The sequence below is a fragment of the Vreelandella arcis genome (assembly GCF_900103865.1).
Taxonomy (GTDB): Bacteria; Pseudomonadota; Gammaproteobacteria; order Pseudomonadales; family Halomonadaceae; genus Vreelandella; species Vreelandella arcis.
Map to the genome: position 1 here is coordinate 1 of NZ_FNII01000007.1, position 56,723 is coordinate 56,723.

At 57.5% G+C, this 56,723-nt stretch carries 51 protein-coding genes and 3 tRNA genes (1 of these 54 running past the window's edge); 41 read left to right on the forward strand and 13 right to left on the reverse strand.

Annotation, left to right across the window (positions count from 1 at the left end):
• From BLR97_RS09440 to eno, 4 genes are all read left to right on the forward strand, one after another.
• Positions 1-279: transposase (locus BLR97_RS09440; protein WP_139172927.1), on the forward strand; the 279-nt coding region annotated here is incomplete at its 5' end.
• A 278-nt stretch (positions 280-557) separates the two neighbouring features.
• On the forward strand, positions 558-2,213 hold the full coding sequence (locus BLR97_RS09450) for a CTP synthase (RefSeq protein WP_089705472.1): 1,656 nt from the start codon (positions 558-560) through the stop codon (positions 2,211-2,213).
• 17 nt (positions 2,214-2,230) lie between these two features.
• The gene (kdsA, locus tag BLR97_RS09455) at positions 2,231-3,094 is read left to right on the forward strand and encodes a 3-deoxy-8-phosphooctulonate synthase (protein WP_089705476.1); all 864 of its coding nucleotides are present in this window, start codon (positions 2,231-2,233) and stop codon (positions 3,092-3,094) included.
• 59 nt (positions 3,095-3,153) lie between these two features.
• The gene (gene eno, locus BLR97_RS09460) at positions 3,154-4,443 is read left to right on the forward strand and encodes a phosphopyruvate hydratase (protein WP_089705479.1); all 1,290 of its coding nucleotides are present in this window, start codon (positions 3,154-3,156) and stop codon (positions 4,441-4,443) included.
• A 518-nt stretch (positions 4,444-4,961) separates the two neighbouring features.
• Here eno and fdxA read toward each other — a convergent pair.
• Both fdxA and mutS read right to left on the reverse strand, forming a co-directional pair.
• Positions 4,962-5,285, reverse strand: coding sequence for a ferredoxin FdxA (gene fdxA / locus BLR97_RS09465; protein WP_089705481.1), 324 nt, complete (start codon positions 5,283-5,285; stop codon positions 4,962-4,964).
• Between the two features lie 159 nt (positions 5,286-5,444).
• Entirely contained in the window at positions 5,445-8,015 is a 2,571-nt protein-coding gene (mutS, locus tag BLR97_RS09470; protein ID WP_089705483.1) for a DNA mismatch repair protein MutS, read from the reverse strand.
• Between the two features lie 132 nt (positions 8,016-8,147).
• Here mutS and BLR97_RS09475 point away from each other — a divergent pair, with 132 nt between their 5' ends.
• From BLR97_RS09475 to BLR97_RS09515, 9 genes are all read left to right on the forward strand, one after another.
• A complete protein-coding gene (locus tag BLR97_RS09475; RefSeq protein ID WP_089705486.1) occupies positions 8,148-8,681 on the forward strand; it encodes a CinA family protein in 534 nt (177 codons plus the stop codon).
• A 90-nt stretch (positions 8,682-8,771) separates the two neighbouring features.
• Positions 8,772-9,845: a recombinase RecA gene (gene recA, locus BLR97_RS09480; protein ID WP_089705488.1), complete on the forward strand. Its 1,074-nt coding sequence runs from the start codon at positions 8,772-8,774 to the stop codon at positions 9,843-9,845.
• Between the two features lie 15 nt (positions 9,846-9,860).
• Positions 9,861-10,322, forward strand: a complete 462-nt coding sequence (locus tag BLR97_RS09485) for a regulatory protein RecX (RefSeq protein ID WP_089705491.1) — start codon at positions 9,861-9,863, stop codon at positions 10,320-10,322.
• A gap of 159 nt (positions 10,323-10,481) precedes the next feature.
• The gene (gene alaS, locus BLR97_RS09490; RefSeq protein WP_089705494.1) at positions 10,482-13,091 is read left to right on the forward strand and encodes an alanine--tRNA ligase; all 2,610 of its coding nucleotides are present in this window, start codon (positions 10,482-10,484) and stop codon (positions 13,089-13,091) included.
• 106 nt (positions 13,092-13,197) lie between these two features.
• Entirely contained in the window at positions 13,198-14,448 is a 1,251-nt protein-coding gene (locus BLR97_RS09495) for an aspartate kinase (RefSeq protein ID WP_089705497.1), read from the forward strand.
• A gap of 194 nt (positions 14,449-14,642) precedes the next feature.
• On the forward strand, positions 14,643-14,831 hold the full coding sequence (gene csrA, locus BLR97_RS09500) for a carbon storage regulator CsrA (RefSeq protein WP_089705500.1): 189 nt from the start codon (positions 14,643-14,645) through the stop codon (positions 14,829-14,831).
• A 122-nt stretch (positions 14,832-14,953) separates the two neighbouring features.
• A tRNA-Ser gene (locus tag BLR97_RS09505) sits at positions 14,954-15,046 on the forward strand.
• Positions 15,047-15,063: 17 nt separating this feature from the next.
• A tRNA-Arg gene (locus BLR97_RS09510) sits at positions 15,064-15,140 on the forward strand.
• A 43-nt stretch (positions 15,141-15,183) separates the two neighbouring features.
• Positions 15,184-15,260, forward strand: a tRNA-Arg gene (locus tag BLR97_RS09515).
• Positions 15,261-15,376: 116 nt separating this feature from the next.
• On the opposite strand, the gene BLR97_RS09520 is transcribed toward BLR97_RS09515, so the two are convergent.
• Complete coding sequence (locus tag BLR97_RS09520) at positions 15,377-16,327, reverse strand: tRNA dihydrouridine synthase (protein WP_089706148.1); 951 nt, start codon at positions 16,325-16,327, stop codon at positions 15,377-15,379.
• A gap of 173 nt (positions 16,328-16,500) precedes the next feature.
• On the opposite strand from BLR97_RS09520, the gene BLR97_RS09525 reads away from it, so the two are divergent.
• The 3 genes from BLR97_RS09525 (at position 16,501) to BLR97_RS09535 (ending at position 19,991) form a co-directional block, all read left to right on the forward strand.
• Positions 16,501-16,758 (forward strand): OadG family protein, encoded by a 258-nt coding sequence (locus BLR97_RS09525; protein ID WP_089705502.1) that lies wholly within the window; start codon positions 16,501-16,503, stop codon positions 16,756-16,758.
• Positions 16,759-16,849: 91 nt separating this feature from the next.
• Entirely contained in the window at positions 16,850-18,658 is a 1,809-nt protein-coding gene (gene oadA, locus BLR97_RS09530; protein ID WP_089705505.1) for a sodium-extruding oxaloacetate decarboxylase subunit alpha, read from the forward strand.
• A gap of 10 nt (positions 18,659-18,668) precedes the next feature.
• On the forward strand, positions 18,669-19,991 hold the full coding sequence (locus BLR97_RS09535; protein ID WP_089705508.1) for a sodium ion-translocating decarboxylase subunit beta: 1,323 nt from the start codon (positions 18,669-18,671) through the stop codon (positions 19,989-19,991).
• Between the two features lie 49 nt (positions 19,992-20,040).
• On the opposite strand, the gene BLR97_RS09540 is transcribed toward BLR97_RS09535, so the two are convergent.
• Both BLR97_RS09540 and BLR97_RS09545 read right to left on the reverse strand, forming a co-directional pair.
• Positions 20,041-20,664, reverse strand: a complete 624-nt coding sequence (locus BLR97_RS09540) for an IMPACT family protein (protein WP_089705511.1) — start codon at positions 20,662-20,664, stop codon at positions 20,041-20,043.
• Positions 20,665-20,679: 15 nt separating this feature from the next.
• Positions 20,680-21,054 (reverse strand): S24 family peptidase, encoded by a 375-nt coding sequence (locus BLR97_RS09545; protein WP_244511272.1) that lies wholly within the window; start codon positions 21,052-21,054, stop codon positions 20,680-20,682.
• A 250-nt stretch (positions 21,055-21,304) separates the two neighbouring features.
• Between BLR97_RS09545 and ccmA the strand changes: the two genes are divergently transcribed.
• The 13 genes from ccmA to BLR97_RS09610 all read left to right on the forward strand — a co-directional run bounded on the left by ccmA (position 21,305) and on the right by BLR97_RS09610 (position 36,408).
• Complete coding sequence (gene ccmA / locus BLR97_RS09550; protein ID WP_089705514.1) at positions 21,305-21,925, forward strand: cytochrome c biogenesis heme-transporting ATPase CcmA; 621 nt, start codon at positions 21,305-21,307, stop codon at positions 21,923-21,925.
• A gap of 11 nt (positions 21,926-21,936) precedes the next feature.
• A complete protein-coding gene (gene ccmB, locus BLR97_RS09555) occupies positions 21,937-22,671 on the forward strand; it encodes a heme exporter protein CcmB (protein ID WP_422821916.1) in 735 nt (244 codons plus the stop codon).
• A gap of 13 nt (positions 22,672-22,684) precedes the next feature.
• The gene (locus BLR97_RS09560) at positions 22,685-23,425 is read left to right on the forward strand and encodes a heme ABC transporter permease (protein WP_089705521.1); all 741 of its coding nucleotides are present in this window, start codon (positions 22,685-22,687) and stop codon (positions 23,423-23,425) included.
• A complete protein-coding gene (ccmD, locus tag BLR97_RS09565) occupies positions 23,425-23,637 on the forward strand; it encodes a heme exporter protein CcmD (protein WP_089705524.1) in 213 nt (70 codons plus the stop codon). The genes BLR97_RS09560 and ccmD overlap by 1 nt, the downstream gene beginning before the upstream one ends.
• A complete protein-coding gene (ccmE, locus tag BLR97_RS09570) occupies positions 23,621-24,115 on the forward strand; it encodes a cytochrome c maturation protein CcmE (protein WP_089705527.1) in 495 nt (164 codons plus the stop codon). The genes ccmD and ccmE overlap by 17 nt, the downstream gene beginning before the upstream one ends.
• A gap of 45 nt (positions 24,116-24,160) precedes the next feature.
• Entirely contained in the window at positions 24,161-26,140 is a 1,980-nt protein-coding gene (locus BLR97_RS09575; RefSeq protein WP_089705530.1) for a heme lyase CcmF/NrfE family subunit, read from the forward strand.
• The gene (locus BLR97_RS09580) at positions 26,137-26,664 is read left to right on the forward strand and encodes a DsbE family thiol:disulfide interchange protein (protein ID WP_089705533.1); all 528 of its coding nucleotides are present in this window, start codon (positions 26,137-26,139) and stop codon (positions 26,662-26,664) included. Before BLR97_RS09575 ends, BLR97_RS09580 begins: the two co-directional genes overlap by 4 nt.
• The gene (locus tag BLR97_RS09585) at positions 26,655-27,125 is read left to right on the forward strand and encodes a cytochrome c-type biogenesis protein (RefSeq protein WP_089705536.1); all 471 of its coding nucleotides are present in this window, start codon (positions 26,655-26,657) and stop codon (positions 27,123-27,125) included. The genes BLR97_RS09580 and BLR97_RS09585 overlap by 10 nt, the downstream gene beginning before the upstream one ends.
• A complete protein-coding gene (gene ccmI / locus BLR97_RS09590; protein ID WP_089705539.1) occupies positions 27,122-28,366 on the forward strand; it encodes a c-type cytochrome biogenesis protein CcmI in 1,245 nt (414 codons plus the stop codon). The genes BLR97_RS09585 and ccmI overlap by 4 nt, the downstream gene beginning before the upstream one ends.
• A gap of 18 nt (positions 28,367-28,384) precedes the next feature.
• Positions 28,385-31,876: a chromosome segregation protein SMC gene (gene smc, locus BLR97_RS09595; protein WP_089705542.1), complete on the forward strand. Its 3,492-nt coding sequence runs from the start codon at positions 28,385-28,387 to the stop codon at positions 31,874-31,876.
• Between the two features lie 470 nt (positions 31,877-32,346).
• Positions 32,347-33,987: a cell division protein ZipA gene (gene zipA, locus BLR97_RS09600; RefSeq protein WP_089705545.1), complete on the forward strand. Its 1,641-nt coding sequence runs from the start codon at positions 32,347-32,349 to the stop codon at positions 33,985-33,987.
• A 112-nt stretch (positions 33,988-34,099) separates the two neighbouring features.
• Entirely contained in the window at positions 34,100-36,136 is a 2,037-nt protein-coding gene (gene ligA / locus BLR97_RS09605) for an NAD-dependent DNA ligase LigA (RefSeq protein WP_089705547.1), read from the forward strand.
• Positions 36,133-36,408, forward strand: coding sequence for a YheU family protein (locus tag BLR97_RS09610; protein ID WP_089705549.1), 276 nt, complete (start codon positions 36,133-36,135; stop codon positions 36,406-36,408). The genes ligA and BLR97_RS09610 overlap by 4 nt, the downstream gene beginning before the upstream one ends.
• A 7-nt stretch (positions 36,409-36,415) precedes the next feature.
• Here the strand turns inward: BLR97_RS09610 and mnmC are convergent, their stop codons facing one another.
• Positions 36,416-38,422, reverse strand: a complete 2,007-nt coding sequence (gene mnmC / locus BLR97_RS09615; RefSeq protein ID WP_089705552.1) for a bifunctional tRNA (5-methylaminomethyl-2-thiouridine)(34)-methyltransferase MnmC2/FAD-dependent 5-carboxymethylaminomethyl-2-thiouridine(34) oxidoreductase MnmC1 — start codon at positions 38,420-38,422, stop codon at positions 36,416-36,418.
• Between the two features lie 157 nt (positions 38,423-38,579).
• The gene (locus BLR97_RS09620) at positions 38,580-38,879 is read right to left on the reverse strand and encodes a YciI family protein (protein WP_089705556.1); all 300 of its coding nucleotides are present in this window, start codon (positions 38,877-38,879) and stop codon (positions 38,580-38,582) included.
• A 137-nt stretch (positions 38,880-39,016) separates the two neighbouring features.
• On the opposite strand from BLR97_RS09620, the gene BLR97_RS09625 reads away from it, so the two are divergent.
• From BLR97_RS09625 to BLR97_RS09635, 3 genes are all read left to right on the forward strand, one after another.
• A complete protein-coding gene (locus tag BLR97_RS09625) occupies positions 39,017-39,931 on the forward strand; it encodes a PHP domain-containing protein (RefSeq protein ID WP_089705559.1) in 915 nt (304 codons plus the stop codon).
• Positions 39,932-39,982: 51 nt separating this feature from the next.
• Positions 39,983-40,606: an L-threonylcarbamoyladenylate synthase gene (locus BLR97_RS09630; protein WP_089705562.1), complete on the forward strand. Its 624-nt coding sequence runs from the start codon at positions 39,983-39,985 to the stop codon at positions 40,604-40,606.
• Positions 40,607-40,854: 248 nt separating this feature from the next.
• Positions 40,855-41,631 carry a 5'-nucleotidase, lipoprotein e(P4) family gene (locus tag BLR97_RS09635; RefSeq protein WP_089705565.1) on the forward strand — a complete coding sequence of 259 codons (777 nt, stop codon included), beginning with the start codon at positions 40,855-40,857 and terminating at the stop codon, positions 41,629-41,631.
• A 47-nt stretch (positions 41,632-41,678) separates the two neighbouring features.
• On the opposite strand, the gene BLR97_RS09640 is transcribed toward BLR97_RS09635, so the two are convergent.
• Both BLR97_RS09640 and BLR97_RS09645 read right to left on the reverse strand, forming a co-directional pair.
• Positions 41,679-42,602 carry an ion transporter gene (locus BLR97_RS09640; protein ID WP_089705568.1) on the reverse strand — a complete coding sequence of 308 codons (924 nt, stop codon included), beginning with the start codon at positions 42,600-42,602 and terminating at the stop codon, positions 41,679-41,681.
• Between the two features lie 37 nt (positions 42,603-42,639).
• Positions 42,640-43,521 carry a CYTH domain-containing protein gene (locus BLR97_RS09645; protein ID WP_089705572.1) on the reverse strand — a complete coding sequence of 294 codons (882 nt, stop codon included), beginning with the start codon at positions 43,519-43,521 and terminating at the stop codon, positions 42,640-42,642.
• Positions 43,522-43,638: 117 nt separating this feature from the next.
• Here BLR97_RS09645 and BLR97_RS09650 point away from each other — a divergent pair, with 117 nt between their 5' ends.
• The 3 genes from BLR97_RS09650 (at position 43,639) to argA (ending at position 47,108) form a co-directional block, all read left to right on the forward strand.
• The gene (locus BLR97_RS09650; RefSeq protein WP_089705575.1) at positions 43,639-44,319 is read left to right on the forward strand and encodes a TIGR00153 family protein; all 681 of its coding nucleotides are present in this window, start codon (positions 43,639-43,641) and stop codon (positions 44,317-44,319) included.
• A 28-nt stretch (positions 44,320-44,347) separates the two neighbouring features.
• Positions 44,348-45,616, forward strand: coding sequence for an inorganic phosphate transporter (locus BLR97_RS09655; protein ID WP_089705578.1), 1,269 nt, complete (start codon positions 44,348-44,350; stop codon positions 45,614-45,616).
• A gap of 175 nt (positions 45,617-45,791) precedes the next feature.
• Positions 45,792-47,108 carry an amino-acid N-acetyltransferase gene (gene argA / locus BLR97_RS09660; protein ID WP_089705581.1) on the forward strand — a complete coding sequence of 439 codons (1,317 nt, stop codon included), beginning with the start codon at positions 45,792-45,794 and terminating at the stop codon, positions 47,106-47,108.
• On the opposite strand, the gene BLR97_RS09665 is transcribed toward argA, so the two are convergent.
• A complete protein-coding gene (locus BLR97_RS09665; protein ID WP_089705583.1) occupies positions 47,105-47,959 on the reverse strand; it encodes an SDR family oxidoreductase in 855 nt (284 codons plus the stop codon). The genes argA and BLR97_RS09665 overlap by 4 nt on opposite strands.
• 381 nt (positions 47,960-48,340) lie before the next feature.
• On the opposite strand from BLR97_RS09665, the gene BLR97_RS19725 reads away from it, so the two are divergent.
• From BLR97_RS19725 to BLR97_RS09680, 4 genes are all read left to right on the forward strand, one after another.
• Complete coding sequence (locus BLR97_RS19725; RefSeq protein WP_170833007.1) at positions 48,341-48,484, forward strand: hypothetical protein; 144 nt, start codon at positions 48,341-48,343, stop codon at positions 48,482-48,484.
• Positions 48,485-49,005: 521 nt separating this feature from the next.
• Positions 49,006-49,512, forward strand: coding sequence for a hypothetical protein (locus tag BLR97_RS09670; protein ID WP_244511273.1), 507 nt, complete (start codon positions 49,006-49,008; stop codon positions 49,510-49,512).
• 22 nt (positions 49,513-49,534) lie between these two features.
• Positions 49,535-49,972, forward strand: coding sequence for a phage holin family protein (locus BLR97_RS09675; RefSeq protein WP_089705587.1), 438 nt, complete (start codon positions 49,535-49,537; stop codon positions 49,970-49,972).
• The gene (locus BLR97_RS09680) at positions 49,969-51,117 is read left to right on the forward strand and encodes a DUF3618 domain-containing protein (protein WP_089705590.1); all 1,149 of its coding nucleotides are present in this window, start codon (positions 49,969-49,971) and stop codon (positions 51,115-51,117) included. Before BLR97_RS09675 ends, BLR97_RS09680 begins: the two co-directional genes overlap by 4 nt.
• A gap of 60 nt (positions 51,118-51,177) precedes the next feature.
• On the opposite strand, the gene xseA is transcribed toward BLR97_RS09680, so the two are convergent.
• Together xseA and BLR97_RS09690 are read right to left on the reverse strand one after the other, a co-directional pair.
• Positions 51,178-52,524 carry an exodeoxyribonuclease VII large subunit gene (gene xseA, locus BLR97_RS09685; RefSeq protein WP_089705593.1) on the reverse strand — a complete coding sequence of 449 codons (1,347 nt, stop codon included), beginning with the start codon at positions 52,522-52,524 and terminating at the stop codon, positions 51,178-51,180.
• A gap of 4 nt (positions 52,525-52,528) precedes the next feature.
• Positions 52,529-53,119: a DsbA family oxidoreductase gene (locus BLR97_RS09690; RefSeq protein ID WP_089705596.1), complete on the reverse strand. Its 591-nt coding sequence runs from the start codon at positions 53,117-53,119 to the stop codon at positions 52,529-52,531.
• A gap of 168 nt (positions 53,120-53,287) precedes the next feature.
• Between BLR97_RS09690 and guaB the strand changes: the two genes are divergently transcribed.
• Both guaB and guaA read left to right on the forward strand, forming a co-directional pair.
• Entirely contained in the window at positions 53,288-54,757 is a 1,470-nt protein-coding gene (gene guaB, locus BLR97_RS09695; protein WP_089705599.1) for an IMP dehydrogenase, read from the forward strand.
• 94 nt (positions 54,758-54,851) lie between these two features.
• Positions 54,852-56,429, forward strand: a complete 1,578-nt coding sequence (guaA, locus tag BLR97_RS09700) for a glutamine-hydrolyzing GMP synthase (protein WP_089705603.1) — start codon at positions 54,852-54,854, stop codon at positions 56,427-56,429.
• Positions 56,430-56,595: 166 nt separating this feature from the next.
• On the opposite strand, the gene BLR97_RS09705 is transcribed toward guaA, so the two are convergent.
• A protein-coding gene (locus tag BLR97_RS09705; RefSeq protein ID WP_089705606.1) for a cold shock domain-containing protein crosses the window boundary here: on the reverse strand, positions 56,596-56,723 show its 3' end. 2,794 nt of this gene lie beyond the right edge of the window; the window shows 128 of its 2,922 coding nt (coding positions 2,795-2,922); the start codon falls outside the window, past its right edge; it ends in the stop codon at positions 56,596-56,598.

Sequence of the window (56,723 nt, forward strand, 5' to 3'; positions counted from 1 at the left end):
GCCTTTCTGGGCCTCGTGCCGATACTGAAAGAGTCAGGTACATCGGTGAAGCTGCGATCCCATCTTTCCAAGGCAGGGGCGCCCAGTATCCGCCGGAAACTTTATATGGCCGCCGTCGTATCGACCCGCTGTAATCCTGACGTCAGCGAGCAATTTGCACGACTCAAAGCCCGTGGCAAGCCAACGTTGTCGGCGCTGGGGGCGGCTATGCGCAAATTGGTACATATCGCTTTCGGGGTGTTGAAGTCACAAAGCGAATATCGGCCGCAAGGGACATAAAGCCCCTTGCAGTTGGTATCGAGAGACGGTATCTACCACCCCGTCTTGCACGAGGTCTTGTAGGAGTTCGACTTGTCGGGCGATCAGGCTATCTATCGGTCATCACCTTCGGTGCTTCGATGATGGCTGATCGCGCAATGAATTGCGCTCTTACAACACCCATGCATTTCTGGTTCGTCCTGCTGTAATTGAGCCTTAGGTCGTACTCTGCTATTCTGCCATCCCATCCTGGTGTGGCTTTCTGCCGTGCCTTTTGATCACGTTTCGACAGGTTTTTCATGACACGATATATCTTCGTGACCGGCGGCGTTGTGTCCTCTCTCGGCAAGGGCATCGCGTCGGCCTCGCTGGCGGCGATTCTCGAGGCGCGCGGCCTTAAGGTCACCATGCTCAAGCTCGACCCCTACATCAACGTCGACCCGGGCACTATGAGTCCCTTCCAGCATGGCGAGGTATTTGTCACCGAGGATGGTGCCGAAACCGATCTGGACTTGGGTCATTACGAACGCTTCATTCGTACCAAGATGACCCAGGGCAACAACTTCACTACTGGGCGGGTGTACGAACACGTGCTGCGCAAAGAGCGCCGTGGTGATTACCTGGGCGGTACCGTGCAGGTCATTCCGCATATCACCGATGAAATCAAACAGCGTGTTTATGCCGGTGGCGAAGGCTTTGACGTCGCACTGGTGGAAATCGGCGGTACGGTGGGCGATATCGAATCGCTGCCTTTCCTGGAGTCGATCCGCCAGATTCGTAGTGAGCAGGGCGCCAACCGTGCGCTGTTCATGCACCTGACGTTGGTGCCCTACATCAAAACGGCGGGCGAAACCAAAACCAAGCCAACCCAGCACAGTGTTAAAGAGCTTCGCTCCATCGGTATCCAGCCGGATATTCTGATCTGCCGCAGCGAGGTCGAGTTGGAAGAGAGCGAGCGCCGCAAAATCGCCCTATTCACCAACGTGGAAGAGCGCGCGGTCGTGCCGTTGCAGGATGCCGATACGATCTATCGCATCCCGCTGATGCTCCACGAGCATGGCTTGGACGATATCGTCTGCGACAAGCTGCGCCTGGAAGCCCCCGAAGCCGACCTGTCCGAATGGGTGAAAGTCCTTGATGCCAAGCTTAACCCGCTGAAGTCGGTGAGCATCGCCATGGTCGGCAAGTACATGGAGCTCCTGGACGCCTACAAATCGCTCAACGAAGCGCTGACGCATGCTGGCATTCAAGGGCGTATCAAGGTCAACATCGACTTCATCGACTCCGAAGACATCGAGCGCCACGGTGCCGAGCGCTTGGCGGGTAAAGATGCCATTCTAGTGCCGGGTGGCTTTGGCGAGCGCGGCGTGGAAGGCAAAATCATGACCGCGCAGTTTGCCCGCGAAAACAAAGTGCCTTACCTGGGTATCTGCCTAGGCATGCAGGTGGCGGTGATTGAGTTCGCACGCAACGTGGCCGGCTGGCCGGACGCCAACTCCACCGAGTTCACCCACAACACCCAACACCCCGTGGTCGGCCTGATCACCGAGTGGCTCAACGCGGAAGGCAAGATCGAACTGCGCGACGCCGCCTCCGATTTGGGTGGCACCATGCGCCTGGGTGGTCAGGTGTGCCACCTTGCGTCAGGCAGTAAGGCCCGTGCGGCGTACGGTGCCGACGAAATCGTTGAGCGTCATCGCCACCGTTATGAGGTCAACAACCAGTTTATCGACGAGCTGGAAGAGGCCGGGTTGGTCATCTCGGGCAAGAGCGTCGATCAGTCCCTGGTTGAAATGGTCGAATTGGCGGATCATCCTTGGTACGTCGCCTGCCAATTCCACCCGGAATTCACCTCAACGCCGCGCGATGGTCACCCGCTGTTCTCAGGCTTCATCAACGCGGCCGTAGAACATAAAGCCGCGCGTACCCGTGCTCACGCCGCACCGCATGAATAAAACAGGGGGAAGCGATCATGTCTTCTCAAGCTGCTAATGCAGAGCGTCATATCAACGTTGCCGGCCTAACCGCCGGCAATTCTTTGCCACTGATGTTACTGGGTGGCATGAACGTGCTCGAGTCGGCTGAGATAGCCGACGAAGTAGCAAGCGCCTACGTTAGCGTGACGCAAAAGCTGGGCATGCCGTACGTGTTTAAAGCGAGTTTCGATAAGGCGAACCGCAGCTCTATCCATTCCTATCGCGGCCCGGGGCTGGAAAAAGGCCTGCAGATCCTGGCGGATATCAAGGCCCGCCATGGCGTGCCGATTATCACCGATGTGCACGAACCCTGGCAGGCGGCGCCTGCGGCGGAGGTGGCCGATATTATTCAACTGCCGGCTTTCTTGGCACGCCAGACTGATCTGGTGGTGGCCATGGCTAAAACGGGCGCGGCGGTTAATATCAAAAAGCCACAGTTTTTAGCGCCTCACGAAATGCGCCATATCCTCAGCAAGTTTCAGGAAGCGGGCAATGATCGCTTGATGCTCTGCGAGCGTGGCTCTAGCTTTGGCTATAACAACCTGATTGTGGATATGCTCGGGGTTGGCGATATGAAGCAGACCGGCTACCCAGTATTCTTTGACGTCACCCATGCACTTCAGCGCCCGGGTGGCCGAGCCGACAGCGCCGATGGCCGTCGCGCGCAAGTAGCCGAGTTGGCCCGCGCTGGCGTCGCGGTTGGCTTGGCGGGCTTGTTTTTGGAAGCCCACCCGGATCCGGATAACGCCAAGTGCGATGGTCCCTGTGCATTACCGCTGGATCAGTTGGAGCCGTTTCTCACCCAGATTGTGCAGCTCGATACGCTGGTTAAAGGCTTTACACCGCTGGCCATTCGTTGATAGCGGTGTAAAACGCGATACGCTAGACCTTCATTAGACTGACAAATAAGGACACTGCTATGACCAAAATTGTTGATATCCGCGCATTGGAAGTGCTCGATTCACGGGGCAACCCCACCGTACAAGCGAGCGTTCGTTTAGCCAGCGGTGCGGTAGGCGACGCCTGTGCCCCCAGCGGTGCCTCGACGGGCTCGCGGGAAGCGCTGGAGTTGCGTGATGGCGACAAAGCGCGCTACCTCGGCAAGGGCGTGCTCAAAGCAGTGGACGCGGTCAATGGCAAAATTCGTGAGGCATTGCTGGGCATGGATGCGCGTGACCAGCGCGGGCTGGATGACGCCATGCTGACACTGGATGGCACGGATAATAAAGCCAACCTGGGTGCTAACGCGATTCTCGCTGTTTCGCTCGCGGCTGCCAAAGCGGCCGCTAACGCCAAAGGCGTGCCGCTTTATGCGCACATCGCCGAGCTATACGGCCAACCCGGCCAGTACCTCATGCCGGTGCCGATGATGAATATCCTAAACGGTGGCGAGCACGCCGATAACAACGTCGATATTCAAGAGTTTATGGTGCAGCCGGTGGGCGCGCCCAACTTCCGTGAAGGCCTGCGCATGGGCGCTGAAATTTTCCACGCCTTGAAAAAGGTGCTGTCAGCCAAAGGGCTTTCCACCTCGGTAGGTGATGAAGGCGGTTTTGCGCCTAACCTGGCCTCCAATGCCGATGCCCTTGCGATTATCAAGCAAGCCGTCGCCGATGCAGGCTATGCCCTGGGTAAAGATGTGACGCTGGCACTCGACTGCGCCTCGTCGGAATTCTACAAAGACGGCCAGTACAACCTGTCAGGCGAAGGCAAAAGCTACGACGCCGAAGGCTTTGCCGATTACCTGGCGGGCCTGAGCGCCGATTACCCGATTGTGTCTATCGAAGATGGCATGGACGAGTCGGATTGGGACGGCTGGAAAGCGCTCACCGATAAGCTAGGCGATAAGGTTCAACTGGTCGGCGATGACCTTTTTGTGACCAATACCAAAATCCTCAAGCGCGGCATTGATGAGCAGATTGGTAACTCCATCCTGATCAAGTTCAACCAAATTGGCTCGCTATCGGAAACCCTCGATGCGATTAAAATGGCCCAGGACGCTGGCTTTACCGCGGTGATTTCCCACCGCAGTGGTGAAACCGAAGATACCACCATTGCCGATCTGGCGGTGGGCACCTGCGCGGGTCAGATCAAAACCGGTTCGCTTTGCCGCTCTGACCGCGTTGCCAAATATAATCGCCTGCTAGTGATCGAGGACGAATTGGGCGACGTTCGCTATCCTGGAATTGCCGCGATTAAAGGCCAGTAAGGACAAAATCGAGGTTGCCTTGTAAGAGATGTCTCAAAATTTTGTAAGAGATCTCTTACAAATGCCGTCGAAAATCGCTCTTTGTGGGTAAGAAAAATAGAAATTATTGACGGATATAAAGTTAACTATCTGTTTTTATTTTATTTTTAGAAAAGGGCGGGCCGCCAAGGTTCGCCCTTTGTCGTTTTTGACCGCCTTGTGATGGCTTGGCGTTCTGCCACAATGCGTATTAAGGACAAGGGGGCAAGGATGCTCTCAAGCAGGATGCAACAACGGGATGCAGGTTGGTGCGCTGGGTGACACAGCGATGTGAGACCCTGGCAAGGACAGCACCAAAGGAAGTTGACACAGGGAGTGGTCAGAGGAAGTGCTTGGAGCGGGCGGCCTACGGGTCGCCTTTTTTTGTGTCTATGGATATAACAAGTTAATCGTGGCACATAAAAAAACCAGCGCATTCGCTGGTTTCTAAAAGCCTACGTGGCTTAATGGCGGCTCGGTTAAACGAGGCCATACCATGTTTAGCGCTCGAGTTTTTCGAGCTTGCCGCTTTTGCCGTCCCATTCTTCGGCATCGGGCAGTGGGTCTTTTTTCTCGGCAATGTTCGGCCATACCTCCGACAGTTCAGCGTTGATCTCGATAAACTGCTCCTGCCCATCGGGCAGTTCATCTTCGGAGTAAATCGCCTCGGCGGGGCACTCCGGCTCACACAGCGCGCAGTCGATACACTCGTCCGGGTGAATCACCAGAAAATTCGGGCCTTCGTAAAAACAGTCGACTGGGCAGACCTCGACACAGTCAGTGTATTTGCATTGGATGCAGTTCTCGGTAACGACAAACGTCATCTTGCTATCCCTCTTGCGGGACCAAGGGGACGCCCTTGGTCGTGGTCAATCGTGAATGGTTATAAATCAGCTGTTTTTTATAAGCTAAAAAGTATGGGCGACATTCTAGAGGTGCCCTCACGCGGCGGCAAGCATCGCGGCGCTGTTCTAATGCGTCGATTAGAGCATTTCGCGCCATTGATACAGTAGATCCAGTGCTTCCCGGGGCGATAAACCATCCACATCAGCATGTTCCAGCGCTTCCACGATAGGGTGGGGTGCGCTGGCGAATAAGTCATTTTGTTGGGGAGCAGTGTGTTGTGATGACGGCATCTGGCGCTGCTCCTCTACGTCGCGCTGCTCTAAAGTGACAAGCTTTTCGCGTGCCCGCTGAATGACGTGAGCGGGAACCCCTGCCAGCTGTGCGACTTGTAAGCCGTAGCTTTGACTGGCGGGGCCGGCTTCAATCCGGTGCATAAACACGATGTTGTCACCGTGTTCGGTGGCGGTTAAATGAATGTTCGCCACTCCGTCGGCCTGGTCGGGTAGCCCGGTCATTTCAAAGTAGTGGGTCGCGAAGAGCGTTAGCGCGCGTGCCTGGGCTAAGTGCTCGGCACTAGCCCAGGCCAGCGAGAGGCCGTCGAAGGTGCTGGTGCCGCGGCCGATTTCGTCCATCAACACTAGGCTGTGCTCGGTCGCATTGTGCAGGATATTGGCGGTTTCGGTCATTTCGACCATGAACGTCGAACGACCGCCGGCCAAGTCATCCGACGAGCCGATACGCGTAAAGATGCGGTCAACAGGGCCTATCTCAGCGGCATCGGCCGGGACAAAGCTACCGCTGTGGGCCAATAGCGCAATCAGTGCGGTTTGGCGCATATAGGTCGACTTACCGCCCATGTTCGGCCCGGTGATAATCAGCATGTGCTGCTCGGGGGTGAGCGTCACATCGTTGGGTATGAAGGGATGGTCGCTAACCTGTTCGACCACCGGATGGCGACCGGCCTGGATAGTCAGGCCGGTGGACTCAACCAGGGTGGGTCGCACCCAGTTAAGCGCTTCAGCGCGCTCGCTAAAGGCGCACAGCACATCCAGCTCGGCGAGCGCCTGAGAGGTGCGCTGCAGTGCGTTGAGCTCTTCATTCAGCTCGTTAAGGAGCTGGTCGTAGAGCCACTTTTCACGGGAAAGCGAGCGGGATTTTGCCGACAGCGCTTTATCCTCGAACTCTTTTAGCTCGGGGATGATAAACCGCTCGGCATTTTTTAGCGTTTGCCGCCGAATGTAATCCACCGGAGCCTGTTGGGCTTGAGCGCGGGGCAGCTCGATAAAGTAGCCGTGGACGCGATTGTAGCCGACTTTCAAATTAGCAAGGCCGGTGCGTTCCCGCTCGCGTACTTCCAGCTGTACCAGATAATCGCCGGCGTTTTCGGCGAGACCGCGATGCTCATCCAGCTCAGCGTCGTACCCCGGGGCGATCACCCCGCCGTCGCGGATCACCACCGGGGGGTTATCGACCAGCGCCCGCTGCAGCGTGTCGGCTATCGCCGGGTAAGGCCGAATATGCGGGCGTAGGCTATCCAGCAAACTGCCCTCTTCAACGTCGCTTAGCTGCTGCTCCAGGGCGGGCAGCGTGGTCAGTGCATCGCGCAGGCGTGCCAAATCGCGAGGCCGAGCGCTGTATAGCGCGACCCGGGCCAGGATGCGCTCGACGTCGCCAACGTCGCTTAAGGTGTCGCGCATCGTCAGGTAGCGGGCATCAAGGCTTAAGAGCGCCACGCCTGCCTGGCGGCCCTGGATGATATCGCGTTGGCGCAACGGTCGATTGAGCCAACGCTTTAACAAGCGGGAACCCATTGCCGTGGTGCAGGTATCCAGCACGCTGGCCAGCGTATTATCGGTGGTGCCGCCTAGGTTGAGGTCGATTTCCAGGTTGCGCCGGCTGGCGGCATCAATGACCACGGCATCGTCACGGTTCTCAACGCTAATCGCGGTGACGTGGGGCAGGCGTGAGCGCTGGGTATCGCGCGCGTAGTCAATCAGCACGCCGGCAGCGACCAACGCCGTGTTGAGGTGGGCGCAGCCGAAGCCGCGTAGATCTTGTACCTCGAACTGGTCGCACAAACTGCGCGTCGCGCTCTGTAAGTCGAACAGCCACTCGCCCTGGCGGCGCAGGCTGCGCGTTTGCGACCAGGTGTCCGGTAGGGTTAGGCTCTCGGGAACAAGGAGCTCCGCTGGCGACAGGCGAGTTAACTCGGCCAGCATTTCGGCTTCGCTATCGACTTCGAGTACGCTAAAGCGCCCGCTGGAAAGTTCCAGCCAAGCCAGCCCCCAGCGATCGCTGCCGGGTGCCAATGCCACCAGCACGTTGTCGCGGCGGGCATCCAGTAGCGCTTCGTCGTGCAGCGTTCCCGGTGTCACAATACGCACAACTTGACGATCGACGGGCCCTTTGCTGGTCGCCGGGTCACCAATTTGCTCGCAAATGGCCACCGACTCGCCCGCGGCGACCAGGCGTGCTAAATACCCTTCGGCGCTATGGTAGGGCACGCCCGCCATGGGGATAGGCTGGCCGCCTGATTGACCTCGCTGGGTTAGGGTGATGTCCAATAGCCCGGCGGCGCGTTTTGCATCATCAAAAAACAGCTCGTAAAAATCACCCATTCGGTAAAACAGCAGTACCTCAGGGTGTTCGCGTTTGATGTTTAAGTATTGCGCGATCATGGGCGTGTGCGCGGGGCTGGCCTGTGACATGGGCGTCCTAATTGAGCGTGGCGCAAGCGTGGCTTGCAGCATGTTCGTTGGGCAATTTCGTTGAGCAATTTCTTTGAGAAAGCTAAACGCAGTATTCTACGCTGAATTGACGACGCACATGAAGGAGCGACCATGTCACCCAGTGTCTCGAGTTTAATGAACCTGGATTTGTCTATACTGGCCCAGCGCCTGGGGCGGCTTTGCCAGCAGGCCAAGGTTGAAGTCACCGCCGCCGAGTCATGCACCGGTGGTGGTATTGCCAGTGCGATCACCTCGGTGACGGGTAGCTCGGCGTATTTTACGACTGGGTATGTCACCTACGCCAATGCCGCCAAAACACGCCTGCTAGGCGTCCCGGAAACCACGCTGGAGACCCATGGTGCCGTCAGCGACGCGGTGGTTAAGGCGATGGTGGCGGGGGCCTGTCGTGAAAGCGGTGCTGGGCTCGCCGTGGCGGTCAGCGGCGTGGCGGGCCCCGACGGAGGAAGTGAAGACAAGCCTGTGGGCACGGTCTGGGTGGCATGGGGCGACACCCTCAGCCAGCAAGCCGAGCGGTTTCATTTTCCTGGCGACCGTCAGGCGGTGCGCGAGCAAGCCGTGCGGCAGGCGCTGGCAGGCTTGGTCGCGCGTTTGGCGGAACAAGTCGATAACGCGAGCGCGAAATAATCGCTCGAAACACTGGTTGAGGATTTGTTTAACGGCTAATCTTTGGCATACTACTGGCTAATTATACAGCTTCTGATGAGGATTAACTGAATGGCTCAGGATGATAATCGCACCAAAGCGCTTAACGCTGCGCTTACCCAAATTGATCGCCAGTTTGGTAAAGGCACGGTCATGCGTTTGGGCGATGCCCCCCGCGTTGTAATGCCGTCGGTGTCCACGGGGTCGCTGGGTTTGGATATCGCCCTGGGTATCGGGGGGCTACCCTATGGTCGGGTGTGTGAAATCTTTGGCCCGGAATCATCGGGTAAAACGACCCTGACCCTGTCGGTCATTGCCCAGGCGCAAAAACAAGGCAAAGTGTGTGCCTTCGTTGATGCCGAGCACGCTTTGGATCCCAGCTACGCTGAAAAACTCGGCGTCAATCTGGACGACCTGCTGGTGTCGCAGCCGGATACCGGTGAGCAAGCGTTGGAAATCACCGACATGCTGGTGCGCTCGGGCGGCGTCGACGTCATTATCATTGACTCGGTCGCCGCGTTAACGCCGCGCGCTGAGATCGAAGGTGAAATGGGCGATGCCCACGTTGGCCTTCAGGCGCGTTTGATGTCCCAGGCGCTGCGTAAAATTAGCGGCAATATTAAAAATGCCAACTGCCTTGTCGTGTTCATCAACCAGATCCGTATGAAGATCGGCGTGATGTTTGGCAGCCCCGAAACCACCACCGGGGGTAACGCGCTGAAATTTTACGCCAGCGTACGTTTGGATATCCGCCGTACCGGCTCGGTGAAGTCGGGTGATGAAGTCACCGGTAATGAAACCCGCGTAAAAGTGGTCAAAAATAAAGTGGCGCCGCCGTTCCGTCAGGCCGAGTTCCAAATTCTCTACGGCAAAGGCATCTACCACGCCGGGGAAGTCGTCGACTTGGGCGTACAGCAGAACCTCGTTGATAAAGCGGGTGCCTGGTACAGCTACAAAGGCAAAAAGATTGGTCAGGGTAAAGCCAATGCGGCCCAGTACCTGGAAGAGCATCCTGAAATCATGGAAGAGATCGAAAGCCAGGTGCGCGCCCAGTTGCTTGCCCAGCCCAACCCGAAAAAAGAAGACGCTTCTAAGGCGGAAGCACCCGTTGACGCCGATGCTGATACCGAAGACGATCTGCTCTAATCTGTTAGAGGCCGCATGTTTTCATCGTCTCGTGATGCCACACCTCGGGATGTGGCGATTCAACTGCTGGCTCGGCGCGAATACGCGCGTGCTGAGCTGGCGCGTAAACTCGAACACAAAGCGTTTGCCGCTGAAGACATCGACGCCTGCTTAGAGGCACTGGTTGAACAAGGGCTACAGTCGGACGCGCGATTTGCCGAAAGTTTTATCCGCTCGCGGATTCACCGGGGGCAGGGTGTTATCCGCATTAAAGGCGAATTACGCCAGCGTGGGATCGACCAAGAGACATCAGCGGCGGCGTTTGCCGTTGTCGAAGAGCGTGAGGCGGTCGATTGGTTTGAGCTCGCCCGTGAGGCCTTGGCGCGTCGCTTTTCATCCCCTGGTGCTACCCCCCAAGAGCGCGCCAAGCGGGAGCGTTTTCTCGCCAGCCGTGGGTTTGATTTCGACCAAATTCGCTACGCGTTATCCTGCCTATAGACCCCCTTCTGATGCCCATACGCAATTGCTTTGGATGTCTATGCCACTAACTGCGGCTTTAGTCGTTTGACAACTGCGCTATAATGGCTTTTTTTGCGACCCCAGAGGGTAGCGGCGATAGCGCCCTGGGGCATCACGATTTATTGTTACGGATACCCTATGAAGAGCGCAGAGATCAGGCAGGCTTTTTTATCTTTCTTCGAAGATCAAGGGCACACCATTGTGCCCACCAGCTCACTGGTGCCGGGCAACGACCCAACGCTGCTGTTTACCAACGCGGGAATGGTGCCGTTTAAAGATGTGTTTCTTGGCCGTGACCCACGCTCCTACGTGCGGGCGACCTCGGCGCAGCGATGCGTTCGGGCAGGCGGTAAGCACAATGATCTGGATAACGTCGGCTACACTGCGCGCCACCACACCTTCTTTGAAATGCTGGGTAACTTCAGCTTTGGCGATTACTTCAAGCGTGATGCCATCCGTTTCGCCTGGACGTTTCTGACCGACACGCTGGGCCTACCCAAAGAAAAATTGTGGGTTACCGTGCATATCAGCGACGATGAAGCCGAACGTATCTGGAAAGATGAGATCGGCATCGACCCTGAGCGCTTTTCCAAGCTCGATGAAGATAACTTTTGGCAGATGGGCGACACCGGCCCTTGTGGGCCCAGTTCCGAGATCTTCTTTGACCACGGCCCAGAGGTGTGGGGTGGCCCTCCCGGCAGCCCTGAAGAGGATGGTGACCGTTATATCGAAATTTGGAACCTGGTGTTCATGCAGTTTGATCGCGACGCCGAAGGCACGCTTAATCCGCTGCCCAAACCGTCGATTGATACGGGTATGGGTCTAGAGCGTGTAGCGGCCGTGATGCAGGGCGTGCACTCGAACTATGAGATCGATCTGTTCCAAAACTTACTCGACGCGGCTGCCAAGGCAACCGGACACGCTGACACCCAGTCGCCGTCGCTGCGCGTGATCGCCGACCACATCCGTTCCTGCGCTTTTTTGATTGCCGATGGCGTACTGCCGTCCAATGAAGGCCGTGGCTATGTACTGCGCCGTATCATTCGCCGGGCGATTCGCCATGGCCACAAGCTGGGGGCTACCGAGCCGTTCTTCCACAAACTGGTCGACGCCCTGGATGCCGAGATGGGCGACGCCTATCCCGAACTGCGCGAGGCGCGCGGCCAAATCGCCCGTGTATTGCTGAAGGAAGAAGAGCAGTTCGCCCGCACCCTAGATCACGGCATGGGGCTTCTCAACGCCGCGCTCGATGAACTGGAAGGCGATGTCCTACCCGGCGAGACGGTCTTTAAACTCTACGATACTTATGGGTTCCCCTACGACTTAACCGCTGATGTCTGCCGCGAGCGCGAAGTCACCCTCGACGAAGCAGCCTTCCATCGCGAACTGGAAGCGCAGCGCGAGCGTGCCCGCGCGGCCAGCCAGTTTGGGGCGGATTACAGTGCCTCCATTGAGCTTGACGGCGAAACCACCTTTACCGGCTATGATCGTCTGGAAGACCAGTCTAGCGTTACCGCGCTGGTCGACACGGAAGGCAACGAACTGGTCGCGCTGGAAGCCGGCCAAAAGGGCACCGTAGTGTTGGATCGCACGCCGTTCTACGGCGAGTCGGGCGGTCAGGTTGGCGATACTGGTTATTTATATGTCGATGGCGGCCGTTTTCAGGTCACCGACACCCAAAAACAAAGCGGCCATCACCTGCACCAGGGCATCATGGTCGAGGGCTCCCTTAGTGTGGGGGCCGGCGTGCGTGGCGAGGTCGATGCCAGCCTGCGCACGGCAACGATCCGCAATCACTCAGCGACGCACCTGCTGCATAAGGCGTTGCGCATGGTGCTGGGCGATCACGTTCAGCAGAAAGGCTCTCTGGTGAACGCCGAGCGGCTGCGCTTCGATTTCAGCCACTTCGAACCCATGACGGCAGAGCAGTTGGCGGAAGTCGAGCGGCTAGTCAACGAGCAAATTCTGGCCAATGCGCCGACCAAAATCGAGCAAATGAGCCTGGATCAAGCCAAGGCCAAGGGGGCTGCTGCCCTGTTTGAAGCCAAATACGCCGACAATGTTCGCGTGTTGACCATTGGAGCAGACGATTTCTCCATCGAGCTATGCGGCGGCACTCACGTGGCGCGCAGCGGTGACATCGGTTGCTGTCACGTGGTCAACGAAGTGGGTATCGCCTCCGGCGTACGCCGTATCGAAGCGATTACCGGTGAAAACGCCCTGGCGTATTTCCGTGAGCAAGAAGCCCGCGTCCAGCGCCTGGGTGAGCGGTTGAAAACCAAACCCGAGCAGGTCGAAGCGCGGGTCGAGTCGCTGGTGGAGCGTAATCGTAGTCTGGAAAAAGAGCTTGAACAGTTAAAATCCAAGCTTGCCAGCGCCGCGGGTAGCGATATGCTCAGTCAGGTACAAGACGTTAACGGCGTTAAATTGCTTGCGACCCAACTGGACGGCGTGTCAGGCAAAGAGCTTCGCGACGTACTCGACCAGCTGAAAAACAAGCTGGGCTCGGGGGTTGTCATCCTCGGCGTTGCCGACCAAGCGGCTGGTAAAGTTAGCTTGGTCGCGGGCGTCACCAAAGACCTCACCGGGCGAGTGAAGGCCGGTGAGCTGGTCAACCATGTTGCCTCGCAGGTGGGCGGTAAAGGCGGGGGTCGCCCGGATATGGCGCAGGCAGGCGGTAGTCAGCCCGATGCATTGCCCGGCGCGTTGAGCAGTGTCCCGGCATGGTTGGAAAACACGCTTAGCTAAATAGAAAGGCCGGTGGCATTATTTGCTATCGGCCTTTCGTTTATTGGTAATACAGGATTTTACTTTCCATTCCCCATACATTTCCAAAACATAGGAAAAACGGCATATGGCATTATACGTACAGAAGTTCGGCGGTACCTCGGTGGGCTCTGTCGACCGTATCAAGGCCGTGGCGGAAAAGGTCAAAGGTTTCCGTGACCAAGGTCACCAAGTGGTGGTGGTGGTCTCTGCGATGAGCGGCGAAACCAACCGCCTGACGGAAATGGCGAACGCGCTAAACGAGGATCCGGCGCCACGCGAAATGGACATGCTGCTGTCGACCGGCGAGCAGGTAACGATTTCGCTGTTGGCGATGGCGCTGCAGCAGGCCGGCGTGGCCGCGACGTCACATACCGGTGCACAGGTAGGTATTCACACCGATAGCGCCTACACCAAGGCGCGTATTCAGCGCATTGAAACTGAAGACCTGAAAGCCGATTTGGACGCAGGCCAAGTGGTGGTGGTCGCGGGCTTCCAGGGCGTTGACGAGGACGGCAACATTACCACGCTCGGTCGTGGTGGCTCGGATACTACCGGCGTGGCGCTGGCGGCGGCGCTAGGCGCTGATGAGTGCCAGATTTACACCGATGTTGACGGCGTTTATACCACCGACCCCCGTGTTTGCTCCAAGGCGCAGCGCCTGTCAAACATTACCGTCGAAGAAATGCTTGAGCTTTCAAGCCTGGGCTCAAAAATACTGCAAATTCGTGCGGTCGAGTTTGCCGGTAAATACAACGTTCCCCTGCGGGTGCTGTCTAGCTTTGAAGACGGCCCCGGTACCCTAATTGTTGCAGAAGCAGATAAAGACGAGGACTCCATGGAAGAACCGCTGATTTCCGGTATCGCCTTCACTAAAAACGAAGCCAAATTGACCCTGCTTAATACCCCTGACGTGCCAGGCGTCGCCTCGCGTATTCTCGGTCCGATCGCTGATGCCAATATCGAAGTCGATATGATCGTGCAGAACGTGGCACCCGCAGGGGATTACACCGACTTCACCTTTACCGTGGCCAAAGGTGACTATAAGGCCACCAAAAAACTGCTCGAAGAAACGGTGATTCCCGGTCTGGGCGGCGGTGAGCTGCGCGGTGATGATAACATCGCGAAAGTATCGCTGGTGGGGGTCGGTATGCGTTCCCACGCTGGTGTCGCTTCTAAGATGTTCCGCGTACTGGCCGATGAGAATGTTAATATCCGTATGGTTTCCACCTCAGAAATTAAAATTTCGGTGGTGATTGATGAAAAACATATGGAACTGGCCGTCAATGCCTTACATAAAGCATTCGGTTTGGATAAATCAGATATCGAATCTGAATAACATCCGTGCCTTAAATCTTCTACGCTGATAAGAGTACTTGCTGCCTTATGGTGGTGAGCTTTCATTCAACGGGAAATTAAGGTGTCATGGAACCAGTGTCGTTGGTGGCAAGGGGCACCATGCCGCATAATGGCAGGGTGCCGCTTCTGGCGGACACATCCCGTTGTACAAAACGTCTGAGAAGGAGATCAGCCATGCTCATCCTAACTCGCCGAGTCGGCGAAACGCTGATGATCGGTGATGAAATCACCGTCACAGTGCTAGGAGTGAAAGGTAACCAAGTACGTATTGGCGTCAATGCGCCAAAAGACGTGGCGGTTCACCGTGAAGAGATTTATCAGCGTATTCAGCGTGAGCGAAGCGGTGAAAGCGAAACGGAGTGATCCATGGCCGGCTATTCAACGAAGCCGTCACATGCCCGTAAGGTAAGAGCGGTGCGAAAAAAATCCGAACAGGGCCTAGACAACTTACCCCCAAATCGGTAATATTCGCGCCGTGCCGTTAAGGAGAGGTGGCCGAGTGGCTGAAGGCGCTCCCCTGCTAAGGGAGTATAGGGTTTGTAGCCCTATCGAGGGTTCGAATCCCTCTCTCTCCGCCAGCCGCACAACAAGGTATGCGCCCGTAGCTCAGCTGGATAGAGTATCTGACTACGAATCAGAGGGTCGGAGGTTCGAATCCTCCCGGGCGCGCCACCTTCCAAGATGTTTACCCAAGTATATGTGGAATAGCATCCACGCGCCCGTAGCTCAGCTGGATAGAGTATCTGACTACGAATCAGAGGGTCGGAGGTTCGAATCCTCCCGGGCGCGCCAGATTCCAAACCCGTCCTTTTATAAGGGCGGGTTTTCTGTTTCTAGCCAGGCTCAAGTGACTCGCGCTTGGGTCTTGATCGTGTATTGCGCCCTACTTAACCGTAGGGCGCTTTTTTTTATGCGGGTTCGGCAACTGGGGTGGTCACTATCAGGTTGTCGAGCAGGGTGTCCAGGTCGGTAATCCGCTTAATGCGCTGAAAGTGAAGGTTGGCTTCCGCATTGCCCTGACGCATTTGGGCAAGCCATTGCTTCACTAGTGAGACCACGACCCGATTGGGAAGTTGTTGCCGCTGCCGGTGCGCGTATTGCTTGAGCACGCTGACACGCATTGGCCAGGTGGTGTCGGGTAAGCGCTCACCGGTGCGTTGCCAATGGCGAATCCGAGGGGCAAGCCAGGGGTCAGCCAGTGCGCTTCGTCCCAGCATGACGTCGCGACAGCCGGATAACGTGCGGGCTTTCCAATAATCCTCGAGCGTCCAAATATCTCCATTCGCGACAACGGGTAGCGCGACGCGATGGCGAATTTTGGCGATCCATTCCCAGTGAGCCGGCGGGCGGTAGCCTTCATCCCGCGTGCGTCCATGAACCACCAGGCGGCTAGCCCCTCCCGACTCGGTAGCCTGAGCGCAGGCGATGGCCAAGCGACGGTCGGAGAACCCCAGGCGTATCTTGGCGGTCACCGGAATCTCACCGTCGAGTGCGTCGGCCACCGCTTTGACCGCTTGATAAACCCGCTCGGGCTGGCGCAACAGTGATGCACCGCCATCGTGGCGATTGACAAGCTTGGCTGGGCAGCCAAAGTTAAGGTCAATGCTGCGCGCGCCAAGCGAGAGTGCCTGCTGAGCATTGGCGGCCAATGCCTTGGGGTCAGCGCCTAGCAACTGCAGGTGCACAGGCGTGCCACTGGGGGTGGCAACGTTAGCATGAGCCAGTTCAGGGCAGTGTTTATAGAACACGCGAGGCGGTAGGCGAGCGTCGACGACGCGGACAAACTCGGTCACCGTCCAATCGAACCCAGGCGTGCTGGTTAGCAGTTCGCGAGTGACGGCATCAATAACGCCCTCCATGGGGGCTAGTCCGATTTCGCCTTTATGTAGTAAATTAACAACCATCACTTACACCATCGCGCCATTGCAATATTCAGGGGGTGTGGCAGGTTAGTGTATTCTCAGAACTGCGCCAAGCACCAATCAGCTGTCGCGTTGATGGTCTTTTCGGTTTTACGTAAGGAGAGCGGCCTATGCAAGATCCAGAACTATTACAAGAAGGCCTCGGATTGATGGCGTTGGGTATGGGGTTTGTGTTTGTTTTTCTTGCGATTTTGGTGTTTGCGCTGACGTTTATGTCGAGCGTTATCCGGCGTTTTCAGCCAGCGCCTGCTCCGGCGAAACCCGCCACAAAGGCGAGCTCAGCGGCCGCAGCGACGGCCCAAGATGATGAAAAAATGGCCGTGATTAGTGCTGCAGTGCATCGTTTCCGCACCAAAAAACGTCGTTAACTTTCCTGTTATGCCATGTTGCATCGCGCAAACTGGACATTTTTTTGTTATTTTTACTACAAACTAACACTTCTGACTGTGAGCTAACGTCATGAATGAGACAAAACGACCCTTGGGGATTACCGATGTCGTCCTGCGTGATGCCCATCAATCGCTGTTTGCTACGCGCCTGCGGTTGGCGGACATGCTGCCGATTGCCGAAAAACTAGATAAAGTCGGCTACTGGTCATTGGAAACCTGGGGCGGCGCGACCTTTGACGCTTGCATTCGCTACCTGGGCGAAGATCCCTGGGAACGTATCCGTGCTTTGAATGAGGCAATGCCAAACACGCCTCAGGCAATGCTGCTGCGTGGTCAAAACCTGTTGGGCTACCGTCATTATGCCGATGACGTAGTAGATAAGTTCGTTGAACGGGCGAAAACCAACGGCGTCGATGTGTTTCGCGTGTTTGACGCGATGAATGATCCACGCAACTTAGAGCGGGCGATTAAAGCCGTGCGCCACGTGGGTGGTCATGCACAGGGCACGATTTCCTACACGGTAAGTCCGGTACATACCCTGGATAGCTGGGTCGACCTTGCGAAAACGATTGCCGCAATGGGCGCCGATTCGCTGGCTATCAAGGATATGGCGGGTCTACTCACGCCTTACACTGCGTTTGAACTGGTATCGCGCCTCAAGAAAGAGCTGTCGATTCCCGTCCATCTGCATTGCCACGCCACCACCGGTCTGTCCACATCGACGATTCTCAAAGCTGTCGAAGCCGGTATCGATAACGTGGATACGGCCATCTCCTCGATGTCGATGACGTACGGCCACAGTCCCACCGAGTCGGTTGTGGCCATGCTTAAGGACACCGACCGCGATACCGGGCTGGATCTTGAGCTGCTGGAAGACATTGCTAGCTACTTCCGCGATGTCCGCAAGAAATACGCTGCGTTTGAAGGCTCGCTGCGGGGCATCGACTCACGGATTCTGATCGCCCAAGTCCCCGGCGGCATGCTGACCAACATGGAAGGCCAGCTCAAAGAGCAGGGCGCGGGCGATAAGTTGGACGACGTATTGCTCGAAATCCCCCGCGTGCGCGAGGATCTTGGCTTTATCCCGCTGGTCACGCCCACCTCGCAGATTGTCGGCACCCAAGCGGTCATGAACGTCATGATGGGTGAGCGCTACAAGTCGATTTCCAAAGAAGTTCAGGCGCTGCTCAAAGGTGAGTATGGCGCCGCCCCTGCGCCGTTTAATGGCGAGCTGCAAAAACGCGTGCTCGAAGGCGGTGAGCCGATAACCTGCCGTCCAGCGGATAACCTTTCGCCTGAAATGGATAAGCTGGCTGGCGAGTTAAAAGACAAAGCCAAGGAGGAAGGCACTCGCTTGGCTGAGGGTGAGCATGAGATTGACGATGTACTGACTTATGCGCTGTTCCCGCAGATCGGGCTTAAGTTCCTCAATAACCGCGATAACCCCGATGCGTTTGAAGCCGAGCCTCAAGCCGCCGAGGCAGAGAGTGCGAACGTACCGGCACAAACGGAAAGCAAAGCGCCCGTCGCGTCCAGCGGCCCGGAAACCTATACCGTTAAGCTCAATGGCAAAGCCTTTGTGGTAGAAGTCGCCGAAGGCGGCGAGATTGGCGACGTAAAAGCGGCGCCTGCGGATGCCACCTCGCAACAAGCTGCCCCCGCACCCAGCGGTGAGGCGATTACCGCCCCGTTGGCCGGCAACATCTTCAAGATCAATGTGCGCCCAGGGGATCAAGTGGCCGACGGCGATGTGGTGATTATTCTTGAGGCAATGAAAATGGAAACCGAAGTGCGTGCCAGCAGCGCCGGAACCGTTTCCGCTGTGAGCGTCAGTGAGGGCGACAGCGTTGCCGTCGGCGATACGCTGATCGAACTCTAAGGATCACCGCATGGATAAATTAGTTACCTTATGGGAAGGCTCTGGGCTTTATAACCTGGAGCTAGGCCAAGTTGTGATGGTGGCGGTAGGGCTATTGCTGCTGTATCTCGCTATCTATAAGAAATTTGAGCCGCTGCTGCTGGTGCCGATAGGTTTTGGCGGTATTTTAGCCAACATTCCCGAAGCGGGACTGGCGCTGTCTGCCCTGGATCAAGCCATCGAAGTGGGGCGGCCCGCTGTCTTGGAACAACTGGCTTCGGCGCTGGGTGGCAGTCTGGATAGCCAGGCGAGCGTCGACAGCTGGCGCACGTCACTGCAGCAGATGATGGCCAATGGGGCCACGGCCGAGCAGATTGCCAGCGCGAAAGCTGTCGCCAACGGTTCCGGCTATGGTGACGGCCTGCTGTACATGTTCTACACCGTGGCCATTACCTCCGGCATTGCCCCGCTGATTATCTTCATGGGCGTCGGCGCGATGACCGACTTCGGTCCGCTGCTGGCCAACCCGCGCACGCTGTTCCTGGGCGCCGCCGCGCAGTTCGGTATCTTCGCCACGCTGTTTGGCGCCGTGCTGCTGTCGTCGATGGGCTGGATGGATTTCTCGCTCAACCAGGCCGCCGCCATCGGTATTATTGGCGGGGCAGATGGCCCGACCTCTATCTACGTCGCGAGCATGCTGGCGCCTGAACTGCTGGGTGCAATTGCCGTGGCCGCTTACGCCTACATGGCGCTGGTTCCGCTGATTCAACCGCCGATAATGCGCTTATTGACTACCCAGAAAGAGCGCGAAATCACCATGACCCAGCTGCGGCCGGTATCGAAGCTCGAGAAAATCGTGTTTCCTGTGCTGCTGCTGATTTTAGTGGCGCTGTTTCTGCCCGATGCGTCGCCGCTTTTGGGGATGTTCTGCTTTGGTAACCTGATGCGCGAATGCGGTGTAGTCGAGCGGCTGAGCGATACGTCACAAAATGCCTTGATCAATATCGTGACGATTGTGCTCGGGCTTGCCGTGGGCTCCAAGCTGATGGCGGATAGCTTTCTGGCGATTGAGACCCTCGGCATTATGACGCTGGGGATCGTGGCCTTCGGGATTGGAACCACGGCTGGCGTGTTGATGGCCAAGCTGATGAACGTCGTGAGCAAAATGCCGATCAACCCACTGATTGGCGCGGCAGGGGTATCAGCGGTGCCAATGGCGTCAAGGGTGGCCAACAAGGTTGGCCTTGAGTCGAATCCGCATAACTTCCTGCTGATGCACGCCATGGGGCCCAATGTGGCCGGCGTGATTGGTTCAGCGGTAGCTGCCGGGGTCATGATCAAGTACTTAGGCTGAAACGCCTTGCCTTCCACGAAAACGGCCGCACTCAGGTGCGGCCGTTTTTTTAGGCGTTGATCGACTCGGCATTGAGCGGCTGCTTCAGCCGGCTTTCCAATGGCGTCAGATCCAGCGGGCAATCACTCGGCCAGCCTATCGTGAGGGCAACCCCATTCCCGTCATACTCGGCGTTAATTACCGGGATAGCCTGTTCGTCGCACCACCCTCGGGCAACGGCTTCGTCGGCGAAGGCGAAACGCACCAGGTAGTGATCTCGCTCGATCACCTCTTGCGTAGCGAGCGTGGCCAGGGCGTTGTTTACCGCTTGTGCATAAGCACGTGCCAGACCACCGGTGCCGAGTTTGGTCCCGCCGAAGTAGCGAATGACCACGCAACCAATTTCGCCTAGCTGGCTGCCCTGGAGCGTGTGGTACATAGGTCGACCGGCGGTGCCGCCGGGTTCGCCGTCATCGGAAAAACCAATCAGTTGCTGCTCGCCTGGGGCGGCGGCAATATAGGCGAGGCAGTGGTGGCTCGCATGGGGATGCGTCTGTTTCGCCGCCGTTAGCAGGGCATCCACAGCGTCCAGGTTCGGGGTGTGGGCGACCCAGGCAATAAAGCGGCTTTTTTCGACGTCGATCTCGTCAATGTGCCAGGTGCCCGTAGGCAAATGGGGGACGCGGTAGCGCATGAAGGTTCCGGCGATTTAATGTGTCATGGGATGATGCTCAATTCCCATGAACATGCCAAGTACCTGGATATCGCGATTATGCAAAAACACCTCGGAATGCTTGGCGTCATCCAGCCATAGGCGGACACCTGCACGGCTAATCGACAGTTGCTTGAGCGCCAGCGCTTGATGGTTGATTTCCGCGACAATCGTTTCGGCCTGATTATCGTGCTGGTAGCGTCGGATAACGATCACATCGCCATCAAAAAGATGGCAGTCGCCCATGTGGTTGCCGCGGATCATTAAGGTATAGGTGTTGCGGCGAATCACCTGTGCGTCGGACGCTGGCGTTGTATAGGGAAGTGGCGTTGGGCGAATTGTCGGCAATGACGTGTTCATCGACATGTTCATCGGCTTTCTCCAAATCAGCGCCCTATCCTTAGGCAATTTATCGTTAAACAAACAGTGCTTGGTGTGGCGTTGCATGTTTTTTCATACAGTGTTTGGTCAGTATAAACCTGTTTTTGCATACAGTGCCAGATTAAATTGCCCATCCGACCGATAGGTTAGTGAGGCGTTGTGCTCTACCCGCGGGCTGACTAGCGAGAGAACGGCTTTCCGTGTAGAGTTCGAGCCAAATTAGACTTATGCGGGGTGGTGCGTGACGCTGTGTTTGCAAGGCCGCCAACTAGGCTGTGAACGCGATGATCGCTGGTTGTTTAGCGGCCTGGATATCGAGATCAACCACGGCGAAATACTGCGTGTTACGGGCCCTAACGGCAGTGGTAAAACCACCCTGTTAAAAATACTCGCCGGGCAGCTCAATGATTTTTCGGGCGCGTTACACTGGAACGGTCAGCCGCTTAGCCAAGTAAGCGAACAGTTTGCCGCCAACATGCTTTACCTGGGCCATGCGCCCGGCGTGAGTGCGTGGCTAACGCCCCTGGAAAACCTGGCCTGGTACCAGGCGTTGCAGGGTGAGCGCGGCAGTGAAGAGCAGCGCGAAGCGGCCCTTGCTCGCATGGGGTTGCAGGGGTTGGAAGACACCCCCATCGGACATTTGTCGGCAGGTCAGCAGCGTCGTGTGGCGCTGACAAGACTGAGCCTGACACCGCGAGCCTTGTGGGTGCTGGACGAGCCTTTTACAGCCATTGACCAGGCGGGTGTCGACGCCCTGGAAGCGCAGCTGGCAGCGCATGCCGACGCCGGGGGTGCCGTGGTCGTAACGACTCACCATGCACTGAATAATGCCCGTCCGCTATGTCATATTGCGTTGGGCTAAAGGAGCCAGGCTTGCCGTCATCAGACACTACACCGCAGGTCGCGATCGTCAGCGAGTCAAAGGCTAAGCCGCGCCTTACGGTAGCGCTGAGAGCCACCTTGGTGCGTGAGCTTAGCCGCATGCGGCGACGGCGCGGCGAGGTGCTCAATCCCTTGGTGTTTTACGCCTTGGCGATTAGCCTGTTCCCGCTGGGAATTTCCCCCGAGGCAGACCTACTGACAGCCATAGCCCCCGGGCTTTTATGGGTTATGGCACTATTTGCCACGCTGCTGTCGCTGGATGGGCTTTTCCGCAGCGATTTCGACGATGGCAGCCTCGAGCAGATGATGCTCTCGCCACAGCCGCTAGCGGCGTTAAGCGTTACCAAAGTGGCCGCGCACTGGTTGCTAACGGGCGTGCCGCTTGCTGTCATGGCGCCCTTGTTGGGCGTGATGCTGGCGCTACCGCTGCATAGTTATGGCGTATTGATGGTGTCGTTAGCATTGGGCAGTGCCAGCTTGAGCCTGATTGGCGGCATTGGCGCGGCATTAACCGTCGGTTTGCCCCGGGGTGGCGTGCTACTCTCGCTGTTGGTTCTGCCGTTGTATATTCCGGTACTGATTTTTGGCTCGGGGGCGGTTCAAGCGGCCGTCGTGGGAGACGCGGTATTGCCACATCTGGCAATGCTTGGCGCGTTACTGGCCGCTGCGTTGATATTCGCCCCCTGGGCGATTGCCGCGTCGCTGCGTATCAGTATTAACGGGTAGGGATGGGCACTGTATGTGGGGCTTGATACACAAGCTGGGTTCGCCCAAATGGTTTTATCAACTTAGCGCAACGCTTCAGCCTTGGTGCTGGGGAGCAGCAGCGCTACTGTTGCTGACCGGCACTTTGTGGGGGCTGGTCTTTGCGCCCGCCGACTATCAACAAGGCAACAGCTTCCGGATTATTTATGTGCACGTGCCGGCCGCCTTTTTAGCCCAGTCGGTGTTTGTTTTTATGGCCGGCGCGGGGCTTATTCACCTGGTGTGGAAAATCAAGATGGCCGATATGGCCGCCGCTGCTATGGCGCCGTTAGGCGCGGCGATGACGTTTGTCGCGCTGTTTTCCGGCGCCGTGTGGGGCGTGCCCACCTGGGGAACCTGGTGGATCTGGGACGCCCGGTTAACGTCCATGCTCATTCTGCTGTTTTTATATATCGGTGTGATTGCCCTGCGTGGCGCTTTTGCTCGACGAGATAGCGGAGCGCGGGCGGCGTCGGTGCTCGCCATGGTCGGCGTGATTAATATTCCCATCATTAAGTATTCCGTGGACTGGTGGTATACCTTGCACCAACCTGCGTCGTTTACGCTGACCTCTCGCCCCGCGATGCCGGTATCGATGTGGCTACCATTGCTTATTATGGTAGCGGGATTTTACTGTTTCTTTATTGCCCTAACGCTGATGCGTACGCGCAGTGAAATATTGCGCCGTGAAGCCCATACCCAATGGGTTCAAACGCTAGTGAAGGAGAGCCGCTAATGGCGTTTGCTTCGATTGCCGAGTGGCTGACAATGGGCGGCCACGGTGCTTACGTGTGGTCTGCCTGGGGAATGACGGCTGCATTGATGGCGGGGCTGGTGCTGCATGCCCGGTTAGAACGACAGCAACTGATTGTCCAACTCAAGCGCCAGGCGCGCCGTCGCCAAGCGTCAACGCAGCCAAGAGGGCCGGCCCATGACCCCGACGCGTAAGCGCAAACTCTATGTGATCGTCATCTTGCTTAGTTTGGCTGCGGTGGCCATCGGACTGACGCTGTATGCGCTACGGGCGAATATTAATTTGTTTTTTAGCCCCGTGCAGATTGCCCAGGGCGAGGCACCGATGGAACGTTCAATACGCGCGGGCGGCATGGTAAAGCCGGGGTCTGTCTCCCGGGATGCCGAAAGCCTGAACGTTGCGTTTACCGTCACCGACTACGTTGATGATTTGCACGTGGAATACCAAGGCATACTGCCCGACCTGTTTCGCGAAGGGCAGGGTGTGGTGGTGGTGGGCGAGCTGCAGGGAGACGGCCATTTTCGCGCTGATAAAGTGCTGGCCCGCCACGATGAGAACTACATGCCGCCCGAAGTCGCGCAAGCGCTGGAAGACGCCGGTTATTCACCCGCCGACTTTCAAGCAAAAGCCGACGAGGTAGGGCCACGACGTGAGAACAGGGATGACACTTGATGTGCCCGAGTGCGTGACTGGCTTGAAGGGTAAATCGGAGCACCCATGCTGATGCGAATACTGCCCGAAATTGGCCATTTTGCGTTGATCATTGCCTTGCTGATGGCCGTGGTGCAGGCGGTGCTGCCCTTGGCCGGCGCAGCTACTCGCCGACCGCTGTGGATGGCTTACGCGCAGCCGATGGCCACCGGTCAATTCGTGTTTGTGTTACTTGCCTATGGGTGTTTAACGGCGAGTTACTTGATGGACGACTTTAGCGTGGTCAACGTCGCCAACAACGCCAATTCGCTACTGCCCTGGTATTACAAATTAAGTGCCGTGTGGGGCAATCACGAAGGGTCGGTGCTGCTGTGGAGTCTGATGCTGGCAGGCTGGGGGTGTGTGGCAGCCTGGTGGTCGCGGCACTTACCCCGCGACATGCTGGCGCGGGTGCTTGGAGTGCTGGGGCTCATTAGTGCGGGATTTTTGCTGTTCATGCTGCTGACCTCCAACCCGTTTGAGCGGCATTTGCTGGATATTCCCGCCGATGGCGCCGACCTTAACCCTCTTTTGCAAGACATTGGACTGATCGTCCACCCGCCCATGCTGTATATGGGCTATGTCGGTTTTTCCGTGGTATTTGCGTTTGCCATTGCCGCCTTGCTCGGCGGGCGGCTAGATGCGGCGTGGACCCGCTGGGCGCGGCCCTGGACCAATGCCGCCTGGGCGTTTTTGACCGTGGGGATTGCTCTGGGTAGCTGGTGGGCCTACTACGAACTGGGCTGGGGCGGCTGGTGGTTTTGGGATCCGGTGGAAAACGCCTCGTTGCTGCCATGGTTGACCGGCACGGCGTTAATGCACTCCTTGGCGGTTACCGAAAAGCGCGGCTCGTTTAAGAGCTGGACGGTGCTGCTGGCAATCGCCACCTTTTCACTCTCGTTGATGGGTACCTTTTTAGTTCGCTCCGGAGTGCTGACCTCGGTGCATGCCTTCGCCAATGACCCCTCGCGGGGGCTGTTTATCCTGGTGTTGCTGGCGGTGACCGTGACGCTCTCATTAGTGGTGTTTGCGCTGCGTGCCCCACGGGTGAGCCATAAAGTTGGCTTTAACTGGTTGTCACGGGATGCGCTACTGCTGATTAATAACGGCCTGCTGATCACCATGACGATGACGGTGCTGTTGGGCACGCTGTATCCGTTGATCCTGGATTCGCTGGGGCTGGGGAAAATCAGCGTGGGGCCGCCTTACTTTAATACGCTGTTTGTACCGCTAACGGTGATCACCTGTTTGTTTATGGGCTTGGGGCCTGCCGCACGCTGGAAGACCACATCGCCCGGCGAGCTATTGCGTCGGCTATGGCTTGCCGGGCTGGCGGCACTGGTGCTGGGGGCGCTGATTCCGCTGGTGTACCGGGGCGAGTGGAACCTCTGGGTCACATTGGGCTTGTCTGCCGCGCTGTGGATCGTACTGTCGTTGGTGCGCGATCTGTTCGATAAACTGCTTCATAGACGTTCTGTGTGGGCCGGGCTGCGCGCGCTATCGTTGGCTTATTGGGGCATGGTGCTAGGCCATTTAGGCGTGGCGGTGACGATTATTGGCGCAACCGTGGTGTCGCATTACGCGGTGGAGCGCAACGTGCGCATGTCGCCGGATACCCGCGTCGAGGTGGCGGGCTATCAGTTTACTTTGACCGAACTCACCGACCGTCGAGGCCCCAACTACCTGGCCGATGCGGCGGTGATTGAGGTTCAGCGCGGTGACAGCCAGCGGCGTTTTTTGATGCAGCCAGAAAAGCGGCTTTATCTCGCGACCGGCATGCCCATGACCCAGGTAGCGCTGCGCCCCGGCCTTTTCCGCGATCTTTATGTAGCCATGGGCGAAGACTTAGGCGATGGCAGTTGGGCGATGCGTATCCAATACAAGCCGTTTGTGCGTTGGTTGTGGCTGGGGGGATTGCTGATGGCGCTGGGCGCGGTGTTGGCGGTTGCCGATAAACGCTACCGGCAAGTACGCCCGGCCAGGTTGGCGCAGGAGGGCAAGGCATGACGCGACGTTTACTTTTGCTGCTGTTACCGGTGATGTTTTTAGGCTTGGCGCTGTTTTTCTACGTGCGCTTATCCGAGGATCCAACGGGGCGCGACTCGGCGCTCATGGCGCGCGACTTTCCCGCCTTTGAGGCCACGACGCTAAAAGACGACCAACGGCGGGTTGACCAATCGCTACTGACCGGCGAAGTGACGCTCGTCAATGTGTGGGGAGAATGGTGCCCCGCCTGTCGGCAAGAAATGCCGCAACTCCTCTCACTCGCCGACCGGGGTATTCGCCTTGTCGGCATCAATTACCGCGACACCCGCGAAAAGGGGCAAGCGTTTTTAGATGAATTTGGCGATCCGTTCGCGATAAATATTTTTGACCCCGAGGGCGAGCTTGGGTTTGAGCTTGGCGTCATCGGCGCGCCGGAAACCTTTCTGGTCGATGCCGAGGGCGTGATTCGCTACCACCATAAAGGCTATGTGTCGCCTGAGGATGTTCAAGGCCGATTGCTGCCGGAGGTGGCGAAATGGCGCTAATTCGCTTAATCAGTCTGACGGTGCTTATCTGCTTGGCGTTGCCGGCCTGGTCGGCAGGTATTGAACTGCGCGAGTTTGATGACCCGGTCACGGAGCAGCGCTATCGCGATTTAACCGCCTCAATGCGCTGTCCATTGTGTGAGAACCAAGCCATTGATGATTCCGATGCGCCTATTTCGGCGGACATGCGCGACCGGGTTTACCAACTGCTGAACGCCGGGCAATCGGATACTGAAATTATCCACCATATGGTTCAGCGGTTTGGCGATTACGTTCTCTATAATCCCCGCCTTGAGCGCCGCACCTATCTGCTGTGGGGGCTACCGGTGGGGCTTTTGATGGTGACGGGCTTGGTAGTGGCATTGATTGTACGCGCCCGTCGCCATGCCTCGACGAAGGCATTAACCTCTGACGAACAGGCACGCCTGAAGGCCTTGATTGAGCGCAAGGAGGCCCCGTGACGCTGCTATGGATAGCGCTTGCTGGCGTCTTGTTGCCCGCGCTGTGGCTGTTGGTGCTGCCGTTGCGCACGGCGCGCCGGTGGCAGGCTGAGCAACTGGCTTTTGAAAATGAAGACGCCGCCGCTGAGCAAAATGTGGCGATCTTTGAACGCCGCTTGAGCGCGCTTACCACTGCCTATGACGAAGGCAAAGTGAACCAGCGCCAGTTCGAAGACGACAAACTCGCCCTGGAGCGTAGTTTGTTAGAAGATACTGCCGCTACGCGACGCAGGCCGCTTAAATCCCACCAGGCGGGTCGGTTGGCCGTTCCGCTGGTCATGCTCGCCCTGGTTGCGGTTAGCGTGATCTGGTACCAGCACCAAGGCGCGGAAGATGATTTGATCCTGTGGTCGATTGGTCAGGACGTGCGAGCGGATCCAGATGGCTCACGCGCTATGTACATTGAGCGGCTGGAAGCCCAGGCATTACAACAGCCGGGCAACCCTAATCTGTGGCGCACTTTGTTTCCGCTTTACCGGGAAACCGAACAAATGGATAGCGCCGTCAATGCGCTGGAGCGTTTGATCGCCCTGGAAGGTCGCTTACCGCCGTTACTTGCCCAACTTGCTCAGTTGCGTTTCTTTATGGCCGAGCGCGAACTGACCGACGAAGTGCAGGCCTTGACCGATGAAGTGCTGGAGGTTGATCCCCGTCAGCCCACCGTGCTCGGCATCTTGGGGATTCACGCTTTTGACCAGGGCGATTACGAGATGGCCGTCGACCGCTGGCGGCGGGCCGTGGCCAACGTTGAGAACCCCGAGATGGCCGCGTCGCTCCGCGAAGGCATTCAAACCGCCCAAGCGCGCCTTGGACAGTCGACCGAGCCAGCCGCTGAGGAAACCACTGGGCGAGGGGTGCGGGTCAACGTCACGCTTGACCCTGATTTGGCGAGTCGCATTGACGCCGATGATAAAGTCTTCATCATTGCGCGGGATCTGGCGGGCGAGCGTCCGCCGCTGGCGGTGGTTCAGGGCTTGGCGTCCGAACTGCCGATGACCGTTGAACTGGACGATCGCGCGGCCATGATGGACGATGCGCAGATTTCCCAAGTGCGCGAGGTTCGCCTGATGGTGCGGGTCTCGCCAAGTGGCCAGGCAACGCCCCAGCCGGGGGATTTATGGGGCGACGTCGACGGAGTCGAGGTGGGCCCGCTTGACGCACAAGAGGCTACTGAGGTGATCATTAATCGTGTTTTCGAGTAATTCCAGCGTGTGCGTTCAATGCGTTTAACGTCGATACGTTTAGTCGGGTTTAAATCGTTCGTCGATCCGGTCACCGTTCCTTTCGACGGCAATATGACCGCTATCGTCGGGCCAAACGGCTGCGGTAAATCGAATATTATCGATGCCGTACGCTGGGTCATGGGGGAATCGTCGGCCAAAACCCTGCGCGGCGAGTCCATGGCCGACGTCATCTTTAACGGCTCGACGGGTCGTAAGCCGGTAGGCCAAGCCTCTATCGAGCTTAAGTTTGATAACCGCGATGGTGCTATGGGCGGCGTTTACGCCCAATATGCCGAAATTGCGGTGAAGCGGCTGGTGACCCGTGACGGTCAGTCCAATTACTTTTTTAATGGCCAAAAGTGCCGCCGTCGGGATATCGCCGACCTGTTTATGGGCACCGGGTTAGGCCCGCGTTCCTACGCAATTATCGGCCAGGGAATGATTTCGCGGCTGATCGAAGCCCGTCCGGACGACCTGCGCGCCACCTTGGAAGAAGCCGCTGGCATTTCCAAGTACAAAGAGCGCCGGCGCGAAACCGAAAACCGCATGCGCCGTACCCAGGAAAACCTAGAGCGGCTTGACGACATCCGCGAAGAACTGGATAAGCAGCTTGAGCGGCTACAGCGCCAGGCCGAGGCCGCCAAACGCTACCAAGCGTTAAAACAGCAGGAATTTCAGCTCAAAGGCGAACTAGCGCTGCTCAGGGGAAGAGCCCTGCGGGCGGAGCAAACTCACCAAGAGAGCCGTGTGCGTGAGCTGGAAATCGCCGTGGAAAAAGACGTGTTTGGCGTTCGCCAGTGTGAAACGCGTTTAGAGCAGGCCCGTGAACAACACGACGAACTGGCCGGCGTACTTGACCGCCATCAACAGCAGTTTTTTGATACCACCACGCGCATTGCCCGCCTGGAACAGGATCAAGCCCATCGCCGCAGTCGAGAGAGCCAACTGGCCAATGACATAGCGGCGGCACGCCGCGATCTCGACGAACAGCGCCGGGTGAGTGAGGGCGACCAGCAACGCTTAGCCACCATTGAGGAGCGTCTTGACGAATTGCTGCCCGAGCATGAAGCGCTTGAAGAGCAGTTGGAAACCCTGGAACAAACGCTAGCCGATGCCAGCCCTGCCCTGGAAGCCGCTGAACAGCAGTGGGCCGATGCCGATAATCGCTGGCGCGATGCCAGCCGCGAAGCCGAGCGCAGCCAGGATCAGCTACGCGATTTAGAGCAGCGCATTGCCCGCCTACAAGCCGAGCGTCAGCGCCGCCGTCAACAGCGCGGCGATCTCGCCGACCTGACCGCATTACGTGGCGAGCACGAAGAGTGTCAGGCGCAACGAGAAGAAGCTGAACAGCGCGCCGAGGCGTTCCAAACCGAGCGTGACCAATGGCAGCAACGCTACAGCGATGCCAAAGCCGCCTACCAGCAGGCCACCCAAACCCGCGACCAACAGCGTGCCGACCTTAGCCAACGCCAAGGCGAGCTTGCCTCGCTGCAGGCGTTGATCGACGCTGCGCTTGCCGATCACGATCCTCATTTGAGCGCGACCCTAGACGCCCACGGCTTAGCCGATGCGCCGCGGCTGGGTGAAGCCATCAGCGTTGCGCCGGGGTGGGAGCGTGTCATTTCTTGGCTGCTTGCCCCTTGGCTTAATGCCCGCATGGTCTCCGCCGATCAATTAACGGCGCTACCTGAAGCGCTGGCCACCGATTGGTGTTTGATTGACCAAGCATCGCCGCCGTCTTCCTCCGGGCAGCGCCTGGATACACTGGTCAGCGGTGCTGGTGCATTGGGTGAATGGTTGGCGAGTATTCACTACGTTGAGGAAGGCGCTGATGCCGACGCCTTGTTGGACACGCTTGCGCCCGGTGAAAGCGTGGTCAGCCGTGACGGCGTTTGGCGGGGGCGTGGCTGGCTGCATCAGCAGGCCAACGGGGAAGGCGTGGATGCGCTATTGGTTACCCGGCGTCGCTACGACGAACTGGCCGCCAGCCGAGAGCAAGAAGAACACGCGCTGGCGCTGGCCGAAGAGGAGTGCGAAGCCGCCAGCGAGACGATTGAGGCACTGGAGCGCGCTCGTGAACAGCAGGCAGAAGAAGAACGTGCCCATGCGGCCAATCTTCAGCAACTGGCGATAAAAGAGCAAAGCCTGGCTCAGCGCCTGGAGCACTTGGAAAACCGGGCCACTGAGTTAGATGAAGAGCTCAACCAGCTACGGGAAGATGAAGAAGAGTTAGCGCTTACTCTTGAAGAGCAGCGTGCCCGCTGGCATAGCGCTATGGAGCAGCTTGAAATAGCCGCCGAGGCCCGCGACGCCAGCGCCGAGCAGCGCAGCGGCCAGCGGGAGCAGCGCGAACGTCTTAACCAACAGCATGCACCGCTCAAAGCCAGCCAGCAGGCCTTGGCGCTAGAGCGTGAGCGGCTCAGCGCTGAACAAGATAGCCTGCGCTCGCAGCAGGCCCGCAGCAGCGATAGTGAAGAGCGTCTCGCACAACGGATCGAGGAGTTAGAAGCCTCTCGTGAAACGTTATTAGAGCCTGACGAGTTAGCCGCCGAAGAGCTTGAAGAGTTGTTGTATCAGCGCGAACAGCAGGAACAACGCTTAAACGACACCCGTCAACAAACTCAAGCGTTGGTTGATCAGCTACGTAACGACGAACTGACCCGTCAGCAGCACGAGCGCAACTTGGAACACAGCCGCGAGCAACTTCAGCAGCGGCGTATGGATGCTCAAGCGCTGGCCTTAAAAGCCGCCACTCAGGACGAGCAACTGGCCGAATTAGGCCACGATGTCGAGACGCTAACCGAACAACTGGCAAGCGATGCCAGTGAAACCGACTGGCAGGAACGTTTAGAAAACACCTCAGACAAAATCCGCCGTTTAGGGGCCATTAACTTGGCGGCGATTGAAGAGTATGACCAGCAAGCAGAGCGACGTGACTATCTTGAAGCCCAGCATGCGGAGCTAAGCGAAGCGCTGGAAACTCTGGAGCGTGCCATCAAGCGTATCGACCAAGAAACCCGTGTACGTTTCCGGGATACCTTCGATCAAGTGAATAGCGGGCTGCAAACATTATTCCCGCGGGTATTCGGTGGGGGGACGGCTTGGCTAACACTCACCGGCGATGACCTGTTAGAAACCGGTGTGGCCATCATGGCGCGTCCACCGGGTAAAAAGAATACGACGATTCATTTATTATCCGGCGGAGAAAAAGCACTCACTGCACTCTCATTGGTATTTGCTATTTTCCAGTTAAATCCCGCGCCTTTCTGTATGCTGGATGAAGTTGATGCGCCGTTAGACGATGCCAATGTGGGGCGCTATGCCAAACTGGTTAAAGAGATGTCAGACAACGTTCAGTTCATCTATATTACCCACAATAAAATTGCCATGGAGGCCGCCGAGCGGCTTATGGGGGTTACCATGCAAGAGCCAGGGGTATCGCGAATGGTCTCTGTCGGCATCGAAGAGGCTTCTGCATTGGTGGATTAACCTGCGCACCCGTTAACCTTGTTAACGGGCTATCGCTTATTAATTGACGCTCATGAGTTAAAAAAAGTGTCTCAAACCACTAAACTTATCTATATTACTTGGCAACGCGTGTTTTTGAACCCTTATTAGTGTATGAAGTCGCAATACGTATCGCCTGTGCTCGGCACTCAGGGTATGATTTAAAGCCCAGAGCTTGCATGCCTGACAAGGGTTTCAAACGTAAAGGATGTTGCTATCGGGTAGGGTAGTTAGTTATTAACAAGGCAACTGGGCACTTTTAGCTCGTTTTATAGTCGAATTTTTGCCTTAAATAACCTTAAAAAATGTGCGATAACGTGAAAATTAGCAAAAAGTGGCCCTTTTCGTAGTAATCGCGCTATGCTTAGGGTAAGTATAGGTTTAATAGTAGTGAGCTAATTTTCAGGCATCGCGCCTTAGCAACCGTCAAGATGACCCATGGAATGTTCAACATGGAATTAAGAGAGTGGCTAATCATTTTAGGGCTGGCGTTGGTATCCCTCATCGTTATTGATGGGGTGAGGCGACTCCAGCGTCAGCGTCGTGTACCGCGCCTTGACCAAGCTGTCAGCGACACGACGACCAGTCGATCGACAGAGTTCGATGATGCGGCTAAAGAGGCCGAAGTAAACTGGGAGCTTCCCAATGGGGGAGCGCGTGTTGTTAAACCCGCCGATCCTAACGGTGTTACTCAGAAGCCAAAGTTAAAACGCCGAGAGCATCCTGGGCCGTCGAAGATATTGTCGGAATTTAAACGCCGTACCGGTTCGACAAGTTCGTCATCCCCTCCGCGCAATGAACGCGATGAAGATGTTACCGCCCCACGCACCGCCGAAACCGCGGCAACGATGCGTACTCAGCGCCCCGAGGTGGAAATGCCTGCACCAGAGGCAGAGAAATATAAGCACGAGCCGTCGATGTCCTTCACAAGCGATACGGTGACTGAGGCAACACGGCCCGATAGCCCCGCCGCTGAGCCAAAGGCTCAAGCTCAAGACAATGAGCCTGATGTTGAGCCGGTTATATCGGCCTCGTCGTCCGCCCAAAAAGCGCATGCTCAAGAAGACGAAAACGACACGCCGGTATTACGCGCTGAACCTGAAGACGCGGCGTTTGCCAAGCAAGCTACCTCAGACGGGGCGCCCAAGCGCCGTCAACTGCGCAGCGATATTGCCGGCGAATACCCCGATGATGACGAAGAAGAATATCGTCTGGTGGACTTTGAAGGCATCGGTCGTTCGCTGAAGCAGCGCATGATCGCCCACCGCAAAGCACGCGCGCTCAAGAAAGCCGAGAAAGCCCGCCGTGCTGAAGCGTTGGCACTACAGAAAGCTGAACGGCAGGCGCTGGAAGCCGAACAACGCCGCGAGGCCAAAGAAGCCGCTGACGCTGAAAAAGCCCGCATTGCCCAAGAGCAGGCGCAGGCTCGCGAACTGGCCGCTCAAGCCGCCGAGGAAGAGCGTCTCGCCCAAGCGTCTGAAAAAGCTCAATATGCCGCTGATGAAGACGTTGACTTCGCAAGCCCGCAAGCCACTTTGCGCGATGAGCCTGACGCCTCAGAAGGGGTTGTACGTACTCACCCTGCACTAGAAAAAGCATTGCGACACGATGTTTGCGGCGAACACGCCAAAGAAACCTTAACCAACGCGGAAGAAGTCGTGGTGATCAGCGTACTATCCCGCGACCCAGAAGGTTTCGACGGCACCAAACTATTAGACCTGATGATGGCTTGCGGCCTACGCTACAGCCGCCCCATGGGCGTTTTTCATCGCTTCGAAACAGAAAGTGACGACAGCGAGCTGCAGTTCTCCATGGTCAATGTGGTCAAGCCCGGCACCTTCCCCATCGAAGAAATGGATGAGTTCGTCACGCCGGGTATCACGCTGTTGATGCCGCTCCCCGGCGCGCACGACAGCTCGGCAGCGTTTGAAGCCATGGTGGAAACCGCCATGGTGGTGGTGCGCCATATGGGCGGCGAGTTGAAAGATGAGAACCATAGCGTGATGACCGCACAAACCATCGAATTCGCGCGCCAACGCGTCCACGAATTCGAGCGTCGGCATCGGCTGCACCGCCATATGCAAGCCCACTAAAATAGCGCTTGTCAGTCAGCACCCGTCCTCTTGCAGAGGGCGGGTGTTTTTTATTGAATAATACCGTTAACTTGTATTCCCGCTATTAGTCTGTCGACGAGAACCTGCTTCAATGAGTCAGCCTGACCCCCATCTGCTGGAAGAGATCAGCCAGCTACGCGCCGCGCTTAATGACGCCAACTACCGCTATTATGTGCTGGACGAACCCACGCTGACCGATGCGGACTACGACCGTAAACTGCAACGCTTGAAGCAGTTGGAAGCTGAAAACCCCTCGTTAATCTCACCGGATTCGCCTACCCAGCGAGTGGGGGCAGCGCCCGCTGACGGCTTTCCTGAGGTGGCTCACGCCATTCCGATGCTCTCGTTGGATAACGCCTTCAGCCGCGACGATATCCATGCGTTCGCCGAACGGGTTGCCGAGCGTTTGGAATGCCAGGCCGACGACGTCGAGTTCAGCTGCGAGCCCAAGCTCGATGGTGCTGCGGTGTCGCTGGTTTACGAGCAGGGCGTACTGGCCATCGGCGCGACGCGCGGAGATGGCCGCACCGGCGAAGGCATTACCTCTAACTTACGCACGCTGCGCTCGGTGCCTTTGAAGCTAATGGGCAACAACGTGCCCGACCTTTTAGAGGTGCGCGGCGAGGTGATTATGCGTCACCAAGGCTTTGAATCCCTCAACCAGCGGGCACGTGACGAAGGCCTGAAAGGCTTCGCCAACCCACGCAACGCCGCTGCCGGTAGCCTTCGCCAGCTAGACCCGCGCATTACCGCCACCCGGCCGTTGGAGTTTCATGCCTATCAGGCGGCGCGGCTTGAGCCAGATCAGGGTGATACCAGCCACAGCGCCTTAATGGCGCGGCTTGCCACCCTGGGTTTTCGTACCAGCGCCGAGCTCGCCACCATGAGTGGCCCACAGGCCGTGGCCGATTACTGCGACCAACTGGGCGAGAAACGCGATCAACTGGGTTACGACATCGATGGTGTCGTGATCAAAGTTAACGACCTACGCCATCAGCGGGAGCTGGGGTTTGTCGCCCGTGCCCCGCGCTGGGCAGTAGCGTTTAAGTTTCCCGCCCAGGAAGAAGTTACCACCCTCAACGAGGTCGAGTTTCAGGTGGGTCGTACCGGCGCGATTACCCCTGTGGCAAGGCTTGAGCCGGTGACGGTGGCGGGTGTCACGGTGTCGAACGCCACCCTGCATAATGCCGATGAGATTAAACGCCTGGGCGTGATGATCGGCGATACGGTGGCCATACGCCGGGCCGGTGATGTGATCCCTCAGGTAGTGCGTGTGGATACCGAGAAACGTCCCGCTGACGCCCGAGAGATTACTTTTCCGGATCACTGCCCGGTGTGCGGCTCGGAGATCGAACGTTTAGCCGACGAAGCCGTCGCCCGCTGTTCAGGGGGGCTTTATTGTGCCGCTCAACGTAAAGAGGCGCTGAAACATTTTGCCAGCCGTAAAGCGCTGGACGTTGATGGCCTGGGCGAAAAGCTTATCGAGCAGCTTGTCGACCTGGACTGGGTAAAAACCCCCGCCGACCTCTTTCACCTGAGCGTTGAGCAGCTTAAAAGCCTGCCGCGCATGGGGGAAAAATCAGCCACCAATCTGGTTAACGCCCTGGAAAAGGCTAAGACCACGACCCTGGCGCGGTTTATCTACGCCCTGGGGATTCGCGAGGTGGGCGAGGCCACCGCGGCAAACCTCGCCAGTCACTTTGGCACACTGCAAGCGTTACAAGAGGCCGACCAAGCGGCGCTGGAAGCGGTTAACGATGTCGGCCCGATTGTGGCCGCCCATATCGATATGTTTTTTAACCAGCCGCACAACCAAGAGACCATCCAAGCGCTACTTGAGGCCGGAATAACCTGGCAAGAGCGCGAGGTGATCCAGGGCCCAACGCCGCTTGATGGTCAAACCTGGGTGCTGACCGGCACGCTTGAGACCATGACCCGTGACGAAGGCAAAGCCCGTTTGCAGGCCTTGGGCGCTAAAGTAGCCGGTAGCGTGTCGAAAAAAACCACCTGCCTGGTCGCGGGCGAGGCGGCCGGCAGCAAACTTACCAAAGCCGAGCAACTGGGCGTTGAAGTGGTTGATGAAACCGGCTTTATTGAACGCCTGGCTGCCTGGGAGCAACGCGAATGAGCCGATTTATCGAAGTGCCGGCGCGCATGTTGCCGCCGGAAACCCTCGATGCCCTGCTGGAAGCCTTTGTCACCCGCCAGGGCTACGACACCACGGATACCACGGGCGAGGGCATGCACGGCTGGGTCGCGGAGCTTAAAAAGCAGCTTGAGCGCAATGAGCTGATCATCGCCCACGACCTTGAGCTGGAAATGACCGAAGTCATGACCCTCGCCCAGTGGCGGTCTTTTGGGCGGGATATCGCCGACGATGAAGAAGAAGGCGATATTTAGCGACTGGTTAGCTGTTCTCACCCCGAATAATCGCGCTGATAATCCGCCGCCCTGGGTGTAGATGATCGACCAACGGTCGCTCCAGGGGGAGCGGGTCGTCGCATATCCGCGAGGCAATTACCTCGGCGCACAGTGGCGCGCTGGAAAGCCCTCGGGAGCCATGAGCGGTGGATATCCACAGGCCTGGGTAATGTTCGCCGATTGTGTCGGGTACTTTAGAAGCGTCTTTGCTTAACGCTCGATAAGCTTCACGCCACGCCTGAGCCACCGGTACCGGTCCCGCATAGGGGCTTTTATCGGGGCTAGCGGCGCGCACGGCGGCGCGACCCGCTAGCGTTTTCGCCTCTAATACTACCCCCGCGTTTTCAAGGGCGGCCACCCAGTCGGGCAGCGCTTGGCGCAGTTCGTCAATATTGCGCTGATGATCCTCGGTGGTTACGTGGTTGGTGGCGTTATTGGGCACAAAGCTGGCGCCAAAGGTCAGTACGCCATCAACGGGTGGTGACACATAGCCTCCCGCGCACACTACACGCTGCGGCGCTTGTAGGCCGTCCGGTAGCGTCACTTCACTGACCTGTCCGCGAACCTGTTGTAATGGTAACTCGTCGGTTTGCGCAAACTGGTTGGCCAGTTGTGCGTTGGCGATCACTACCTGATCGGCGCTTACGGCCCCGCCATTGGCTAAATCAAGCTGCCAGCTCTGTTCCTCGCGGTGCAGTTGGGTTACTTCGCCCTGGCAAACGCTAATCGCTGGGTGTGCTAACAAGGCGTCGCACAGTGCTTTGGGTCGTACCCAACCCGCCTGGGGATAAAAAAGCCCATGGCTAGCCTCAATGGGCACACCTGCCAGTTCGCTTAACGTCGCTGTTTGGGCGGAGACCACCGCCTCCGGCAGCGGGTGATGCGCCACAAAACGCTGCTGGCGCCGGGCTTCTTTATCGCTTAGCGCCAACTGGACAACCCCACAGGGCTGCCACAAGGGCGTCTCCGTGGCCAACTGGCTGAGCCAACGCTGGCTGTACATTAGGCCGGCTAAATAAAAGCGGCTTTGGTGGTTGGTCTCGGCCGCGAGTTTGACGTATAGCGCGCCCTGACGATTCCCCGAGCCGCCTGCACCGGGCGCCTCACGTTCGATGACGCTGACCTGAATGCCGCGTTTTGCCAAGGCCGCCGCCACGCTGGCACCGGCGATGCCTGCGCCAATCACCGCCACATGCTTATTGTTGAGGCTCGGTGGCGGAGTAAACCAGGGGGTGGCATGTCGGCGAGTGTCGCTGGGCGGCGTGGTGATATGGCCCGCCAGCATTTCCCGCTTGCGGCCAAACCCCGGCACCTTTTGCCAGGTAAACCCGGCGGCTTTTAAACCGCGCTTGACGATACCCGCGCAGGTAAAGGTGGCAAAGGTAGCACCGGGGCGCGAGCGGGCGGCCATGGCCTCAAACAGCGCAGGCTGCCACATATCCGGGTTTTTGGAAGGCGCAAAGCCGTCTAAAAACCACGCGTCCACCTGACCGTCGAGCTGAGCCAAGCGCTCGGCGGTGTCGCCAAAATGCAGGTCCAGTGTCACACGTTCGCTCAAGTGCAAGCGGTGAATACCGCTGACCGCCTCCGGCCACTGATCGCAAAGCACCTGTGCATAAGTGGAAAGTGTCGGCCAAGCGCTCAATGCGCGGGCTAGCGATACACGGTCGAGAGGAAACTTCTCGGTGGATAACAAATGCAGTCGCGCGTTGGCAGGGGCATGCTTGGCAAAACTCGCCCAAGCGCAGAGCATGTTCAGCCCGGTGCCAAAGCCTGTTTCACCGATCACAAAGGCACGCCGTTGCTGCCATGCGGCAAAGCGTTCAGGCAAATGGTTAGCCGCTACAAAGACGTGTTCGGTTTCAGCGCGGCCGTCTTCCCGGGAAAAATAAACGTCATCGAAGGCCTCTGAGTGGGGAGCCGCGTCGTTCCAGGAAAGTAACGGCGAGGTTAGCGCCGCAAGCGGCGGCAGCGGAGAATGGGGTTGCGTCACGCGGTGATCCGTGTTGGCGAAAAGTGGTTAAAAAATGACCAATTTGTGAATTGAGGCGTTATCTCTGGCTTAGCGAAATGCGTCCGCCGTGTTTTCACAGAGTTTTCCACAGGCTCTGTGAAAAAGCCGACGGACCCTCCATATTCACATACTCAGGTCAAGGCAAAACTTTCTTGAACGGTTTGACTGTGACCTGGGCGTAGGCGCCGGCAATCACGTAAGGGTCGGCGTCGGCCCAGCGTTTGGCCTCTTCGAGGCTCTCAAACTCGGCAATCACCAAGCTGCCGCTAAAGCCGGCATCGCCGGGGTTCTCAGCATCAATCGACGGGTGAGGGCCTGCCAGTACTAAGCGGCCTTCGTCGCGCAGGGCTTCCAAGCGGGCTAGGTGGTCGGGCCGGGCGGCCAAACGGCGCTCCAGGCTGTTGGCGATATCTTCACTGATGATGGCATACAGCATGTACATAACTCCTTGAATGAAAACGGGCCACGAAAGCGGGCCGCCGGGTTGGCTCAATTGACCACGCGCGCAGAAGCGCGCACCATATCGGCTTATAAAGCCTCCTTATTCTGACAAACTCGCCACACGGCGTCATTATGCCCCGACTTCCTTATACTTTTGAGACTGATCAGCGTTACCCCGTTGACCTGCACATGCATTCGACGGCGTCCGACGGTGCTTTGACGCCAACCGAGCTCGTTAAGCTGTGCGCAGAGCGTGGACTTACCCACATGGCGCTGACCGATCACGATACCATGGATGGCGTTGCTGAAGCGGGCCGCGCGGCAGCAGCAGCGGGCATTTGCTTGTTACCCGGCTGCGAGTTATCCACCCGCTGGCAGGGCATTAATATTCACATGGTGGCGTTGATGCCGGGCGACCTCACAGGCCCGTTGGTGGATGGCTTAACCCACCAGCGCGAAGCGCGCATCAAACGCGCCGAAGTGATTGCCGAGCGGCTTGAAAAAGCCGGCCTGCCCGACGCGTTAGCCAAAGCCCGTGAACAGGCGGGCAGCGACCGCCCACTGGGGCGACCGGATTTCGCCCGGGCACTGGTGGCCGATGGCATGGTGGCCGACTGGGCTGGAGCGTTTAAACGCTATTTGGGCAGCGGCAAAAAAGGCGATGTAAAAGCCCACTGGCCGGAAATCAGCGATGCGGTGGGCTGGGTGGTGGCCTCGGGCGGCGTTGCGGTGCTGGCCCACCCACTGCGTCACGGGCTCACCCGGCGCAAACGCGGCCTGTTGATGGATACGTTTCAGGCCGCCGGCGGGCAGGCGGTCGAGCTGGTCAGCGGTCAGCAAAATCCGGATAGCACCCGCGATCTGGCCCGCCAGCTGGTGGAGCGCGAGCTATATGCCTCGATGGGCAGCGACTTTCATTTTCCCGGCAGCCACGCCGCCCCCGGCAGCATGAGTTTGATACCGCGCACCGCCGCGCCGCCTATTTGGCAGCATCCCCGATTACGCCACCTGCACGACGCCCCCGCTGGGCCACTGGCTGCTGCGTAAGCTATGGTAGGCGGTATTAACCACTAACGCGCCCACAGGAAGGAGCACGCTATGAGCCAATATTTCCAAATTCACCCCGAAAACCCGCAAAAACGTCTTATCGACCAAGCGATCGAGATTATTCGTAAAGGCGGCGTGGTGGCGTACCCCACCGATTCGGGCTATGCATTGGGCTGCCACCTGGGTGAGAAAAAAGCCGTCGAGAAAATTAAGTGGCTGCGCTCGCTGGACGACAAGCACAACTTTACCCTGGTGTGTTCAGACCTTTCCCAGATCGGCACCTACGCCAAAGTCGACAACGACGTGTTTCGGCTGTTGAAGGCCCACACGCCCGGTGCTTACACCTTTATTCTGGAAGCGACCACGGAAGTGCCGCGCCTGCTGCTGCACCCCAAGCGTCGCTCCATCGGTGTGCGCGTGCCGGATCATCGCATTACCCACGCGTTACTGGCAGCATTAGGCGAGCCACTGATGAGCGTGACACTCATCCCGGCAGACGACGACCTGCCGATGAGCGACGCCGAGGACATCCGCGAGCGGTTTGGCGCACACCTGGATCTGATCATTGATGGCGGTGCCTGCCACCTAGACCCCACCAGCGTCATCGACCTGCGCGAGTTACCGCCGAAAATCGTCCGCGAAGGGCGTGGGGATATCTCGCCCTTTACCGTTTAAGCGGTTGTACACCTGACCGCTCTTCCTGACGTCTCTTGAATCGAGCCCCCATGCCATTTGCTGGGGGCTATTTTTGCCGATCGCTGAGGCCAGAGATGCCGCATAAAGCGATTTGTGTCTTTTTAATATTATTTGAATGATCAATAAAAATAAAATACGGTATAAATGCATTCTATCGATAACGAAGGTAATCCAAGCGGTGGGGAATGCTTGCTGCTTCAGGATTGCCGACAAAAGGAGATTGCCTAATGACACTATCGCGTTACCGCAATGTAGCCACCCTGGCAGCCCTGGCAAGCTTGGCGAGTTTGCCGCTCGCGGGTCAGGCAGTGGCGAACGATGATACGGGTTGCGCCCAGGCTGAATACGCCATGGGGCTACGTTTTCAACAGCAATCCGCCGAAGCCATTGCCCTGCAGCGCCAGGGGTTTGAGTTGGCCACCTACCGCCTGGAAGAGCAGATCGAAGCCCATGGCGACGATGCCGACCTGGCGATCATTACCGATCTTGACGAAACAGTGTTGGATAACAGCGCCTTGCTGGTGCGTGACATGCAAGCCTGCCATGACTTCACCACCTGGGATACCTGGAAGCACTGGGAGCGCGAAGGGAATCCGCGTTTGATTCCAGGGTCGAAAGACTTCCTTGAATTCGCTGATGAGAACGATGTGGCGATCTACTATGTCTCTGATCGCTATCAGGAAAATAAAGCCGATACCCTGGCCACGCTTGAGACATTGGAACTGCCCCAGGTCTCTGAAGAAAGCGTGAAATTGTTGGGGCCACCCAAGTCGGAGCGTCGCGCCGAGGTTGAGGACGAGCACACGGTGGTGATGCAACTCGGCGATACGCTGCACGACTTTGCCGGTGAGTTTGCCGAGGCGAACCTTGAAGAGCAGCGTACGCTGGTAGACGAAAATGCCGACCGCTTCGGCAATGACTGGATTGTTTTCCCCAACGCAACGTATGGGGATTGGAGCGAGTCGGAGCTGAACGCTTGGGACGCCCCGCACGAAGTGGAGTGATGGGTTAAATAATCACGCCACTTGATAAGCAAGAAGCGCTGCGCGCCTCAGGTTTCACTATCCTGGGGCGCGTTTTTGTCTGTGTCTTCCCCGTTGTCGTCTTGCTTGTCTTCCTCTTTTTTGCGCGGGTCTTGGCTGTCTTCATCAAGCCAGGTGCCGCAGCGCAGGCAATAGTAGGCGCGTTTTTCGTGGCGCTCGTGGCCGCAGCCTGGGCACGCCTCATCGGAGTAGCGATCTTCGCGGATCGAGCGGATGACTTGGGCGGAGAATACCCCGGTCGGCACGGCGATGATCGAGTAACCGAGTAGCATCAGCACCACGGTGATGGATTTGCCTAACGACGTTGCCGGGACGATATCGCCGTAGCCCACTGTGGTCATGCTGACGATAGCCCAGTAGATCGACATGGGAATACTGGTAAAGCCGGCTTCTGGCGATTCGATAACGTACATCAGCGCAGCAAATAGCGTGACGACCATGAAGATGGCGAAGAAAAACAACAGAATCTGACGCAGGCTGCGCTTTAATGCATCAATTAACAGCCGCGCTTCACCGACAAACTCCATCAGCCGCAGAATGCGGAAAATCCGTAGCACCCGCAGGATCCGCACAATCACCAGGCCGTGGGCACCGGGTATCAGCAGTACCAGCCAGGTGGGCAGGATGGCGATTAGGTCAACAATACCGTAAAAGCTTTTCAGGTAGAGAGTAGGGCGCTCCAGGCAGTAAAGGCGCAGCACTAGCTCGATGCTGAACAATATGGTGAATAGCCATTCCAGGACATAAAAAAGCGTACCGTAGCGTTCGGCGTAGGCCTCAACGCTGCTCAGCAAAATCACCCCGACGCTGAGCAGGATTGCCAAGATCAAGCCAATATCAAAGGCTTTGGCGCCCGGCGTATCGGACTCGAAAATAATATGAAAGAGGCGCGTGCGCAGACCCGCTCCGCCGGGATTCAATGGAAAATTCATCATAACGTCCTGAAAGAGCCGTAAGGGCAGTCAGCGCCTAGCGTAGCGCGGTTTGATATGCCATGCGATGGGCAAAGGCCAATGCGGCCTGACCATAGGCGATGTTTGGCTGGCCGCTGGTCTCCAGCGCATCGCGCATTGTCTCGACGTCATGGCGCGCTCGGTCGGTGAGCGCCGGATCCGTCGCGAGCGTTGCCAGGGCGGCTTGGGCCGTTGCTAAATGCGCGGCGTCGTGGCTATCGTGGTAGGCATCCAGCGCAAGCGTGGCACGCTGCATCCACTGCGCAGGCGAGTCGGCCTCGGGCAGCGGCCAGTGCTGTGCGGCCAGCGCATTGCCCCGAGCGGCTTTACTGCTGTCGGAAGGGCGCAGCGCCACATGCTCGGCCAGTGCCTGGGCGAGCGACCACAGCGCGTTAGGCTCGCCGCTTTTAAGCTCTAGCTCGGCCTCGCAAATCGTCGTCTGGTGGCCGCCGCTATGAATCTCGCCTTCGTCCAACGCCAGTTCAATATGGCTGCCTTGCCACGCCACCTGCCAGCTCCAACGTACAAAGTCGGTATTCAACTGCGGCTCAAGGGCGGAAATCTCATCGCGCAACCCTTCTTGAAAGGGCGGCAGGTCGGCGAGTCCTTGAGTATCCAGCGTTAGCGCGGGCACCGGCCATTCCCACTCTTGGCGCTGGGAGAAGCCGCCACCGCCGTGGCCCGCCGTTTTGACCGTTTGCAGTACCTGGCCATCCACCTGACGAAGCCGCACCGCCATGCGTGCTTGTGCCAACGCCCCTTGCGGCGTGTCGTAATAGGTGTTGGTCAACGTCTGACGCTTTGGCGTCAATGCCTTCAGTAAGGGGTGCTGATGAAGTGTGGCCGGCCCCTCTGGGGTAAGAGCGAGCTTTAGTTCGATTTCGGTTGGCGTTTCCATGATGTTCGCTACCTCGTTATGATGACTTTTTGATGAACTTTTCATGACGGCAGGAGATGCAGTCACTATACTGTTGCCGCCATTTCCTGGCTTCCCGAAAACAGGCGTAAAGGCTTTATGGTTACTTCCAACCCCTTTTCTGCGATGTTTGGCCGCTCGCCATTCCAGCCGCTGCTCGCACACATCGTCAAGGCGAACGAATGTGCCGACCAACTTCTGCCCTTCTTTGAAGCAACGCTGGCAGGGGATTGGGAGAGCGCTGCGCAACTGCGCGAAAACGTCACTCGCTTAGAGCACGACGCCGACGTACTCAAAACTGAGCTACGTCTTAACCTTCCCAACACCATGTTTTTGCCCGTCTCCCGCTCAGATCTGCTCGATTTGATCAGCGTACAGGACAAAATCGCCAACAAGGCACGCGACATTACCGGCATTATGCTGGGCCGTAAAATGTCCGTGCCGACGGAATTGGCCGACCCCATGCGCGATTACATCCGCACCAGCGTGGCCTGCGTAGCACAAGCCCGCCAAGCGCTTGAAGAGCTCAAGGATTTGTTGGAGTCGGGCTTTGGCCGCAACGTGTCCGACGTGATCCAGAACTTGATCCGCGAACTGCACACTCTAGAGCACCAGGCGGACAATCAGCAGGTGGCGATTCGCCGCCAACTGTTCAGCCTGGAAAGCGAGCTGCCCCCGGTGGATGTGGTCTTCCTTTATCAGATTATCGACTGGGTCGGTGAGCTATCCGACCGCGCCGAGCGGGTGGGTAGTCGCCTGCAGATCATGACCGCGAATTAATACCTGATCCCCACACAAGGGAAACAATATGCAGATCATTGCTCAGCACGGTGATATTTTTATCATTCTGGCCTGCCTTTTTGGCTTTTTTATGGCCTGGGGCGTGGGGGCCAACGACGTGGCCAACGCCATGGGCACCTCGGTGGGCTCCAAAGCCATCACCATCAAACAGGCGATCTTAATCGCCATAGTGTTTGAGTTTTTAGGCGCCTGGCTCGCCGGTGGCGAAGTTACTAATACGATTCGCAAAGGCATTGTTGACCCTGAATTGCTGCAAGACGACCCGCAGTTGCTGGTATACGGCATGTTGGCGGCGCTTTTAGCGGCGGCCACATGGCTGTTAATCGCCTCGATGAAAGGCTGGCCGGTTTCTACCACCCACTCGATTGTCGGGGCTATTGTGGGTTTCGCCGTGGCGGGCCTGGGTGCAGAAACTGTCGATTGGGGCGCCGTCGGTAACATCGCCGCGAGTTGGTTAGTATCGCCGCTGTTAGCCGGTTCGGCAGGGTTTGTACTGTTTAAATCGGTCCATCATCTGGTGTTTGAAGACCGCGACCCGCTCGCGGCGGCTAAACGCTACCTTCCCGCCTATGTCTTCCTGGTCGGCTTTGTGGTCGCGATGGTCACCATGACCAAGGGCCTAAAGCACGTCGGTTTAGACCTGTCGTTTGCTCAGAGCCTGGTGATCTCGCTGATTCTTGGTGGATTGTTGTCGGTCCTTGGCATTTTGATGGAGCGCCGCGTGAAGTACGTCCAGAGCAGCGACGACCACTTTGGCTATGCCAACGTGGAGCGTGCGTTTGGCGTGCTAATGATCTTTACCGCCTGTGCCATGGCTTTTGCCCATGGCTCTAACGACGTGGCCAATGCCGTTGGCCCACTGGCGGCGGTGATTAGCGTCGTGCAAACCGGCGGTGAAATTGGCGGCTCGGCGCTGGTGCCTTGGTGGGTGCTGGTGCTGGGCGGCGGCGGTATCGTCGCGGGCTTGGTGACCTACGGCCATAAAGTGATTGCCACTGTGGGCACAGGCATTACCGAGCTGACCCCCAGCCGTGGCTTTGCAGCCACCCTGGCCGCCGCGACCACCGTTGTGTTGGCCTCCGGCACCGGCTTGCCCATTTCGACTACGCATACGCTGGTCGGGGCCATCCTTGGGGTCGGCCTAGCGCGGGGGATGACCGCGCTTAACCTGCGGGTGATCGGTACCATCGCCATGTCGTGGCTGATCACGCTGCCAGCGGGTGCAGGGCTGGCGATTTTGTTCTTCTTTATGCTCAAGGGTATGTTCGGCGGTTGATCACTGCTAACCCCCACCGCGTTAGCCGTCGCTTACTCAGCTAACGCCCAAGCGGCACTTTCTGGATAAATTGGCCTTTAAATGGGCGTATTTGTCTAAGAAGGTGCCGCTGTTTTTTGTGCTCTGGTAAAGTAATAACGGTTATTTTCATTCACCTGCTGCCGGAGAGCGGCCCTTGGATACTCGTTTCCCCTTTGTTGACTGGTTTCGTAATGCGTCCCCCTATATTAACGCGCACCGGGGGCGAACCTTTGTCATCTTGATTGAAGGCGAGGCCATGGCCTCTGGCCGAGGGGAGCAGTTGATTCAAGATTTGGCGCTGCTGCATACCCTGGGTGTGCGCTTGGTGGTGGTGTTCGGCATTCGTCCCCAGGTGCACGAAGCGCTGAGCGCGGCTGGCGTTGAGCCTACCCGCATCGAGGGTCGCTGGGTGGCCGACCGCGCCGTGATGGCTCACGTTGAGCAGGTAGCGGCCCATCTGCGGTTGTGGCTGGAAGCACGGCTTTCGTTGGGCTTACCCAGTACGCCACTGCATGGCGTCGAGCTAAGCGTAATCTCCGGCAACCTGGTCACCGCTAAACCGCTTGGCGTGCGCGAAGGGGTCGACTTTGACCACAGCGGCGAAGTGCGCCGCGTGCGGGCCAGCGCCATTGAAGGGCTGCTGGACAAAGGCTCACTGGTGTTGCTGCCGCCGCTGGGTTTTTCCAGCACTGGCGAAGTATTCGACCTGGATGCCGCCGACGTTGCCCAGCATGCCGCGGTGGCGCTCAAAGCCGATAAACTGATTTTACTGGGCGAGTCGGAAGGCCTGGAAGACGAGCAGGGCGCATTGCTTCGCCAGCTTTCACCGGCTGACGCCGAACCCCGCCTGAAGCAAGCCACACCGGGTAGCGAGCTGGCCCGCCACCTTAACGCCGCCTGTAACGCTGCGCGGGAAGGCGTGGCCCGCACCCACTTGCTTTCCTGGCGCAATCACGATGCCTTGCTAGGTGAACTGTTCACCCGCGACGGCGTGGGCACGATGATCACCCAGCACCGCTACGAACAGCTGCGCCCGGCCACGCTCAACGATGTCGCTGGGTTATTAGAACTGCTAGAGCCGCTGGAAAATCGGGGCATGTTGGTGGCCCGCTCCCGCGAGCGCTTGGAACACGAAATTGATGACTACATGGTCATCGAGCGCGACGGCATGGTGATTGGCTGTGCCGCGCTACAGGTGTTCCCCAATACCTCGATTGCCGAGCTGGCCTGCGTGGCTGTGCACAATAATTACCGCGGCGGCGAGCGCGGTGAACGGCTGGTGGAAGCACTGGAGCGCCGCGCCCGTCAGCGTGGTGTGCAGGAGATGTTCGTGCTCACCACGCATACCGCGCACTGGTTTGTGGAGCGCGGCTTTCGCACGGCGAGCCTTGAAGAGCTGCCGCCGTTAAAGCGCGAAACCTACAACCACGCGCGTAAATCCAAGGTGCTGGTGAAAAGCCTGGTGGGTTAGGTATTTAAGATCACGCCACCGTTGAGATGCAGGGTTTGGCCGCTCATGTAGGACGATTCTTCGCTGGCAAGATACACGTAGGCAGGCCCCATTTCGCTGGGCTGCCCGGCGCGATTCATCGGCACCTGGCCGCCAAATCCGGCGACTTTGTCGTCGTCGAAACTGGCGGGAATCAGCGGCGTCCACACCGGCCCAGGCGCCACGGCGTTAACGCGGATGCCGCGATCCATCAGCGACATCGCAAGCGAACGCACCAAGCCCTGAACCGCCCCTTTGGTGGCGGTGTAATCAATCAGCGTCTCGTTGCCTTTAAAGGCGTTGATCGACGAGGTAGCGATGATGGTGTCGCCTGAATTTAAGTGAGGCAGAGCGGCTTTGGTTAAGTAAAAGTGACTAAACAGGTTGGTCTCGAAGGTGCGCTGCAACTGATCGTCGGGAATCTCGGTAATATCGCTCCAATCGTACTGCTCGGCCGCGTTGTTAATGACGATATTGAGCTTGCCGAAGGTATCCAGGGTGCGTTTTACAATATCGCGGCAAAAACCTGGGTCGGCCACGTCGCCTTGCAGCACTAGGCAGTGGCGACCTTCAGCTTCAACGAGCCGCTGGGTTTCTGCGGCGTCTTTAGCTTCCTTTAAATGCACAATCACGCTATCTGCGCCTTCCCGCGCATAGTGAACCGCCACCGCGCGGCCAATGCCACTGTCCCCGCCGGTAATAATCGCCACTTTATCCAGTAGCTTGTCGACCCCTTTGTAGCTTTCGCGAATGTACTCTGGCTCGGGGTGCATGGCGTGCTCGTCGCCTGGCTGTTTGGCTTGATGCTGAGGGGGTTGTTGCTGATCGTTCATGTGCGGTCACTCCTTTGTTTGCACAGACATAATTGGCATATAAGTGGATGGAAATGTCATTTAGGGCGGTGCTTACCTCCTTGGGCACCGTTATTTAATGTAGACCCACGCCATCCATAGAGGCAAACCATCCAAAAAGCACTGAAAGAAGGCCTGGGTTAGGGCGCTCAATTTAATAGCGAAACCACATAAGCTCTATTTAAATTAACAATGTAGCTCGTTTAAACCCTTTAAAATTTATACCTGCCTGTTTTATAAGAAATTAAGTCATATCGACTGTTTTAGGAGTTGAAGAGGCATAATTGAAAGTTACTCAAGAAGAGCTAAAGTAAATGCAGGCAAAGTAATGCCGAGAACCATTGACCGTAAGGAGCACGTGAGATGTCACAACCTGATAAGAAAGGCGAGAAAGCGCCTAAGCACCAAGATGATCACCACGACGAAGCCAACCCGATGCCGGACTCGCACCACGTGAACCCAGAGTCCGACAACTCGCCCCAGAAGCCGGGCAAGGACAAGAAATAAGCTGAATAGATACCCGTCTATTAAGCCCCTGCGGCGCTACACCTTGTAGCGCCGTTTTACTTTCACGCTTGCTGTCTCCTGCCAGCGTGTTGGCAGCTTTTGTCAGTCGTACGTAATGCGTCGACGTAATCGCTCAAGTAGCCCCTGCTTGGAGCGAATGCCCTCACCCACGCCAGACTAAAGTCGTAGCAAAAGGTTTATGCACAACAGGCTTTCATTGGTGTATTTGTTTTTCAGTTCTTTACATAAATTAATCTAACCATTATTAGTTTATTTGCTGAGTTTTATTAACATAAGTTAAACAGGTTTTGTATATTTGAATAGCAGTGCGCTTGGATTGACTATAATAAAGTGAACGCTATGTTTAGGTGAGCGGTCTATCTATTGAGTAAGTGGCTAGTTTTTTAATTATAAGTAATTATTTTATTTAAGCGCTTAATTTTAATCAATAGATTTGCAGTTTCGCTGATTTTGTTTCACCACGGATGCTGACAAGTGAGACGACAAGGAGGAAGTGACAGATGATCGATCAAGAAAAGCAGGACGGCCTCAAGCAGCAAGGCCGGGAAACGGCTCATGAAGTCGGTGAGGCGGCCCAGCACCAGGCCGAAAGCTATTTTAGCCAACAGCGCGACTATGCGGCGGATCAGTCCCATAAGCTAACGGGCGCTCTGCAAAAAATGGCGGATGAGTTTGATAACCAGCAGCAGCCCTACCTCTCTAAACCAGCGAGAAAACTGGCTGATTCCACGGAGCGTTTTTCAAAAAAATTGCGGGATAAAGACTTACGCAGTGTTTGCGAAGAAGCTCAAAACTTTAGTCGCCGCGAACCCGCCCTGTTTATAGGCGGTGTGATTGCCGCTGGGTTTTTAGTTTCCCGTTTTCTGCGTAGCTCCAGTGAACATCGCTCAGGTGAAGACAGTTCTGACCAGCACACTTCAGGTGCTAATACGCAGCCTAATCGTTCAAGCAGTGCGCAGAATCTAAGGGCTGATGGGCGTAATAATTCAGGCAATGAAGCGCTCTAATATAAGCGCAGGGAGGCAGAGAATGGATTCTGAAAACAAAACCACTTCAAAAGGTTCATCGATCGGCTCACTGTTATCGACGGTGATGCAAGAAATCAGTTCGTTGGTGCGCAACGAGGCTGAGCTTGCCAAGACCGAGATGTCCGAAAAAACCGACCAGGCCATGGCGGGTATCGCGTCTATCGCCATTGCCGGTGCGGTGTTGCTCGGTGGTTTTTTAACCCTGTTAGCCGCGGCGGTGTTTCTGCTGAATGAGGTGCTTCCGCCCGATACCACGCCTTGGCTTTCCGCGCTGATTGTCGGCGGCGTTGTGACGGTTATCGGCATTATTATGCTTAAAGCGGGCCAAAAGAAACTGCAGGCGCGCAACCTGATGCCTAGTCGTACGATGAATAGTTTGCAGAGCGATAAGACGGTCGCGAAGACGCATCAGGAAAATGTTAAGGAGGAGTTGAAATGACGGACCATCGTAAACAGCGCAATTCTGAAGAGATTGAGAAGGATATCAATCAATCGCGCGAGCGCCTCGATTCCACGCTGCGTGAGATCGAACAGCGGTTTTCTCCTCAACAGTTGCTGGACACGTCCTACGAGTATATCCGCCGTGGGGGAGCCAACGAATTCGTGTCGAATTTAAGCACCTCCATTAAGCAGAACCCGTTACCTGTTCTGTTCACCAGTGCGGGATTGGGGTGGTTGATGTTGTCGCAGCGTAACCCGAAAGAGGCACGAAGCCAGCATCAGTTCTCTTCGGCTACTGACCGGAGCCTTTACTCGGGCGAACAGCATTCATCCAAGACTAGCGGCCGAAGTTCGCCGAGTATTCCTGTTCATGAGGGGACACACCCCAACGACGGTATGCCTACCGACAGCAATACCTCCGGTGGAACAGAGCAGCATAGCGGTGGTAAAGGTCGCATGAGCGAGGCAACTCATAAGGCCAAGGGTTCGGCTCAGCACCTGGGGCAAAAAGCCAAGCAAACGGCGCAGCAGTGGGGCGATAAAGCCCAACATCTCGGCGATAACATGCGCGAGTCCACGTCCAACCTGCAGCATGGCGCCCAGGATAATCTGCATAATATGGGTGAGCGCGCTCGCCAAACAGAGAGCCAGGCGTCTGATTTTATTAAGGAGCATCCGCTGGTAGTCGGCGCGCTAGGGTTTGCTGTGGGAGCGGTCTTGGGGGGTATTTTCCCCGCGACCAAAAAAGAGGATGAATATTTCGGCGAGTATCGAGACCGCGCGCTGCACAAAGCCGCCGAAACTGGACAAGAACATATGGAGAAAGCCCAGCACTCTATTCACGAAAAAGCCGAGTCGTTCAAGGGCGAGTCGCAGCAGGCCCAAGGCGCTAATACCGCTACTCAAAAGGACACGAGTGCAAACGCGCCCCAGGATAGCGAGGCCAGGGTAAAAGATTCACCCACCCCGACGACTGAACGCTCTGTTCCTAAGCAGGGTGGCGCTGAGCAAACCAGTTCTGACATGCCGACGCCAAGACATAGCCCAGAACAACCCAGCCCTGAAAGACATAGCCCAGGCTTGGCGGGTTCGAGCACGCCCTCCGGCAACACCCAAGGTTCAGGCACTAACCACACGACTTAAGCCGTCTATTTAGCTGTCATGAAAATCAGCCCAGATACGGTTAAGCAAACTCTCGCGGCGCTACACCTTGTAGCGCCGTTTTACTTCCACGCTTAGTTGGCCTTCCCCTAGCTTCAGCTTGAGTTTCTGACCCGGCGAGGTATCTTCGGCTCGGCGCACGACTTGGCCTTGCTCATCCTGGGCGATGGCGTAGCCCCGGCCCAATACCGCCAGTGGGCTGACGGCATTTAACTCACGGGCCGCGCTGGTCAACCGCGCTTGGCGGCTTTCGAGCTGGCGCTGCATGGCCGTTCCCAAGCGGCGCTGAAGCTGGCTGACGCGGTCTTTTTCGGTGCGATGCAATCGCGCCATGTCTTGGCTCGCCAGGCGCTTGGCCAACTGTTCGGTGTGGGCTTTCTGCTGGGTGAGCGTTTGCTGCATGGCGCGGCTCAAGCGTTGGTTGAGCGCGGTTAAATGCTGGCGCTGGCGGTTAAGTTGTTCGCCAGGGTGGCGCAGTTTGGCGCGTAGCGTATCCAGTCGCTGGCTATCGCGTTCCAGGCGTGCCTGCATTGCCCGCTGAAGGCGGTTTTCATGGTGCTCGAGCTGGCGCTTGAGGGTGTGCTGGTCGGGCACCAGGCGCTCGGCCGCCGCAGACGGCGTGGGCGCGCGCAAATCGGCGGCAAAATCGGCTAGGGTGACATCCACCTCGTGGCCCACCGCCGACATCACCGGCAGCCGTGAGTGAAAAATCGCCCGTGCCAAATGCTCGTTGTTAAACGCCCACAGGTCTTCCAGGCTGCCGCCGCCGCGGGTGATCAAAATCACATCGCGCTCTGGATCCAGCCGTGCCTGACGATTAAGCAGCCCAAGCGCAGAGATCATCGCCGGGGCCGCCTCGGCGCCCTGCACCGGCACCGGAATCAAGGTTACATCGGCCAGTGGCCAGCGCGCTTGAAGCACCGCCAGCACATCACGAATCGCCGCCCCCGTCGCCGAGCTTAATATCAGCAATTTGCGGGGCGGGAAGGGTAGCGGCCGGGCGTTGGCAAATACGCCTTCGCCGTCGAGCTGAGCTTTCAGGCGCTCAAATGCCGCCAGCAGTTCCCCAAGCCCCGCCGCCTGAACGGCCTCGGCAATCAGCTGGTAATCGCCGCGCGGCTCGAACAGCGACACCCGCCCGCGCAGCTTGACCTGATCGCCATCGCGCATGGGTGCCGCCACAAAGCGTGCCCGCTGGCGAAACAGCGCACAGCGGATCTGCGCCCGGTCATCCTTCAGGGTGAAGTAAATATGCCCGGACGCCGGGCGCGAGACGTTAGACAGCTCGCCCTCTACCCATACCTCGCCCACATCGCGCTCAAGGGTTTGCTTGGCGCGCTGATTGAGTTGGCTGACGGAAAGCGCCTGAGGCGTGGTAGAAGAGGGCATAACGTTAGGTGCGCTCAGTTAGAAAGTGTTTCAGCGCCGCCGGGTCAGGTACACCCTGAATCGTTTCGCCGTCGATGATCAAGGTGGGCACCGACTGAATGCGCGCCTCTTCGACCGCGTGGCGCAGCGCCGCTTGATGCTGCTCGCGGTAGCGGCCCTCGGCAAGCGCATCGAGTACCGCTTGGCGCTCCAGCCCCACCGACTCGGCGATATCGGCCAGTACGTCCGGGTCACCAATGTCGCGTTCCTGCTGGAAAAACGCTTTTAATGCCGCCATCGAATAGGCATGGCCCAAGCCGTGTTCCTCGGCCATGGCGAACACTTCAAAGGCTTTATCGGTGCGTGGCTGCGGCGACACGTTGGGCAGCTTGATAGGCACGCCGAGTTTTTCCGCCATCGGGTACACCGCCTCGCGCCACACCCGTGGCAGGTAAGGATCTTCTACCTTCAGCGTGGGCACCGGGGCAGGGCGCAGCTCAAACGGCCGCCATTGAACCTTAACGTCGAGGCCTTCGGTTGCCTGGGTAATCACCTCTTCTGCCAGTAGGCAGAAAGGGCAAACGTAATCGGAGTAAACAATAATTTCCTGGGTCAACCTGCACGCCCTCCGGTCTTAAGGTAAAGATTTCAGCCTACCATTAAACGTTATCAACCATTGGTATAAGACTAATGGCGTCTCTGCATTGCTGGGGCGGCCTTCAAACCGTTATAATGTGCGATTAACTATCACGCCCCACTTCCTCTCAATCAGGGTGTTGCCGCTATGCTACGTATGGCTCAAGAAGCACTTACGTTCGATGACGTACTTCTCCTTCCCGGCTTCTCCGACGTTCTTCCCAAGGATGTCAGTCTTAAAACTCGCCTGACCCGCAATCTCTCGCTCAACATTCCGCTGCTTTCCTCCGCGATGGACACGGTGACCGAAGCGCGTCTGGCGATTGCCATGGCTCAGGAAGGTGGCATCGGCATCATCCACAAAAGCATGGCCATGACCCAACAGGCCGCTGAAGTGCGCAAGGTCAAAAAGCACGAAAGCGTCATTGTTAACGACCCGATTACTGTTAGCCCCAAAGCCAAGCTCGAAGATCTGCTCGCCATGGCACGCGAATACGGCTTCTCCGGCTTCCCGGTGGTTGAAGGCGAAACCCTGGTGGGCATTGTGACCGAGCGCGACATGCGTTTCCAGCCCAACCACGGCGACAGCGTCTCCGACATCATGACGCCCCGCGAGCGCCTGGTGACCGTCAAGGAAGGCACCGATCTTGAAACCAGCAAAGCCAAGATGCGCGAGCACCGCATCGAGAAAATGCTGATCGTTGATGACGAGTTCCATCTACGCGGTCTGGTGACCTTCCAGGATATCGAAAAAGCCCGCACCTACCCGATGGCCGCCAAAGACAGCGATGGCCGCCTGCTGGTAGGCGCGGCCGTGGGCACCGGCCCGGAAACGCCGGATCGTGTCGCGGCGCTGGCCGAAGCCGGTGTGGATGTCATCGTAGTGGATACCGCTCACGGCCACTCCAAAGGCGTTATTGACCGTGTGCGCTGGATCAAAGAACACTTCCCGGGCATTCAGGTGATTGGCGGCAACATCGCCACCGCCGCGGCTGCCAAAGCGCTGGCCGAGGCCGGTGCCGATGGCGTGAAAGTCGGCATTGGCCCCGGCTCGATCTGCACCACGCGGGTTGTTGCGGGCGTGGGTGTGCCGCAAATCACTGCCGTTTCCAACGTGGCGGAAGCACTCAAAGACCTCGGCGTTCCGGTGATTGCAGACGGCGGCATCCGTTACTCCGGCGACCTGGCCAAGGCGATTGCCGCGGGTGCCAGCGCGGTCATGGTGGGAAGTCTGCTGGCCGGTACCGAAGAAGCGCCGGGCGAAGTCGAGCTTTACCAGGGCCGTACCTACAAAGCTTACCGGGGCATGGGTTCCATGGGCGCGATGTCGCAAAACCAGGGCAGCGCCGACCGCTACTTCCAGGATAAGAGCGAAGGCGCCGAGAAGCTGGTGCCGGAAGGCATTGAAGGCCGCGTTGCCTATAAAGGCATGATGGGCGCCATCGTCCACCAGATGATGGGCGGGCTGCGTGCCTCCATGGGCTACACCGGCTGCCGCACGATCGAAGAGATGCGCACCAAGCCGGAATTCATCCAGATCACCAGCGCCGGCTTCAACGAGTCTCACGTCCACGACGTGCAGATCACCAAGGAAGCGCCCAACTACCGGGGCAGCTAACCAGCGCTTTTAGATACATCGCGGCGGGCATTGCCCCGCCGCTTGCTTTTTGGCTTTACCAGCGGCACTCACACCGCTTAACCGAGACCCCGCCATGAGTGACATTCACGCCCATAAAATCCTGATTCTCGATTTCGGCTCGCAATACACCCAACTGATCGCCCGCCGGGTGCGCGAAATCGGTGTGTACTCTGAAGTTCGTGCCTTCGATATCACCGAAGAAGAGATTCGCGCCTACAACCCCAACGGCATCATTCTTGCCGGTGGGCCGGAGTCCGTCACCGAGCTGGATTCCCCGCGTGCGCCGCAGTGCGTGTTTGATATGGGCCTGCCGGTATTTGGTATCTGCTACGGCATGCAGACCATGGCCGAGCAGCTGGGCGGAAAGGTGGAAGGCTCCAACCAGCGCGAATTCGGTTATGCCCAGATCCGTTTGGACGAACCCACCGCGCTGTTCAACGACATCAAAGACCACGTCGACCACGAGACCGGCAAAGCGCTGCTGGACGTATGGATGAGCCACGGCGATAAAGTCGCCCAGGCGCCGGACACCTTCACCGTGACCGCCTCCACGCCGAGCTGCCCGATCGCCGCCATGGCCTGGGAAGAGAAACAGTTCTACGGCGTGCAGTTCCACCCGGAAGTGACTCATACGCTGCAGGGCCAGCGCATTCTCGAGCACTTCGTGCTGGATATCTGTAAAGCCGAAAAACTCTGGACGCCCGCGCAGATCATCGAAGACCAGGTGCAGCGCGTACGCGAACAGGTCGGTGACAGCCACGTGCTGCTCGGCCTCTCCGGCGGCGTGGATTCGTCCGTCGTCGCCGCGCTGCTGCACAAGGCGATTGGCACCCAACTGACCTGCGTGTTCGTGGATAACGGCCTGCTGCGCAAGGCAGAGGGCGACCAGGTGATGGAAACCTTCGCCAAGCACATGGGCGTGAAGGTCATCCGCGTGGACGCCGAAGACCTGTTCCTCGACAAGCTGAAGGGCGAACAAGACCCGGAAGTGAAGCGCAAGATCATCGGCAACACCTTCATCGACGTGTTCGATGACGAAGCCAGCAAAATCGACGGCGTCGATTTCCTCGCCCAGGGTACCATCTACCCGGACGTGATCGAATCCGCCGCTAGCAAGACCGGCAAGGCGCACGTGATCAAATCCCACCACAACGTGGGTGGCCTGCCGGAAACCATGAAGCTCAAGCTGGTCGAGCCGCTACGCGAGCTGTTCAAGGACGAAGTGCGCAAACTCGGCCTGGAACTCGGCTTACCCTACGACATGGTCTACCGTCACCCCTTCCCGGGGCCGGGCCTTGGCGTGCGTATCCTCGGCGAAGTCAAAAAAGAGTACGCCGACATCCTCCGCGAAGCCGACGCCATCTTCATCGAAGAACTGCGTAACTCCGGATGGTACGAAAAAACCAGCCAGGCGTTTGCCGTGTTCCTGCCGGTCAAGTCAGTAGGCGTCGTCGGCGACGGCCGCCGCTACGAATGGGTCATCGCGCTACGCGCGGTCGAAACCATCGACTTCATGACCGCCCGCTGGGCGCACCTGCCTTATGAGCTGCTGGAGAAGGTTTCCAATCGGATTATCAATGAGTTGGAAGGGGTCTCCCGCGTCACCTACGATGTGAGCAGCAAGCCGCCTGCTACCATTGAGTGGGAGTGATATATTTAAACATAACCCGCCTAAAGGCGGGTTATGTTTATATTAGGTAGTTTAAGTCTTGCTGGCATATTAAGATAGTGAGGTTTTTACTTTCCTGATTTTTAGCTAGCAGTCTTTAATGGCAAGCTAAATTATTCTTCTAGCTTGTTTTCTAGAAAAGAAAAGGTTAGCTAAAGACATCAATGCAACGTCTGACTTGATATTTTCCATCCTCTTTAAGCCTTATTTCGGCTTTAAATTCTAAGCCTTCTTTAAGGTGGCTATAGAAATTATTAGGGAAGGCGGTCTTGTGAA

What these genes read in the sequence shown, in the direction of transcription:
- BLR97_RS09450 (WP_089705472.1), top strand. Translation starts at nt 558, where the DNA reads ATGACACGATATATCTTCGTGACCGGCGGCGTTGTGTCCTCTCTCGGC.
- kdsA (WP_089705476.1), top strand. Translation starts at nt 2,231, where the DNA reads ATGTCTTCTCAAGCTGCTAATGCAGAGCGTCATATCAACGTTGCCGGC.
- eno (WP_089705479.1), top strand. Translation starts at nt 3,154, where the DNA reads ATGACCAAAATTGTTGATATCCGCGCATTGGAAGTGCTCGATTCACGG.
- fdxA (WP_089705481.1), bottom strand. Translation starts at nt 5,285, where the DNA reads ATGACGTTTGTCGTTACCGAGAACTGCATCCAATGCAAATACACTGAC.
- mutS (WP_089705483.1), bottom strand. Translation starts at nt 8,015, where the DNA reads ATGTCACAGGCCAGCCCCGCGCACACGCCCATGATCGCGCAATACTTA.
- BLR97_RS09475 (WP_089705486.1), top strand. Translation starts at nt 8,148, where the DNA reads ATGTCACCCAGTGTCTCGAGTTTAATGAACCTGGATTTGTCTATACTG.
- recA (WP_089705488.1), top strand. Translation starts at nt 8,772, where the DNA reads ATGGCTCAGGATGATAATCGCACCAAAGCGCTTAACGCTGCGCTTACC.
- BLR97_RS09485 (WP_089705491.1), top strand. Translation starts at nt 9,861, where the DNA reads ATGTTTTCATCGTCTCGTGATGCCACACCTCGGGATGTGGCGATTCAA.
- alaS (WP_089705494.1), top strand. Translation starts at nt 10,482, where the DNA reads ATGAAGAGCGCAGAGATCAGGCAGGCTTTTTTATCTTTCTTCGAAGAT.
- BLR97_RS09495 (WP_089705497.1), top strand. Translation starts at nt 13,198, where the DNA reads ATGGCATTATACGTACAGAAGTTCGGCGGTACCTCGGTGGGCTCTGTC.
- csrA (WP_089705500.1), top strand. Translation starts at nt 14,643, where the DNA reads ATGCTCATCCTAACTCGCCGAGTCGGCGAAACGCTGATGATCGGTGAT.
- BLR97_RS09520 (WP_089706148.1), bottom strand. Translation starts at nt 16,327, where the DNA reads ATGGAGGGCGTTATTGATGCCGTCACTCGCGAACTGCTAACCAGCACG.
- BLR97_RS09525 (WP_089705502.1), top strand. Translation starts at nt 16,501, where the DNA reads ATGCAAGATCCAGAACTATTACAAGAAGGCCTCGGATTGATGGCGTTG.
- oadA (WP_089705505.1), top strand. Translation starts at nt 16,850, where the DNA reads ATGAATGAGACAAAACGACCCTTGGGGATTACCGATGTCGTCCTGCGT.
- BLR97_RS09535 (WP_089705508.1), top strand. Translation starts at nt 18,669, where the DNA reads ATGGATAAATTAGTTACCTTATGGGAAGGCTCTGGGCTTTATAACCTG.
- BLR97_RS09540 (WP_089705511.1), bottom strand. Translation starts at nt 20,664, where the DNA reads ATGCGCTACCGCGTCCCCCATTTGCCTACGGGCACCTGGCACATTGAC.
- BLR97_RS09545 (WP_244511272.1), bottom strand. Translation starts at nt 21,054, where the DNA reads ATGAACATGTCGATGAACACGTCATTGCCGACAATTCGCCCAACGCCA.
- BLR97_RS09560 (WP_089705521.1), top strand. Translation starts at nt 22,685, where the DNA reads ATGTGGGGCTTGATACACAAGCTGGGTTCGCCCAAATGGTTTTATCAA.
- ccmD (WP_089705524.1), top strand. Translation starts at nt 23,425, where the DNA reads ATGGCGTTTGCTTCGATTGCCGAGTGGCTGACAATGGGCGGCCACGGT.
- ccmE (WP_089705527.1), top strand. Translation starts at nt 23,621, where the DNA reads ATGACCCCGACGCGTAAGCGCAAACTCTATGTGATCGTCATCTTGCTT.
- BLR97_RS09575 (WP_089705530.1), top strand. Translation starts at nt 24,161, where the DNA reads ATGCTGATGCGAATACTGCCCGAAATTGGCCATTTTGCGTTGATCATT.
- BLR97_RS09580 (WP_089705533.1), top strand. Translation starts at nt 26,137, where the DNA reads ATGACGCGACGTTTACTTTTGCTGCTGTTACCGGTGATGTTTTTAGGC.
- BLR97_RS09585 (WP_089705536.1), top strand. Translation starts at nt 26,655, where the DNA reads ATGGCGCTAATTCGCTTAATCAGTCTGACGGTGCTTATCTGCTTGGCG.
- smc (WP_089705542.1), top strand. Translation starts at nt 28,385, where the DNA reads ATGCGTTTAACGTCGATACGTTTAGTCGGGTTTAAATCGTTCGTCGAT.
- zipA (WP_089705545.1), top strand. Translation starts at nt 32,347, where the DNA reads ATGGAATTAAGAGAGTGGCTAATCATTTTAGGGCTGGCGTTGGTATCC.
- ligA (WP_089705547.1), top strand. Translation starts at nt 34,100, where the DNA reads ATGAGTCAGCCTGACCCCCATCTGCTGGAAGAGATCAGCCAGCTACGC.
- BLR97_RS09610 (WP_089705549.1), top strand. Translation starts at nt 36,133, where the DNA reads ATGAGCCGATTTATCGAAGTGCCGGCGCGCATGTTGCCGCCGGAAACC.
- BLR97_RS09620 (WP_089705556.1), bottom strand. Translation starts at nt 38,879, where the DNA reads ATGCTGTATGCCATCATCAGTGAAGATATCGCCAACAGCCTGGAGCGC.
- BLR97_RS09625 (WP_089705559.1), top strand. Translation starts at nt 39,017, where the DNA reads ATGCCCCGACTTCCTTATACTTTTGAGACTGATCAGCGTTACCCCGTT.
- BLR97_RS09630 (WP_089705562.1), top strand. Translation starts at nt 39,983, where the DNA reads ATGAGCCAATATTTCCAAATTCACCCCGAAAACCCGCAAAAACGTCTT.
- BLR97_RS09635 (WP_089705565.1), top strand. Translation starts at nt 40,855, where the DNA reads ATGACACTATCGCGTTACCGCAATGTAGCCACCCTGGCAGCCCTGGCA.
- BLR97_RS09640 (WP_089705568.1), bottom strand. Translation starts at nt 42,602, where the DNA reads ATGAATTTTCCATTGAATCCCGGCGGAGCGGGTCTGCGCACGCGCCTC.
- BLR97_RS09645 (WP_089705572.1), bottom strand. Translation starts at nt 43,521, where the DNA reads ATGGAAACGCCAACCGAAATCGAACTAAAGCTCGCTCTTACCCCAGAG.
- BLR97_RS09650 (WP_089705575.1), top strand. Translation starts at nt 43,639, where the DNA reads ATGGTTACTTCCAACCCCTTTTCTGCGATGTTTGGCCGCTCGCCATTC.
- BLR97_RS09655 (WP_089705578.1), top strand. Translation starts at nt 44,348, where the DNA reads ATGCAGATCATTGCTCAGCACGGTGATATTTTTATCATTCTGGCCTGC.
- BLR97_RS09665 (WP_089705583.1), bottom strand. Translation starts at nt 47,959, where the DNA reads ATGAACGATCAGCAACAACCCCCTCAGCATCAAGCCAAACAGCCAGGC.
- BLR97_RS19725 (WP_170833007.1), top strand. Translation starts at nt 48,341, where the DNA reads ATGTCACAACCTGATAAGAAAGGCGAGAAAGCGCCTAAGCACCAAGAT.
- BLR97_RS09670 (WP_244511273.1), top strand. Translation starts at nt 49,006, where the DNA reads ATGATCGATCAAGAAAAGCAGGACGGCCTCAAGCAGCAAGGCCGGGAA.
- BLR97_RS09675 (WP_089705587.1), top strand. Translation starts at nt 49,535, where the DNA reads ATGGATTCTGAAAACAAAACCACTTCAAAAGGTTCATCGATCGGCTCA.
- BLR97_RS09680 (WP_089705590.1), top strand. Translation starts at nt 49,969, where the DNA reads ATGACGGACCATCGTAAACAGCGCAATTCTGAAGAGATTGAGAAGGAT.
- xseA (WP_089705593.1), bottom strand. Translation starts at nt 52,524, where the DNA reads ATGCCCTCTTCTACCACGCCTCAGGCGCTTTCCGTCAGCCAACTCAAT.
- guaB (WP_089705599.1), top strand. Translation starts at nt 53,288, where the DNA reads ATGCTACGTATGGCTCAAGAAGCACTTACGTTCGATGACGTACTTCTC.
- guaA (WP_089705603.1), top strand. Translation starts at nt 54,852, where the DNA reads ATGAGTGACATTCACGCCCATAAAATCCTGATTCTCGATTTCGGCTCG.